Source organism: Hymenobacter psychrotolerans DSM 18569, from assembly GCF_900142395.1.
Lineage (GTDB): Bacteria > Bacteroidota > Bacteroidia > Cytophagales > Hymenobacteraceae > Hymenobacter > Hymenobacter psychrotolerans.
Genome location: NZ_FRAS01000003.1, coordinates 1 through 56,122, shown reverse-complemented (window position 1 = coordinate 56,122; position 56,122 = coordinate 1). Strand labels below are relative to the sequence as shown.

At 59.7% G+C, this 56,122-nt stretch carries 53 protein-coding genes and 1 pseudogene (1 of these 54 cut by a window edge); 22 read left to right on the top strand and 32 right to left on the bottom strand.

Going from position 1 to position 56,122, the window contains the following annotated elements; genetic code table 11:
* The 6 genes from BUE15_RS04645 to BUE15_RS22460 form a co-directional block, all read right to left on the bottom strand.
* Positions 1-218: the 5' portion of a DUF4221 family protein gene (locus BUE15_RS04645; RefSeq protein WP_073281614.1), read on the bottom strand. 979 nt of this gene lie to the left of the window's left edge; 218 of the gene's 1,197 nt are visible here — the first part of the coding sequence; the start codon lies at positions 216-218; its stop codon lies off the left edge, out of view.
* Positions 219-367: 149 nt separating this feature from the next.
* Positions 368-1,930, bottom strand: a complete 1,563-nt coding sequence (locus tag BUE15_RS04640) for a S8 family peptidase (RefSeq protein ID WP_073281612.1) — start codon at positions 1,928-1,930, stop codon at positions 368-370.
* A 191-nt stretch (positions 1,931-2,121) separates the two neighbouring features.
* Entirely contained in the window at positions 2,122-4,056 is a 1,935-nt protein-coding gene (locus BUE15_RS04635; protein WP_073281610.1) for a KUP/HAK/KT family potassium transporter, read from the bottom strand.
* A 104-nt stretch (positions 4,057-4,160) separates the two neighbouring features.
* A complete protein-coding gene (locus BUE15_RS04630) occupies positions 4,161-4,697 on the bottom strand; it encodes a hypothetical protein (RefSeq protein ID WP_073281608.1) in 537 nt (178 codons plus the stop codon).
* Between the two features lie 96 nt (positions 4,698-4,793).
* Positions 4,794-5,423 carry a BamJ family beta-barrel-assembly machinery protein gene (locus BUE15_RS04625; protein ID WP_084548821.1) on the bottom strand — a complete coding sequence of 210 codons (630 nt, stop codon included), beginning with the start codon at positions 5,421-5,423 and terminating at the stop codon, positions 4,794-4,796.
* Between the two features lie 257 nt (positions 5,424-5,680).
* Entirely contained in the window at positions 5,681-5,815 is a 135-nt protein-coding gene (locus tag BUE15_RS22460) for a hypothetical protein (RefSeq protein ID WP_262987456.1), read from the bottom strand.
* Positions 5,816-6,167: 352 nt separating this feature from the next.
* Between BUE15_RS22460 and BUE15_RS04615 the strand changes: the two genes are divergently transcribed.
* Complete coding sequence (locus tag BUE15_RS04615; RefSeq protein WP_073281602.1) at positions 6,168-6,380, top strand: hypothetical protein; 213 nt, start codon at positions 6,168-6,170, stop codon at positions 6,378-6,380.
* A 21-nt stretch (positions 6,381-6,401) separates the two neighbouring features.
* Here BUE15_RS04615 and BUE15_RS04610 read toward each other — a convergent pair whose 3' ends face one another.
* Positions 6,402-7,421: an alpha/beta hydrolase gene (locus tag BUE15_RS04610; RefSeq protein ID WP_073281600.1), complete on the bottom strand. Its 1,020-nt coding sequence runs from the start codon at positions 7,419-7,421 to the stop codon at positions 6,402-6,404.
* Positions 7,422-7,532: 111 nt separating this feature from the next.
* On the opposite strand from BUE15_RS04610, the pseudogene BUE15_RS21265 reads away from it, so the two are divergent.
* Together BUE15_RS21265 and BUE15_RS04595 are read left to right on the top strand one after the other, a co-directional pair.
* Positions 7,533-8,132: pseudogene (locus BUE15_RS21265) on the top strand (DUF6807 family protein); the annotation flags it as partial.
* Between the two features lie 118 nt (positions 8,133-8,250).
* Positions 8,251-8,754: a DUF6807 family protein gene (locus BUE15_RS04595; protein ID WP_073281596.1), complete on the top strand. Its 504-nt coding sequence runs from the start codon at positions 8,251-8,253 to the stop codon at positions 8,752-8,754.
* 31 nt (positions 8,755-8,785) lie between these two features.
* Here the strand turns inward: BUE15_RS04595 and BUE15_RS04590 are convergent, their stop codons facing one another.
* The 3 genes from BUE15_RS04590 to BUE15_RS04580 form a co-directional block, all read right to left on the bottom strand.
* Positions 8,786-9,790 carry an OmpA family protein gene (locus BUE15_RS04590; RefSeq protein ID WP_170865189.1) on the bottom strand — a complete coding sequence of 335 codons (1,005 nt, stop codon included), beginning with the start codon at positions 9,788-9,790 and terminating at the stop codon, positions 8,786-8,788.
* Positions 9,791-9,995: 205 nt separating this feature from the next.
* The gene (locus tag BUE15_RS04585; protein WP_073281592.1) at positions 9,996-10,937 is read right to left on the bottom strand and encodes a hypothetical protein; all 942 of its coding nucleotides are present in this window, start codon (positions 10,935-10,937) and stop codon (positions 9,996-9,998) included.
* 359 nt (positions 10,938-11,296) lie between these two features.
* Positions 11,297-13,123 carry a peptidoglycan D,D-transpeptidase FtsI family protein gene (locus BUE15_RS04580; protein WP_073281590.1) on the bottom strand — a complete coding sequence of 609 codons (1,827 nt, stop codon included), beginning with the start codon at positions 13,121-13,123 and terminating at the stop codon, positions 11,297-11,299.
* A 452-nt stretch (positions 13,124-13,575) separates the two neighbouring features.
* Here BUE15_RS04580 and BUE15_RS04575 point away from each other — a divergent pair, with 452 nt between their 5' ends.
* Positions 13,576-14,247, top strand: coding sequence for a hypothetical protein (locus BUE15_RS04575; RefSeq protein WP_073281588.1), 672 nt, complete (start codon positions 13,576-13,578; stop codon positions 14,245-14,247).
* A 211-nt stretch (positions 14,248-14,458) separates the two neighbouring features.
* On the opposite strand, the gene BUE15_RS04570 is transcribed toward BUE15_RS04575, so the two are convergent.
* The 7 genes from BUE15_RS04570 to BUE15_RS04540 form a co-directional block, all read right to left on the bottom strand.
* Positions 14,459-15,034: a DUF4276 family protein gene (locus BUE15_RS04570; RefSeq protein WP_073281586.1), complete on the bottom strand. Its 576-nt coding sequence runs from the start codon at positions 15,032-15,034 to the stop codon at positions 14,459-14,461.
* The gene (locus BUE15_RS04565) at positions 15,027-16,247 is read right to left on the bottom strand and encodes an AAA family ATPase (RefSeq protein WP_073281584.1); all 1,221 of its coding nucleotides are present in this window, start codon (positions 16,245-16,247) and stop codon (positions 15,027-15,029) included. The genes BUE15_RS04570 and BUE15_RS04565 overlap by 8 nt, the downstream gene beginning before the upstream one ends.
* Before the next feature lie 73 nt (positions 16,248-16,320).
* Entirely contained in the window at positions 16,321-19,794 is a 3,474-nt protein-coding gene (locus tag BUE15_RS04560; protein ID WP_073281582.1) for a methylmalonyl-CoA mutase family protein, read from the bottom strand.
* A gap of 130 nt (positions 19,795-19,924) precedes the next feature.
* A complete protein-coding gene (locus tag BUE15_RS04555) occupies positions 19,925-20,404 on the bottom strand; it encodes a hypothetical protein (protein WP_073281579.1) in 480 nt (159 codons plus the stop codon).
* Positions 20,405-20,540: 136 nt separating this feature from the next.
* Positions 20,541-21,392 carry a hypothetical protein gene (locus BUE15_RS04550; protein ID WP_139252130.1) on the bottom strand — a complete coding sequence of 284 codons (852 nt, stop codon included), beginning with the start codon at positions 21,390-21,392 and terminating at the stop codon, positions 20,541-20,543.
* Positions 21,393-21,524: 132 nt separating this feature from the next.
* A complete protein-coding gene (fdhA, locus tag BUE15_RS04545) occupies positions 21,525-22,718 on the bottom strand; it encodes a formaldehyde dehydrogenase, glutathione-independent (RefSeq protein WP_073281574.1) in 1,194 nt (397 codons plus the stop codon).
* A gap of 54 nt (positions 22,719-22,772) precedes the next feature.
* Positions 22,773-23,180: a GlcG/HbpS family heme-binding protein gene (locus tag BUE15_RS04540; RefSeq protein WP_073281572.1), complete on the bottom strand. Its 408-nt coding sequence runs from the start codon at positions 23,178-23,180 to the stop codon at positions 22,773-22,775.
* A 322-nt stretch (positions 23,181-23,502) separates the two neighbouring features.
* Between BUE15_RS04540 and lepA the strand changes: the two genes are divergently transcribed.
* The 7 genes from lepA (at position 23,503) to BUE15_RS04505 (ending at position 30,500) form a co-directional block, all read left to right on the top strand.
* The gene (gene lepA, locus BUE15_RS04535; protein WP_073281569.1) at positions 23,503-25,290 is read left to right on the top strand and encodes a translation elongation factor 4; all 1,788 of its coding nucleotides are present in this window, start codon (positions 23,503-23,505) and stop codon (positions 25,288-25,290) included.
* A gap of 107 nt (positions 25,291-25,397) precedes the next feature.
* Positions 25,398-25,577 carry a hypothetical protein gene (locus tag BUE15_RS04530; RefSeq protein ID WP_073281567.1) on the top strand — a complete coding sequence of 60 codons (180 nt, stop codon included), beginning with the start codon at positions 25,398-25,400 and terminating at the stop codon, positions 25,575-25,577.
* Positions 25,578-25,590: 13 nt separating this feature from the next.
* Positions 25,591-26,502 carry a bifunctional 5,10-methylenetetrahydrofolate dehydrogenase/5,10-methenyltetrahydrofolate cyclohydrolase gene (locus tag BUE15_RS04525; RefSeq protein WP_073281565.1) on the top strand — a complete coding sequence of 304 codons (912 nt, stop codon included), beginning with the start codon at positions 25,591-25,593 and terminating at the stop codon, positions 26,500-26,502.
* A gap of 212 nt (positions 26,503-26,714) precedes the next feature.
* Positions 26,715-27,296 carry a 7-carboxy-7-deazaguanine synthase QueE gene (locus tag BUE15_RS04520; RefSeq protein ID WP_084548844.1) on the top strand — a complete coding sequence of 194 codons (582 nt, stop codon included), beginning with the start codon at positions 26,715-26,717 and terminating at the stop codon, positions 27,294-27,296.
* An 11-nt stretch (positions 27,297-27,307) separates the two neighbouring features.
* Positions 27,308-29,251: an OmpA family protein gene (locus BUE15_RS04515; RefSeq protein ID WP_073281563.1), complete on the top strand. Its 1,944-nt coding sequence runs from the start codon at positions 27,308-27,310 to the stop codon at positions 29,249-29,251.
* 280 nt (positions 29,252-29,531) lie between these two features.
* The gene (locus tag BUE15_RS04510) at positions 29,532-29,894 is read left to right on the top strand and encodes a hypothetical protein (protein ID WP_139252129.1); all 363 of its coding nucleotides are present in this window, start codon (positions 29,532-29,534) and stop codon (positions 29,892-29,894) included.
* A gap of 246 nt (positions 29,895-30,140) precedes the next feature.
* Entirely contained in the window at positions 30,141-30,500 is a 360-nt protein-coding gene (locus BUE15_RS04505; RefSeq protein ID WP_073281560.1) for a hypothetical protein, read from the top strand.
* 73 nt (positions 30,501-30,573) lie between these two features.
* On the opposite strand, the gene BUE15_RS04500 is transcribed toward BUE15_RS04505, so the two are convergent.
* From BUE15_RS04500 to BUE15_RS04480, 5 genes are all read right to left on the bottom strand, one after another.
* Positions 30,574-31,863, bottom strand: coding sequence for a citrate synthase (locus BUE15_RS04500; RefSeq protein WP_073281558.1), 1,290 nt, complete (start codon positions 31,861-31,863; stop codon positions 30,574-30,576).
* A gap of 232 nt (positions 31,864-32,095) precedes the next feature.
* Positions 32,096-33,487 carry a tRNA uridine-5-carboxymethylaminomethyl(34) synthesis GTPase MnmE gene (mnmE, locus tag BUE15_RS04495; protein ID WP_073281556.1) on the bottom strand — a complete coding sequence of 464 codons (1,392 nt, stop codon included), beginning with the start codon at positions 33,485-33,487 and terminating at the stop codon, positions 32,096-32,098.
* A gap of 102 nt (positions 33,488-33,589) precedes the next feature.
* Entirely contained in the window at positions 33,590-34,249 is a 660-nt protein-coding gene (locus tag BUE15_RS04490; RefSeq protein ID WP_073281554.1) for a metal-dependent transcriptional regulator, read from the bottom strand.
* A 142-nt stretch (positions 34,250-34,391) separates the two neighbouring features.
* Positions 34,392-35,402 (bottom strand): 3-oxoacyl-ACP synthase III family protein, encoded by a 1,011-nt coding sequence (locus tag BUE15_RS04485; RefSeq protein ID WP_073281553.1) that lies wholly within the window; start codon positions 35,400-35,402, stop codon positions 34,392-34,394.
* Positions 35,403-35,498: 96 nt separating this feature from the next.
* On the bottom strand, positions 35,499-36,656 hold the full coding sequence (locus tag BUE15_RS04480; protein WP_073281551.1) for a glycosyltransferase: 1,158 nt from the start codon (positions 36,654-36,656) through the stop codon (positions 35,499-35,501).
* A gap of 95 nt (positions 36,657-36,751) precedes the next feature.
* On the opposite strand from BUE15_RS04480, the gene BUE15_RS04475 reads away from it, so the two are divergent.
* Positions 36,752-37,576, top strand: a complete 825-nt coding sequence (locus BUE15_RS04475) for a 2,3,4,5-tetrahydropyridine-2,6-dicarboxylate N-succinyltransferase (protein ID WP_073281549.1) — start codon at positions 36,752-36,754, stop codon at positions 37,574-37,576.
* Between the two features lie 134 nt (positions 37,577-37,710).
* Complete coding sequence (locus BUE15_RS04470) at positions 37,711-38,508, top strand: hypothetical protein (RefSeq protein WP_073281547.1); 798 nt, start codon at positions 37,711-37,713, stop codon at positions 38,506-38,508.
* A gap of 75 nt (positions 38,509-38,583) precedes the next feature.
* Here BUE15_RS04470 and msrA read toward each other — a convergent pair whose 3' ends face one another.
* Both msrA and BUE15_RS04460 read right to left on the bottom strand, forming a co-directional pair.
* Positions 38,584-39,126, bottom strand: a complete 543-nt coding sequence (msrA, locus tag BUE15_RS04465) for a peptide-methionine (S)-S-oxide reductase MsrA (protein ID WP_073281545.1) — start codon at positions 39,124-39,126, stop codon at positions 38,584-38,586.
* Between the two features lie 245 nt (positions 39,127-39,371).
* Positions 39,372-40,262: a 3-hydroxybutyryl-CoA dehydrogenase gene (locus BUE15_RS04460; RefSeq protein WP_073281543.1), complete on the bottom strand. Its 891-nt coding sequence runs from the start codon at positions 40,260-40,262 to the stop codon at positions 39,372-39,374.
* Positions 40,263-40,616: 354 nt separating this feature from the next.
* Here BUE15_RS04460 and BUE15_RS21460 point away from each other — a divergent pair, with 354 nt between their 5' ends.
* The gene (locus BUE15_RS21460) at positions 40,617-40,787 is read left to right on the top strand and encodes a lmo0937 family membrane protein (RefSeq protein ID WP_139252127.1); all 171 of its coding nucleotides are present in this window, start codon (positions 40,617-40,619) and stop codon (positions 40,785-40,787) included.
* A 119-nt stretch (positions 40,788-40,906) separates the two neighbouring features.
* Here the strand turns inward: BUE15_RS21460 and BUE15_RS04455 are convergent, their stop codons facing one another.
* Together BUE15_RS04455 and BUE15_RS04450 are read right to left on the bottom strand one after the other, a co-directional pair.
* Positions 40,907-41,740 carry a hypothetical protein gene (locus tag BUE15_RS04455; protein ID WP_073281541.1) on the bottom strand — a complete coding sequence of 278 codons (834 nt, stop codon included), beginning with the start codon at positions 41,738-41,740 and terminating at the stop codon, positions 40,907-40,909.
* A gap of 17 nt (positions 41,741-41,757) precedes the next feature.
* On the bottom strand, positions 41,758-43,380 hold the full coding sequence (locus BUE15_RS04450) for an ABC-F family ATP-binding cassette domain-containing protein (protein ID WP_073281539.1): 1,623 nt from the start codon (positions 43,378-43,380) through the stop codon (positions 41,758-41,760).
* A 240-nt stretch (positions 43,381-43,620) separates the two neighbouring features.
* Here BUE15_RS04450 and BUE15_RS04445 point away from each other — a divergent pair, with 240 nt between their 5' ends.
* Together BUE15_RS04445 and BUE15_RS04440 are read left to right on the top strand one after the other, a co-directional pair.
* Complete coding sequence (locus BUE15_RS04445) at positions 43,621-44,091, top strand: DUF4199 domain-containing protein (RefSeq protein ID WP_073281537.1); 471 nt, start codon at positions 43,621-43,623, stop codon at positions 44,089-44,091.
* A gap of 278 nt (positions 44,092-44,369) precedes the next feature.
* The gene (locus tag BUE15_RS04440) at positions 44,370-44,771 is read left to right on the top strand and encodes a hypothetical protein (protein WP_139252126.1); all 402 of its coding nucleotides are present in this window, start codon (positions 44,370-44,372) and stop codon (positions 44,769-44,771) included.
* Between the two features lie 132 nt (positions 44,772-44,903).
* On the opposite strand, the gene BUE15_RS04435 is transcribed toward BUE15_RS04440, so the two are convergent.
* Entirely contained in the window at positions 44,904-45,296 is a 393-nt protein-coding gene (locus tag BUE15_RS04435; RefSeq protein ID WP_073281533.1) for a hypothetical protein, read from the bottom strand.
* Between the two features lie 144 nt (positions 45,297-45,440).
* Here BUE15_RS04435 and BUE15_RS04430 point away from each other — a divergent pair, with 144 nt between their 5' ends.
* Complete coding sequence (locus tag BUE15_RS04430) at positions 45,441-46,232, top strand: murein L,D-transpeptidase catalytic domain family protein (RefSeq protein WP_073281531.1); 792 nt, start codon at positions 45,441-45,443, stop codon at positions 46,230-46,232.
* Between the two features lie 71 nt (positions 46,233-46,303).
* On the opposite strand, the gene BUE15_RS04425 is transcribed toward BUE15_RS04430, so the two are convergent.
* Positions 46,304-46,498, bottom strand: a complete 195-nt coding sequence (locus BUE15_RS04425) for a hypothetical protein (RefSeq protein WP_073281529.1) — start codon at positions 46,496-46,498, stop codon at positions 46,304-46,306.
* 190 nt (positions 46,499-46,688) lie between these two features.
* Here BUE15_RS04425 and BUE15_RS04420 point away from each other — a divergent pair, with 190 nt between their 5' ends.
* Together BUE15_RS04420 and BUE15_RS04415 are read left to right on the top strand one after the other, a co-directional pair.
* Positions 46,689-47,498: a M48 family metallopeptidase gene (locus BUE15_RS04420; RefSeq protein ID WP_073281527.1), complete on the top strand. Its 810-nt coding sequence runs from the start codon at positions 46,689-46,691 to the stop codon at positions 47,496-47,498.
* 101 nt (positions 47,499-47,599) lie between these two features.
* Positions 47,600-48,514, top strand: a complete 915-nt coding sequence (locus BUE15_RS04415) for a diacylglycerol/lipid kinase family protein (protein ID WP_244535875.1) — start codon at positions 47,600-47,602, stop codon at positions 48,512-48,514.
* Between the two features lie 3 nt (positions 48,515-48,517).
* On the opposite strand, the gene BUE15_RS04410 is transcribed toward BUE15_RS04415, so the two are convergent.
* Both BUE15_RS04410 and BUE15_RS04405 read right to left on the bottom strand, forming a co-directional pair.
* Complete coding sequence (locus BUE15_RS04410; RefSeq protein WP_244535874.1) at positions 48,518-49,759, bottom strand: metallophosphoesterase; 1,242 nt, start codon at positions 49,757-49,759, stop codon at positions 48,518-48,520.
* A 115-nt stretch (positions 49,760-49,874) separates the two neighbouring features.
* Positions 49,875-50,507 (bottom strand): LON peptidase substrate-binding domain-containing protein, encoded by a 633-nt coding sequence (locus BUE15_RS04405; RefSeq protein WP_073281523.1) that lies wholly within the window; start codon positions 50,505-50,507, stop codon positions 49,875-49,877.
* 216 nt (positions 50,508-50,723) lie between these two features.
* Here BUE15_RS04405 and mtgA point away from each other — a divergent pair, with 216 nt between their 5' ends.
* On the top strand, positions 50,724-51,467 hold the full coding sequence (mtgA, locus tag BUE15_RS04400; RefSeq protein WP_244535873.1) for a monofunctional biosynthetic peptidoglycan transglycosylase: 744 nt from the start codon (positions 50,724-50,726) through the stop codon (positions 51,465-51,467).
* Between the two features lie 458 nt (positions 51,468-51,925).
* Complete coding sequence (locus tag BUE15_RS04395; protein WP_073281521.1) at positions 51,926-52,378, top strand: YybH family protein; 453 nt, start codon at positions 51,926-51,928, stop codon at positions 52,376-52,378.
* Positions 52,379-52,476: 98 nt separating this feature from the next.
* Here the strand turns inward: BUE15_RS04395 and BUE15_RS04390 are convergent, their stop codons facing one another.
* Positions 52,477-53,658 (bottom strand): App1 family protein, encoded by a 1,182-nt coding sequence (locus BUE15_RS04390; protein WP_073281519.1) that lies wholly within the window; start codon positions 53,656-53,658, stop codon positions 52,477-52,479.
* Positions 53,659-53,792: 134 nt separating this feature from the next.
* Positions 53,793-54,605, bottom strand: coding sequence for a M48 family metalloprotease (locus BUE15_RS04385; protein ID WP_073281517.1), 813 nt, complete (start codon positions 54,603-54,605; stop codon positions 53,793-53,795).
* 243 nt (positions 54,606-54,848) lie between these two features.
* Here BUE15_RS04385 and BUE15_RS04380 point away from each other — a divergent pair, with 243 nt between their 5' ends.
* Entirely contained in the window at positions 54,849-55,976 is a 1,128-nt protein-coding gene (locus BUE15_RS04380) for a DNA topoisomerase IB (RefSeq protein WP_073281515.1), read from the top strand.
* Positions 55,977-56,122: the final 146 nt, after the last annotated feature.

Here is a 56,122-nt window from a genome sequence, read left to right as displayed (position 1 = left end):
GTGTTGCTGGCGCGGTCGAGAAAGTAGAAGTACTCCTGCCCACGCAGGCTGTCATCGTAGTAGGCCAAGATGCAACGGGCCTGTGGGTAGTAGCTGGCTGGTTTGCGGAAGCGTATTTCCGTGGTGGCTGTTAAACCGATTCGCTCAGGGGTACGGTTGCAGGCAGATAACAGGATGCCGGCCAGCACAAGCCAGCCGGCCGGCTGTAGCAGGAGCAAACGGAAAGATGACAGGTGTCGATTCAAGAGGATAGGTGCGTCGTGGCCATAAGATAGTAGTTCTGCTGCTACCTGAATCACCACGCACAAGGCCCCGCCCGGATTCCGGACGGGGCCTTGTGCTCACCGGCAGAATTACGGCGGCAAACCTACAGCGGCAGCGCGCCAACGGCGGCGGCCACATTCACGCGGCCCCAGCCAAAGCTGCTGCTGCGGGCATTGCGGTTGGAGCTGGCCGCCACGAGGCGGCTCATAATCTGGGCGCGGGTTTCGGAGGGGTACTTGGCCCACACCACGGCCGTCATGCCGGCCATGCTGGCCGTGGCCACGCTGGAGCCGCCCACGGTACTCGGCGCGTCGCCGGACATAGCCAGCGTGAGGGGCCGCCGGTCTACGCTGGTGCGCTGCATCACCACAATAAACTCCACGTCCGAGCCGGTGTGGCACTCGTCGCAGCGGGTTGTGAGGTTGTCTTTCACGCCCGTCACGGCCACGGCTTCGGGCAGCGAAGCGGGGTAGATGACGCCCACAATACCGGCCGACCAGTCGAAGGAAGTGCCGGCGGCGCAGAAGATAAGCTTGCCGCGGCCATAAGCGTAGCGGATGGCGTCGAGCATTTGCGACGAACTGGTGAGGCGGCCCATGCTCATGCTGATAATGCGCACATCGGCGCGGTTGCCGGCCAGAATGTAGGCATCCGACACGCCCTTCACTTCGCGGCTGGCATCCAGAAACACGTCTTCGGCAGCCCGCACCGTAATCAGGTTGGCGTTGTAGGCAATGCCCACCGAAGCGCCATCGGTGCCACGCGGGGCTGCGGCGGCGCCGGCCATGCTGGTGCCGTGGCCGCAGCCGTCGTTGGGCGTTTCGGCGTCGCCGTACGAAATGCCGAAAACGCTGCTGCGGGGCAGGGTCACGAGGCGCTCAATGGTACGCCCGGTGCTCTGGCCCTGGTTGAAAGCGGCGCCCAGGTTCTCCTGGGTGTCGGAGCTGCCCGAGTCGATGATGAGGATTTTCACGCCGCGGCCGGTGCTCTGGTTCCAGGCCGAGCGGATGCCGTGATACTGGTCGGCCTGGTTCCACGACGACTTGCTGCCGCCGCTGAGCACTGTGTAGTCGGCGCCGGCTACGAGGCCGGCGGTGGCCGTGTTGCTGCCGCAGCCGCTGCTGCTCAGAGCGGCTGCGCCTTTGTAGGCATCGGGGCGGTTGGGCTCGTAGCCCATCGGCTCGGCGTAGCGCACCAGCCCGGACGCCCGCAGCGCCTTGATGGTGCTCAGCTCCCGCACCGTCACATCCAGCACGGGCAGCACGTTTTCTTCGTAGGCCACCAGCTTTTCGGCCGTCAGCTCGGGGTGGGCTTTCTGCTCTTCGGCCAGAATGAGGGCCAGCACCTGGGCGCGGGCCTGCTGCCAGGCCGGGTTGGTGGCCGCATCATCAGGCAGGGCGCCGCGGTGGCCGGCGGGTTGGTAGCCCACCGACAGCACATAATCGGAGCGGGTGAGGGCACTCCAGACGACGTGGGCTGTGGCCTGGTTCCAGTCATACTTACCGGTTTCGCGCAGGCGGCTCATAATCTGCTCGTCGAGCTGCTGGCTGGTGAGGGCTGTAGCGGGGTCGGCTTCGGGCTGGGGCGTGAGCTGCTCATCGGCCTGGTGCTGGCAGCCGGCCAGCAATACCGCCAGCAAAGCGGCAGGAAGGGTAGAAGTACGCATACTGTTGGGGAGTTTGGGTTGTGGAAAAAGTGCAGTGCTTCAAGGGAAGAAAATTCCTGCCCAAATCCAAGTATTCGGCTTGCCTAATTCCTTGGGTGCCAGCAGCTGATAAGCGCCAAAAAGCAAAAAAGCCCTGCTGACCGACAGCAGGGCTTTTATCAGATGGGCAACTGCCCGCGAAGCACATAATTTTACATCACCCGCTTCAGGGCCACGTCGCGCACCGGCGTGATGACGAGTGGTACTTTTTCCACTTTCACGGAGCTGGTGTCGAGGCCGAAATACTTGTCTTCGGAGGCAATGAACTGCTTGATGTAGAAGTAGGCCTGCATCACCAGCTTCTCGGCCCACGGAAACTCGTTTTCGACGGAAAGGAATTTTTCCAGCACCACGAAGCGGAAGTCGCCGGTTACGTGCTGCTTGCTCAGGGACTCGTAGCGCGACGTAATGTCCACCTCTTTATTGCGCACTAGGTCTTCCACCACCTTGCGGAAGTACAGGTTGATGCGCTGCTCCACCCGGAAGCCCAGCCGGAACGTGATGCGGAAGGCATCATCGTGGGCCAGTTCGTGCACTTTGTACTCCATCGTATACGGCTCGTCGGTGGTGTCTACGTGCACAAACCAGTAGATGTCAGCGCGTTTGGGGCGTTTCTGGAAGATGGAGTAGATTATTTTCGACTCGATTTCCGAGGCCCGCTCCGCCGAGGTCATAAACACGAGGTGGGTGGCGTATTTCGGTACCGTTTCGTCGTCGGAAAGCTCCTTGAGGGCTTCCATGTAGGGGTCAATCTTGACGAACTCCGTAAGGCGGCGCTTGATGTAGAAGGCCCGCAGCCACACGTACATCACGCTTACCAGCGTAGCCCCGATGGCCAGCGACACCCAGCCGCCGTGCGGAAACTTGATGAGGTTGGCAATCAGAAACGACACTTCGATGGCGCCGTACACCAGCACAAACAGCGCAATAGCGGCCAGCGGTACCTTCTTGGAGTGCAGCCACATCGTGAGCAGCACCGTGGTCATGAGCATGGTGAGCGTGATGGCCAGGCCGTAGGCGGCTTCCATGTTTTCGGAGCGCTGGAAGTACAGCACCACCACAATGCAGCCCAGCAGCAGCAGCCGGTTCATGCTGGGCACGTAGAGCTGGCCCTTCACGTCGGTGGGGTAGTTAAGCTTCACTTTGGGCCACATATTCAGGCGGATAGCCTCGGCTACCAGCGTAAACGAGCCCGTGATAAGGGCCTGCGAGGCAATAATGGCCGCAATGGTGGCAATACCGATGCCGATGAGCAGAAACCACTCGGGCATCAGCTCATAGAACGGGTTGCGCTTGTTGAGCATTTCGCCCTGGTGGGCAATCAGCCAGCCGCCCTGGCCCATGTAGTTGAGGACCAGGCAGGACTTCACGAAAATCCAGCTGATGCGGATGTTGCCCTTGCCGCAGTGGCCCAGGTCAGAATACAGCGCCTCGGCCCCGGTGGTGCACAGAAACACCGCACCCAGCAGCCAGAAGCCACCGGGGTAGTTCACCAGCAGGTCGTAGGCGTAGTAGGGGTTCAGGGCCTTGAGAATCTCGGGGTGCAGCAGCACGCCATGGACGCCCAGCACGCCCAGCATCGTAAACCAGATGAGCATGATGGGCCCGAACGCCTTGCCCACAATCTGGGTGCCGAAGCTCTGCAGCAGAAACAGCCCCGTGATAATGCCAATGACGATGGGCACCGTCGGGATGCCCGGGTACACGGCCTCCAGCCCCTCAATGGCCGACGAGACGGAAATAGGCGGTGTAATTACGCCATCGGCCAGCAGGGCCGAGCCGCCGAGGATGGCCACGGCCGACAGCCAGCCGCCGCGCCGCCGTACCAGCGTGTAGAGCGAGAAAATGCCGCCTTCCCCGTTGTTGTCGGCGTTGAGCGTCAGCAGCACGTATTTGATGGTCGTCTGGAGCGTGAGGGTCCAGAAAACGCAGGAAATACCGCCGTACACCAGCAACGGCGTGATACGCTCCGGCACCACCGCCTTCATCACGTAGAGCGGCGACGTCCCGATGTCCCCGTAAATAATGCCCAGGGCAATGAGCAGGCCTGCCGTTGATATAGCCGTGTGGGGGTGTTTGGCGTCCATGAAGAAGATGGAAAGGGGAGTAGGTGCCGTAAAAATCGCCCAAAGGTAGGAGCCGCAGCCGAATCATTGTGCCCTGTCGTTGTGATTCGGAAAGAGGAAGAAGTTTATTCGGTCGTCGGGGGCTCGGGCGGCAGTGCCGCGGCTTCGGCGGCCAGCAGCGCTGCCGCGGCGGCTTCGGCCGCTTCATCGTGGCGGCGGCGGATGCGGCGGTTGGTTTCGGCCGCCAGTTTTTGCCACTGCGTGGTTTCGCCGGGCAAAGCAACATACAGGGCTTCGCGGCCCAGGCGGTGCAGACGCAGGCGGTTGGTGCCGCGCTGCCCCCAGGCCAGCAGCAGTGCGCCCGCCACAATGCCCAGCGCCGCCGGCATGGTGCGCACCCAGTTCTGCAGCAGCCCCAGCAGGAAGCCGGCCAGCGTGAAGCCGCCCAGCAGAAACCACAGCAGCCAGCGCACATGATGCACTTCCACGGCCTCCAGCTCCAGCAGGGCAAACCGCTGCCCGTTCACCTGCAGCGCATCCTCACTCAGCACCAGGCGGCCATCGTCGCTGCTGAGCGTGGGCAGTGGCGCGCGGGGCGACGGGGGCGGGGCCGGCAGTTCGGCGGACGGCAACTGCTCTTCGGAAGAAGGATGGTCGGACACGGCAGGGGCAGAAGAAGCCCGCCCGGCTGCCGTGCTGCTGCGCACCCATTGTGGGGCAGCAGCAACCAAAGCAGCCGGGCGGACGACCGGGTTTCCTCAGTTATTTACTTTCAGCAGCTCCACATCGAAGATGAGTGCCGAGTCGGGGCCGATGTCGCGGCCGGCGCCCCGCTTGCCATAGGCTAGGTCCGAGGGGATGTAGAGGCGCCACTTCGAGCCTTCGGGCATCAGCTGCAGGGCTTCTGTCCAGCCGGCAATTACCTGGTTTACGCCAAACGTAGCGGGCTGGCCGCGCTGGTAGGAGCTGTCGAATACGTTGCCGTTGAGCAGCGTGCCGTGGTAGTGGGTGGTTACCTGCGAGGTCGGGCCGGGCTTCTTGCCCGAGCCTTCGGTCAGGATTTCGTACTGCAGGCCGCTGGGCAGCGTCTGGATGCCGGGCTTGTTCTTGTTCTCGGCCAGGAAAGCTTCGCCTTCCGCTTTGTTGTTGTTCATGGCATTGGGGTCTTGGGTGTCGTCGTCTTCGGGGCCGCCCATCTGCTGCTGCAGCTGCATCATGGCGTCCTGTACTTGCTCCTGGCTCAGGCGGCTGGGCTCGCCGCTGATGCCTTCCTTCATGCTGGCCGCCAGGATGTCTACATCCAGGTCGAGGCCCTGCTGGGCGAAGTTGCGGGCCAGGTCGCGGCCGATAATGTAGCTGATCTGCTCTTTCAGGCCAGTTAAGTTCATAGTGCTCTGGGTTGTGCTGCGTGGCCCGGCTTCCTGCGCAAAGGCAGGCGCCGGACAAGGCAGCGGGTGAGAGAAGAGTAAAGCAGCCCGTTGCGAGCTGCCGAACTGTGAAGTACCGAAAACAGCCGGGAATGGATGTGGTTTTTTTCGGGCCGGGTTTCTAATTGCCTGATTGTGAATCCGGGTTTGTTTGGGCCCAAAACAAAAGAACCCTGCCGCAGGGCAGGGTTCCGGGAAAACAAGCCCGCAGGCCGGTCTTAGAAATGCAGCTCTTCGCCGTCGCGGAGGTCAAAATGCAGGCTAAAATCCCGAACCTGGGCAGCGAGGTAGCTCAAGGACCCCAGCCCACCCAGAACCAGCAATGAAGAGAAAGCGGCAGTGGTCTTTTTCATGATAAAGTATGTATGTGTGCGAAAGTCAGCTTGTTGGATACAAAGATAATACGTAGGAGAAGATAAATTGTTATGCAAGCAGCATTAATTCCTCGGTGAAGCAGTTGCGCAGGCGGGCCGCTGCAAGCATGCCGGCCGTAGAAAAGGGAGCCTACAGAGCTATGGTACAGAGTTTGCGCGAGTGGGAGCGGCCTACAGTTACTTTATTGAACGTATGAAAGCATTCTTACTTGCCGCGTTGCTCTCAGGCAGCGCCCTGGCTGGCCAGGCCCAGCAGCCGGTTGCCGTTGCCGCTCCGGCCCGCACCGAAGAATATTGCCAGCTGAACGCGTAGCAGAAGCTCAATGGCAAAGTGAATATCTCCATCGACTACGGCCAGCAGCAGAAGTTCTTTTCGCGCAACCTGTTCCGCGACTCGGAGGGCAGGCCGGTAGAGTTCAACTCGGTGATAGATGCGCTGAACTGGCTCAACAGCCAGGGCTGGGAGTTCATCAATGCCTATGTGCAGGTGGAAGACGGCAGCAGCGTGTCGCACTACGTGCTGCGCCGCCGGCTGGCTTCCTGAATGCCTTGCTGTGTTACGCGCTTATCGTTGGGGCAGCACTTTGTGCAGGAAATCCACCGTGTAGTTCAGCGTAGGCTCAAACCAGGGGTTGAACAGCGGAAACGGGTGCGGCGCTTCCGGGAAGCTGTGCACTTCGGTATAGATGCCCAGCGCGGTCAGCTGGCGCATCATATCGTCGCGGCCGGCGTGCATACGGTCTACGCCGCTGTTGAGGAATAGAATGGGCGGCGTAGCGGCACCCGCGTAGGTCAGGGCCGAGGCTTGCTGCCAGAGGTCGGGGCGCGTGAGCTTGTTGCTGCCGAACCAATAGGTAGCGGCCGAAGTGCTCTTGCTGTCGTTGCCTTCGCCCGATTCCGGATGGATGAAGGCCAGAATCCCATCGACATCTACAATGGCCTGCGCGCTGCTGGAAAAGCTGCGGTTGCAGGGGCCGGCCTCGAACAGCGGGTTGCCGTTGGTGCTGCCAACCAGGGCGGCCAGCTGCCCGCCGGCCGAAAAGCCCCACACGGCAATGCGGCTGGTATCAATGGCGTAATGGCTGGCGTTGGCGCGCATCCAGCGAATGGCGGCTTTCAGATCCTGCACGGCGGCCGGGTAGGCCGCTTCCGTGGAAAGCCGGTATTCGGCCGTAACGGCCACAAAGCCGCGCCCGGCCAGCTGCTGCGCCATCGGTACGTGCTGGCTTCGGTCGCCGGAGCGCCAGCCGCCGCCATGAATGAGCAGCACGGCCGGCAGCTGCTGCCGGCGTTTGGTCTTTGGCTGAAACACGTCCAGCTGCAGGCTGCGGCTGCCTGGGGTGCAGTACGTAAGGTTGGTGTGGGCCCGAACTCCGCGGGGCACCGGCGGCCGTGCAATACTAATAGTGGGGTGCTGCTTTTTGGCCTTCTGGTAGGCGCTGTGCGCGGTGAAGGAGGTGTCGCGGGGGGCGGCAGTGTGCTGGGCCCGTGCCGGCAGCGCCAGCAAAGGCAGCAGCCCGAAAAAGAGCAGTTTGCGAAACCCGAACGGTCGGGCCTGAGAGCTGGAAGCGGGGCAGGCGGGCATCGGCAACGGAATAGAAGGCGCCTCTAAACTACAAGCCGGAACGCAATGGTGCGTGGGCAGTAGGGGCCGAGGCGTTACTTTGCAGCGGCTTTTGCAGCAGTAACGCCCCGTATGACGAAATTCTGGTTGCTTCTGATTGGAATAGGGCTGAGCGCCAGCGCCGCTGCCCAGCGCCTGCACTGGCTCATGGAAAGCACCTCAGGCAAGCCGCGCCGGCGCACGTACGAGCTGGTGCAGGGTGCTCCGGCTGCTGCGGCGGCCACAAGCCAGGCCCGGCATGCAAACGGGGCGCTGCTGCTGCTGGCCGGCAACCGGAAACTGCTGCAGTACAACTACAAAACGGCCTATCCGCCGGCCGGAGTGGACACGGCTTTCAGGCGCAGCGGCTTTATTCACCCCCTTTGGTCGCCAAAGGGTCAGGAGCTGACCCGCATCCAGCCGCCCGACCATTACCACCACTACGGCCTCTGGAACCCGTGGACGCACGTGCTGTTCGAAGGCGACACAGTGGACTTCTGGAACCTCCGTAAGCGTACCGGCACTGTGCGGTTTGCCAGCCTGGCGGCGGCCACCAGTGGGCCGGTGTTCAGTGGCTACCAGGTAGTGCAGGAGCACGTGGCCTTCCGCAAAAACGGGCAGGAGCAGGTAGCCCTGAACGAGCTGCAGTCGGTGAGAGTGTACCAGCCTTCTGACCCGGACTATTATCTGGTAGATATAAGAGCGTGTTTGGGAATTATAAAAGAACGTCATGCTGAGCTTGTCGAAGCATCTCTACCGCTTCGTATGAGGCTTTTCAACCAAGCGGTAGAGATGCTTCGACAAGCTCAGCATGACAGAAACGGCGTTTTCGCAAATTTCCAAACACGCTCTTACCATCAGCCTGAGCTGCGCCAGTGCCAGCCCGGTGCGGCTGCTCAGGTACCGATATGGCGGCCTGAGCTGGCGGGCAACCGAAAAGTGGAACCGCGACAACAGCGAAATCCTGACCTCAGAGGGCCGCAGCCGCAAGGAAGCCGACGGCTCGGTGGCCCGCTGGTGTCTGGCGCAGGGCCAGCTGGATCAGGATTCCGCGGGCATCCTCCTCATGTCGAGCCCCACCAACTACAACCACCCCGAGCCGCTGCGCGTGTGGCCCGAAACGCAGAACAAACGGGGCGACGTATTCATCAACTTCTCGCCCACCAAAGACCGGGACTGGCTGCTGCTGCCGGGCCAGACCTACACGCTGCGCTACCGGCTGCTCGTGTATGCCGGCCGCCGCACCAGGGAGCAGGCCGAAAGCCACTGGCAGCATTTCGGCAACCCGCCGCGTGTTTCCGTGCGGCTGAAATAAACCGGCGGCTCTTCTGCACTGTAGGGCCGGCTTACTTGTCCTGCGAAACTTCAACGCGGCGGTTGCGGGCATCGGGCGAGGGGTACAGCGGGCGGGAGTCGCCGTAGCCGGTGGTGCTGATGCGGGCAGCCGGAATGCCGGCCTTCACCAGATACGCCTTCACCGCCCCGGCCCGCTGCTCCGACAGAACCTGGTTTTTCTGCGGCTCCCCGATTTTGTCGGTGTGGCCCGCTACGCGCAGCCGAAGGTCGGGCCGGGCCTTCAATTCGGTAGCCAACTGCTCCAGCGCGGGCAGGCCTTCCGGAAGCAGCTCGGCCGTACCCAGCCGGAACAGCACGGTAGGCAGCACCACGGGCGTGGCGGCTAGCAGCGGAGCCGGGCGTACGGTATCCGGTGCTGCCGGAGCAGCGGGCTTAGGAGCGGCGCCGGTCACCTGAATCGTGATGGGCACCGCCGTGCTCTGGCGGGTGGGGTAGTAGGCCTGCGTGAGGTAGAACGTAGTGGTTTTGCTGAGCGTGGTGCGGTAGGTGTTGCCGGTTGCCACCGGCTGCTTGAGGGCCGCATCGGCGTACCAGACCACGTTGCGCCCCGACACGCGCAGGGTGCTTTCGGTGCCCGCCGCCACAGTGCCCGCCGATTTCAGCCTGATGCGGTACAGCGTGAAGGTGCCCACCCCGCAGGTGCCCACCGGGCGGTAGGTAGCGCGGCCGGTCAGCTTTTCCAGCTTGGGGTCGTAGGTGAAGGTGATAGAGCCTTCACACCAGTAAGTTGAAAGCGTGCTGCCCGTTTCGCTGAGCTTGCGCACATGGTCGAGGCGCAGGCCGGTGGCGGTGCGCGGGCCCTGCACCTGGAACGTAACCGAGCGGCTGGCTTCGTCGCCTACTTCCTGGTACAGCACCCCAAACAGGTTGGTGCCGCTGCTTTTCTGCAGGCGCAGCACAGCCGGCCACACCGCGCCCGGCTCGCCGGTATCGGTTTCCACGCCCTGCCACACGCCCGACAAGGACTGGGCCGAGGCGGTGAAGGACGCAAGCAAGACCACCAGAGTCAACCAAAGCCGCTGCTGTTTCATGCCGTGTTCAATAGCTGGAGAGAGACGGAAAGAAAGCTTGAAAATACGGGCTGCCGCAATACGTAGCCAGCCTCCCCGGCGTTTACTCCCGGTTAGCCGAAAACGAAGACACCGCCCGAATACGTCCGGGCGGTGCTGCATGGGAGGCCGGCGGCCCGGCGCGGAACGGTTAGTCGTCGGAGCCGGCTGGCTGAGGGCCACCGCCCATCATCAGGGCCAGCGTCTTCATAGCCACCTGCATTTCGTCCTTGGCATAGTCGAGCACCGGGGCCGTGGTCTTGATTTTCAGGTCCTGGTCGGTAATGGCTTTGGGCTGCACGCTGGCAAACTCGTACACCAGCTGCTGCTTGCGCTCCTTATCGAAGTATACTACCAGCCGGGTGATGCCGTGGGCTTCGGCCACGTACACGGGGTGCGCAAAGTTGAGGCTTTGCGGAATCTGGGCCGAAGTCCAGACGTCGAGGGCAACGGGCTTGTCGGATATCTGGCCGGGCTCGGTAGTGGTGGCAGCGGCGCCCGGCTTGAGGGTGTATACCGTTTTTTTGCTGAGGTAGCCGGCTACCAGGGCCGTTTCGGGGCCGGTTTTCGAGGTGTAGTCCTGGGCCGTTACCACAATGGTCTGCCAGGTTTTCTTCACCGAGGCCGCGTCGTAGGTGTAGTTCACGGTCTGGGGCGTCGACTGGGAAGACAGCAGCAGCAGGCCCTTGTTGGTGGCGTTGTTGAAGTAGTTTTCCAGGTGATAGGTCAGCGCGTCGGTGGTGGCGCGGGCTTCCTGGCCCCGGCAGTAAATGGTGCCCTTGCGCGGCAGCATCAGCGCCCCGATGGTCATGGCCGGGCTGAGCTTGGCGGCTTCCGCCTGAAACTTCTGCTGCTCGGCCGGCGTGAGGCCGGCGGCCAGCTGCTGCATTTGGGCCTGGAGGTTGCCCTTGGCCGGGTCGAGCTTGCTGAGGTATTTGTCGTAGGGGTTGCCGGGCAGCGAAACCTTGGTGGTGATGATGCCCTGCGTGAAAGCGGCCACAGCGGGCGCAGGAGCAGTAGGCGAATAGCCGGCCGCTACCAGCAGCGCCGCAAAAGGAAGAAAAGACCAGGCAAACGAACGGGCGAAGCGCATACGTAGGAAAGAGTGTGGGGAGAGCGGCAAGTTATGGCTTAGCACGAAATATCAGCCCCCATACTCAGCTAAGGCCGCCTGCTGCCCACATGCTACGGCGCATAAGTGTAGAACTGCCGGCCAAACGAAAATGGCAGAAGCGGTGCTGCGCGGCGGAAACTTCGTGGTGGGCAAGGAAGGGCCGCCACGTCGCTGAAGCTGCTGCCGGATTCCGGGTGTCATAGGTGCGGGGTATGGCGCACAGCGCTTACGAGAAAGGCGGCCCGGGATAGGAAGGAGAGTGGGCCGTAAGCCTGGGCGTTTTACGCAGCGCTTCAGGCAGGCCGTATACCTATTGCTACCCCACCTGTGCCAGCTTCCTAATACCCACTCTTCGCCCGGTTTTGGATACGCTTCTCCCAGCGCTTGCGCTTGGGCGCGATGTAGCCGCGCAAGTGCTTTTCCATCACCATCACGGCGCAGGGTGCGGCGGCCGTGGCCCCGAAACCGCCGTTTTCGAGGTACACGGCCACGGCTATCTTGGGGTTGTCGGCCGGGGCAAAGCCGACGAAGGCGGCGTGGTCGTCGCCCTCATCGTTTTGCACCGTGCCGGTTTTGCCCGCCACCGTAATGCCCACATCGGCGAGGCTGGAGGCGTCGGCGGTGCCGCCGCGCTGCATCACGGCCACCATGCCGGGTATCAGGGCCGCGAAGTGGGCGCTGTCGATGAGGGTGCGGCGCTTCTCGGTGAAGCGGTGTAACGGCCCGCCCTGGCCGATGCCGCGCACCAGGTGGGGCGCGTAGTACCAGCCACGGTTGGCAATGATGGCGGCCATGTTGGCCATCTGCAGGCCCGTCAGGTTGATTTCGCCCTGCCCCACGCTAAGCGAGTAGATGGAGCGGTAGGTCCAGTTGCGGGTGCGGCGGGCCTTGTCGTAGTAGGCGGGGGTGGGCAGGAAACCGGGAGCTTCGCGCGGCAGATCCACGCCCAGCACCGAATCGAGCCCGAAGGAGCGTACGTAGCGCCGCCACTCGGCCAGGTTGGCGTGGCGGGCGCCCACCGTATCCTGCACCAGGCTGTCGGGCACGCGGCTGATGAGGTTCTGCATCACCTGGTAGAAATAGGGGTTGCAGCTGTACTTGAGGCCGGTGGTCAGGGATTTGGCGGTGGGGTGGTGATGCACGCAGCTGATCAGCGACTGGTCGCAGCGGAAGGCGGTGGTGGGCGTGATGGCGCCCAGCTGCAGGGCCACGGCGGCATTCACCAGCTTAAACACCGAGCCGGGCGGGTTGGCCAGCATGGCGGGCCGGTTCAGCAGCGGCATGTTCTCGTGCTCCAGCAGCTCGGCGCGCACCCCGGCCCGGTCGGGAGCCGTGATGGTGGCCGCGTCGTACACCGGCCCCGACACGTAGGCCAGGATTTCGCCGGTGCGCGGGTCGAGGGCCACGAGGTAGCCTTTGCGGTTGCCCATCAGCTTCTCGGCGTAGGCCTGCAGCTTCACATCGAGGGTGAGGTGCAGGTCCTGGCCCTGTTGGAAGGTGGTGTCCTGGGCCCAGGTGCCATGCTGCCGGCCTTTGGCATCAAGCAGCGGGTGCAGGTAGCCGTGGCGGCCGGTGAGCAGGCCGTTGTAGTAGGTTTCTACGCCGCCGTTGCGCAGGCGGTAAAACCGGCCGCGCCGGTAGCGCTTGGCCTGGTTGAAGAAGGCCTGGGCCTCGGTGCTTCGGTAGCCCAGCACGGCGGCGCCCGCTGTGCTGGTGTATGCGCGCTGCTGCCGCCGCCCCAGCGTGAGCGTGGGCCAGGCGGCACTGTCGCGGCGCACGCGCTGCAGCTCTTTGGCCGTAAGGCGGAGCTGCACCCCGGAGGCCGGCCGCGCGCCGGGGTAGGGCAGCGCCTCCGCAATGCGCCGCCGGACGGTGGTGGAGTCCCAGCCCAGCAGCTGGCCCAGGGCAAGCGTATCGAGCGGAGGGCGGCGCGGGAGCTTCAGCACGAAGTAGGCGCGGGTATCTACCAGCACCGAGTCGTTGCGGTCGAGGATGCGGCCGCGGATCAGGGAGTCGGCCACGACCACGCGGCGGCGGGTGTACTCCTCACCGGTTTCGGGGTCCTGGGTGGGTACGCTGGTTTGCTGGTCGGGCGAGGAGCAGGCGGTTAGCACCGCCAGAACTGCCAGCAGAATATTTCCCAACTTTGTGAAAGCCGTGCGCATGGGGCAAAGCTAGGCAATTGCCGGGCTTCGGCTGCCTTACCCCTCCGGCCCCCTCACCTAAGGGAGAGGGGGAGCCAGACGTGGTTGCGAGGGGGGATTGGCACACTCCCCGGCGGGTGTTTTGCTTTGGACGGGAGGTGTTTTTGGGTAGTCGGAAGGTGTTTTTGATTTCCTGGGAGGTGTTTCAGGCTGGTCGGGAGGTGTTTTGCTTTGCTCGGAAGGTGTTTTCAATCAGACGGAGAGTGTTTCATCTCGGTCGGATGGTGTTTTGTGTTAGTCGGGACGTGTTTCGTGTTGGTGGGGAGGTGTTTTGCTTTAGTCGGAGGGTGTTTTGTGTTGGTCGGAGGGTATGCGGGATGGGTTGGTATTGTTGGGTAATTCGGATATTTTGGATGCGGTAAGCAGGGGCTTATCACGCCGGGCGGAGCGGTTCTGCTATGTATACTAGTTGTATGGATAAGGACAGAGAAGACCAGTTAGTGATGTGTGGGCAGGTGGTGGAGTATCTGACGGAAAACAAAGACGCGCTGGCGGTCAGTGAAGCCGCCGCCGAGCAGGCCGACGAGGTGACGGCGCACTATGCCCAGGTAGACGGCGCCCGGGCGGGCACGGCGCGGCGCACCAAAAACCTGACGGAGGACGCCAAGACGGCCAAAAAGACGCTGCTGGAGCTGCTGCCGGCCCTGCTGGGCCCGCTGAGCCGCATTGCCACCCGCCTCCAGGACAACGACCTGCTGGCTTCGGCCACGCTCAGCGGCAAGCAGCTGCGGAAGCTGCGGCCCCTGGCCTTCGCGGCGGTAGTAGAGGCGGTGCTGGCCAGTGCCGCCCGCCCCGAGGTGGTGCCGGAGCTGGCCAAGCAGGGCCTCACGGCCAAAGCCCTGCAGCCGCTGCGCGACGCGCTGGCTGCCTTCAAAACGGCCCAGCCCGCCACGCGCAAAACCATCAACGAGCGGGTGGTGGCCGGGGCCGCGCTGGAAGAGCTGGTGGATGCCCTGATGGACGAGGTGCGCCAGCTGGACGCCGATATGAAAGCCTTCAAGCTGCTGGACCGGAGCCTGTACAACGGCTACACCCAGGCCCGCAAGCTGGTAACGACGGGCGGGAGAGGTGGTGCAGCAGTGTAGGGGTTGGGTGAAATGAGAACCGGCCCGCTCGTGTGAGTGGGCCGGTTTGCGTTTTGGGGGTGCTGGTACGATACAAATAAGCCGCGCCACTTGGATTGCTCTAGGCGACGCGGTTCTGGATTTGCCGCTGGTGAGGTAGCAGTACAACCTCCAACTCAAGGCAGATCACGAGTTATGGCTACGCCTGAACTCGCGCCAGTTCGGGGATAAACTAATATTTCTGGCCTGCCACAAATTTATGAAGCTGCTCAAAGGATTGACATTTGCTCTTCATAAGGTCTATAGATAGTTTTTCTGCAAGTACCTTATTATGCTTAGTGTTTAAGTATATCGTATTGTTTTCAGACTGCAATCGGACCATTTTTTCTAATGTTTCTTTCGGTGAAGTAACGCTTTCAGGACTTCCCTTGATTTTGGGTTTTGTTTTTAGATTAAAAATTTCTGCAATTCCGTCAGGGTCGCTAAGGAACCATCCTTCAATTTCTTCAATTGGAATGCAAATTAGTTGAGTGCAAATGGGGCTTTTTTCTAGCTTTTTTTCTAATTCGATGCGCAGATCGGTTAAATTATTTCTATCTAGGTCGTGTATAAGGATTAACATATCGCAGCCTCTTTTTTTTAGGTCAACAGCATATGCTGCTGCTTTTCGTTTCATTTTTCCACAACCATTTCCTATAGCTTTCTTAAAAGGGATGTTTTTATTGATTATTCTTTTGATTATTATTTTAGAACATTCAAAATCACTGTCGTCTTCAGCGATGATTCCTATGCACTTAATCTTACTCATTTTCAAAACCTCCTTCTTTCCAATATTCACCCAAATTTCCTGATTCTTCCAGATATTCTTTAAGTGCCTTGAAATCGTTTTTTGACAATGATTTTGTTAATGTCTCTGCAGTTGTTCCAGTTTCTCTTGTTTTTTTTACAAGTACGATATTTTCAGGAAGTAACTTATCTAATATATAATCAGAATGAGTGCTGACAAATATTTGCTTATTTTTCGACTGTATTTTTATTAATTCAATCACGCTGCTCAATAAGCCGTGATGCACGCAAACTTCGGGCTCTTCTATCAGAAGTAAGTCGCTGTCATCATTCATGATATAAAATATAAGGGCTAATGTTTTGAAAGTTCCCTCAGATAATTGGTTTGGAGATAAGCTTAAATTGTCTACTGTTATTGAGGGAACTACAATATTTTTAGTTTTTTCTATTTTTTGCATCTGTCCACCAGTTCTTACTTTATAAGAACTGCTAGGAACAGAATAGTCTAGGAAGGTTATGTCGTCTATTAATCCGATGCCATTTTTGTTGATAGTATTCAAATATCTTAGAAAAGCTTTCTTGTTGGTTTTAAATGATTTATAAAGATCATAAATAAAAAGATCATGTACTCCATTTTTGCGATATGGTCTTATTAATTTTGAATCTTCCAACTCAAGTGATATAGGGCACTTAGTAGGATCAGAAAACTGAGTTGCGCTATAATAACTTATTTTAGTGAGGTATTGAATTAGTTTAATGGCAAAAATATTATTTATATTATTGTCGGATCTTCGAGGTAAAAAATGTTCAATCTCCAGTTTTGAGAGATTTTTGTTTGTTTTATTTGCATAATCAACGAGTTCGTATAGTTCGTCGTCAATGCCGAGCCATTTATTGCCTGCAGTAGAAATATTTTTAATCTTTATTTCTGAAGAATAAATATCTTCAGTATTATTCTCGTTTGTTTCATAATATATGTCTGATTGTAAATTATACATTTCACCATCTATTTCAAGCTGCAGGGTTAATTTTGTATGAGATTGAGAGTCGGCCAGTTCTTTTCTGTGAAAATATCTATTTCTATTATTTTTCTTCAATAATTGCAGGCTATTCAAGATATTTGTTTTGCCTACACTATTGGCTCCAATGAGTGTTGTTAGATTAGTGTTAATATCAAATTTTGTTTTTATGCAAGACTTGTAATTGTTGATTTCAACTTTTTTTATTTTGATCATAAAAGAAAAATTAAGGAAGTGATGTTTAGCTGCAATATGTCATTATGCGGCTCAGTGAGGTAAACGGCTTAAGTTACATATTCCGGCGGTACTGCCCGCCCACCTCAAACAGGGCATTCGTAATCTGCCCGAGGGAGCAGAACTTCACGGTTTCCATGAGTTCCTCGAAGAGGTTGCCGTTGGCAATGGCTACTTGTTGCAGCTGCTTCAGGCGTTGCTCGGCGGTGCCTTCGTTGCGGGCGTGCAGGTTCTGAAGCATCGTGATTTGATACTGCTTTTCCTCTTCCGTGGCGCGGATAACCTCGGCGGGAACGATAGTAGGCGAGCCTTTCGAGGAAAGGAAGGTGTTCACGCCGATGATGGGATACTCGCCCGTGTGCTTGAGCATCTCGTAGTGCATGCTTTCCTCCTGAATTTTGCCGCGCTGGTACATGGTTTCCATGGCGCCCAGCACGCCGCCCCGCTCGGTGATGCGGTCGAATTCGGTGAGTACGGCTTCCTCTACCAGGTCGGTCAGCTCCTCAATGATGAAGGAGCCCTGCAGCGGGTTTTCGTTTTTGGCCAGGCCTAGCTCCCGGTTGATGATGAGCTGGATGGCCATGGCCCGGCGCACCGATTCCTCGGTGGGCGTGGTAATGGCCTCATCGTAGGCGTTGGTGTGCAGGGAGTTGCAGTTGTCGTAGATGGCGTAGAGGGCCTGCAACGTGGTGCGGATATCGTTGAAGTCGATTTCCTGGGCGTGTAGGCTCCGGCCGCTGGTCTGGATGTGGTACTTCAACATCTGCGAGCGGGCATTGGCGCCGTACTTCAGCTTCATGGCCTTGGCCCAGATGCGGCGCGCCACGCGGCCTATCACGGCGTACTCCGGGTCGATGCCGTTGGAGAAGAAGAACGAGAGGTTGGGGGCGAAGTCGTTCACGTCCATGCCCCGGCTCACGTAGTACTCCACGAAGGTGAAGCCGTTGCTGAGGGTGAGGGCCAGCTGGGTAATGGGGTTGGCCCCGGCCTCGGCAATGTGGTAGCCGGAAATCGACACCGAGTAGAAGTTGCGAACCTTCTCCTTGATGAAGTACTCCTGCACGTCGCCCATGAGGCGCAGGGCAAACTCCGTGGAGAAGATGCAGGTGTTCTGGGCCTGGTCTTCCTTGAGGATGTCGGCCTGCACGGTGCCGCGCACCTGGCTGAGCGTGCGCGCCTTGATGGTGGCGTACACGTCGGCGGGCAGCACCTGGTCGCCGGTTACGCCGAGCAGCATGAGGCCCAGGCCATCGTTGCCGGCGGGCAGCTCGCCCTGGTAGCAGGGGCGCGCCAGCCCTTTCTCCTGGTAGATTTGGTTGATCTTGGCGTCAACCTCCGCTTCGAGGCCCTGCTCTTTAATGTACAGCTCGCACTGTTGGTCGATGGCCGCGTTCATGAAGAAGGCCGCCAGCGTAGCCGCCGGACCGTTAATGGTCATCGATACCGACGTGGTGGGGTTGGCCAGGTTGAAGCCCGAGTAGAGCTTCTTGGCGTCGTCGAGGCAGGCAATGCTTACGCCGGCGTTGCCGATTTTGCCGTAGATGTCGGGCCGCAGGTCGGGGTCTTCGCCGTAGAGCGTTACGGAGTCGAAAGCTGTGCTCAGGCGCTTGGCCGGCAGGCCCGCCGATACGTAGTGGAAGCGGCGGTTGGTACGCTCGGGGCCACCTTCACCGGCAAACATACGGGTAGGGTCTTCGCCTTCGCGCTTGAAGGGGAATACGCCGGCGGTATAAGGGAATTCGCCGGGTACGTTTTCCTGCAGCTGCCAGCGCAGCAGGTCGCCCCACGCGGTGTAGCGGGGGAGGCTCACCTTCGGAATCTGCTGATTGCTGAGGCTGGTGGTGTGCGTCTGGATGCGGATTTCCTTGTCGCGCACCTTAAAGATGAACTCGGGGGCTTTGTAGGCGGCTACCTTCTGCGGCCAGGTCTCCAGGAGCTTCCAATTTTGCCCGTCCAGACGGAGCTTGATTTCCTGGAAGGTGCTCTCCAGGCCGGCCACGAGGCTTCCTGCTCCGGGTGCGTGGCTGCCGTGCCCGCTGCCAGGTTCGCCAGCGGCGTTTCCGAGGCTTTCGACGGCTCCGATGGCTTGCTTGATTCCATAGAGCTGCTGAGCAGTGTCAGCTTGTTTTTGAACCCACTGGTCATACTGGCGGTTGGTTTCGGCTATTTCAGAAAGGTAACGCGTGCGGTGCGGCGGAATGATATACACTTTCTCCGACTGCTCGGCGGAGGTTTCGAGGTGGGAGGCAAAGGCCGCGCCCGTCTTGGCTTCTACGGTGGCCAGTACGGTCCGGTACAGGCGGTTCATGCCGGGGTCGTTGAACTGCGAGGCGATGGTACCGAACACGGGCATCTCGTCCAGGGGCTTGTCCCAGAGCTGGTGGTTGCGCTGGTACTGCTTGCGCACGTCGCGCAGGGCGTCCAGGGCGCCGCGCTTGTCGAACTTGTTGAGGGCAATGACGTCGGCGAAATCGAGCATGTCGATTTTCTCCAGCTGGGTGGCCGCGCCGTACTCGGGCGTCATTACATAGAGGCTGGCGTCGGAGTGCTCAATGATTTCGGTGTCTGACTGGCCGATACCCGAGGTTTCGAGGATGATCAGGTCGAAGTCGGCGGCGCGCACCACGTCCACGGCGTCCTGCACGTACTTGCTCAGGGCCAGGTTGCTCTGGCGCGTGGCCAGGCTGCGCATGTACACCCGCGGCGAGTTGATGGCGTTCATCCGGATTCGGTCGCCGAGCAGGGCACCGCCGGTTTTGCGCTTGCTGGGGTCTACGGAAATGATGGCAATGGTCTTCTCCGGAAAATCGAGCAGAAAACGGCGCACCAGCTCATCTACCAATGACGACTTACCCGCACCGCCCGTGCCCGTGATACCCAGAATAGGCGCTTTCTTGGGTTCCGAGGAAGCAGCATTTATACGCTGGTCAGAGCCAAACTCAGCTTGCTGGAAGCTAGCAATTAGTTGGCCTTTTACGCGCTCAAACTCCTCGGGGAAGTTCTCAGCGGCGGAAATCAGGCGGCCGATGCTGCGGGCGTCTTTCTCCTTTACGTGACCAGCCTCCCCATTCAGGTTCTGGCCGGTGGGGAAGTCTGACTTCTGGAGCAGGTCGTTGATCATGCCCTGCAGGCCCATGGCGCGGCCGTGGTCGGGGGAGTAGATGCGGGTGATGCCGTAGGCTTCCAGGTCTTCGATTTCGGTGGGCAGAATGACGCCGCCGCCGCCGCCGAAAATTTTCACGTGGCCGGCGCCGCGCTCCTTCAGCAGGTCAAACATGTACTTGAAGTACTCGTTGTGGCCGCCCTGGTAGGAGGTAATGGCAATGGCCTGGGCATCTTCCTGAATAGCGCAGTCCACGATTTCCTGCACCGAGCGGTTGTGGCCCAGGTGAATAACTTCGGCGCCGCTGCTCTGGATGATGCGGCGCATGATATTGATGGCGGCGTCGTGCCCGTCAAACAGGGCGGCCGCCGTCACGATGCGGATATGGTTCTGGGGCTTATAGGGAGCTGCAGGAGCTACTGACATAGCGCGGAAATTTGGTGGGATTTGGGGTAGCGAAGGTACGAAAAAAGCCCCGGCGGGCGAGCCGAGGGATATTTAGGTCGGCGCAAGGCAGAACAGCCGGTAATGCTTTCCGGCCCGATAGGCGCTGACTCTACAGATAGCTATTGAGCGGCACATCGAGTTGGGAAGCCATATTTTGGGCAAATGCTGCTGCTTTTTGCGCCTCCTGTGCCGGGAAGGTTTTCAGCACCACACCTGTCCGGGAGCCGGCCACCGACAGCAGCGTGACAATTTCCCTTGTTGGCGGGCGACTGTCGTTCCACATTCCCCAGCTGGTGTCGGAGGGTGAGGGGTTGTTGGCGTAAGAAAAGGGTTTGATTGTGAGGCCTACAATGGCAGGAAGAGGTTTCCAGCGCCCGACAGCGTAGCCCAGCAGACTATAATATGTGCGGTAGGCTCTGCGGGTCGGGTGTAGTTCGATACCTGAGTACACCATTCTGGCCACCACAAGGCCGGGAACAGCCAGGCAGGCGGCTGTGACAGGGGAGGAGCCCGCCAGTACTGCCACCACAAACACGGTGGAGGGAAGCACGAATTTGAGCGGGGCCAGTGGCGTTTTGGTGAGCTGCATGGGCGTGGAGTAGCAGGTATGGCGCCGGAAAGCCACCAGTGCTTTAAGCTGCTTAGCGGCCGAAGTGCTAACCTACGTGCCGGCCGCAAATCCGAAGGTAAGGCTCAGGCGGCGGCCAGTGAAAAGCCAGGCGAGGCTACCCGAAGGAAACACCGCCGGCCAGCCCCAGCCGCCAGACCAGCAAGGCCCCGCCCACTAGCAGCAGCAGGCCAGTAGCCAGGCGTGTGCGGCTGGGACTTTCGATGGTATGCTCAAACGACTCGTTGATGCAGGCCATGTAGAGCGGCCCCAGCAAGAGCAGCATGGCCACATAGCGCAACTGCTCGGTAAGGGTTTGGGTAGGCCAGTGCAGCAGCAGCAGTAGCGCGCTGCCCGCCAGCCACGGCACCAGCACCGCCGACACCAGCAGCTGCCGCCGGTTGTGGTACTGCATCATCGTGATGGAGTCGTGGCTCTGTAGAAATAGCATGGCGGCCAGGTAGCCCAGCACCATCTGCAGCATAGCGGCCAGCAGCGCCACCACCACGTTCAGGGCATTGCCGGCCCTGAACAGCCAGCTGGGCACGTACCAGGTGCCGGTTTGCGTGAGCGTGTCGGCGGCCAGCGCGCCCAGGGAGAGGTTGCAGGCATGCAGCATCACCCAAAACAGAAACAGCTTCAGCAGGCCCCGGCGTAGGCGGGCCCATTTCCAGAACAGCCACAGTGCCCCGATACCCAGCCCCAGGCAGACCACCGGCCCGGCGCCGTATACGGCCAGCACCGCCGCCTGCCACCATTCCGAGTCGGCCATGCGGAACTGCAGACGGCCCAGCTGCCACGTGCCCCGAATCCCGAGCTGCGCGGCCACGCTCAGCGTAGATACCTGAAAAACGGCCTGCACAAGCAGATACGCCAGCAGGTAAAGAGCCGTAGCATTCACGGCCACAACGGAGGCTTTGCCAGATTCTGAGGAGAAGAGGAGGGAGGCGCGGGTAGAGTTTGATTCCATAGATGCAAGCTGGGATGGCCGAAAGTAGTGATTGGCAAGCACAACCCCCAGCCCGGCACCACCCCCCGAACACGCCACCGCCGGACTACCCGTGGGCGGTCCGGCGGTGGGTTCCCGAAATTCGCGGCGTTGCTAGGCCGGAATCAGGTTGTGCGGATTGATGACGAACTTCTTGGCCACCCCACTGTCAAACTCAGCGTAGCCTTCCGGGGCCTGGTCGAGGGTGATAATCTCGACGTTGACAGCTTTGGCAATCTGCACCTTATCGTACAGAATGGCCTGCATCAGCTGGCGGTTGTAGCTCATCACGGGCGTCTGGCCGGTATGGAAGGAGTGGCTTTTGGCCCAGCCCAACCCAAAGCGAATAGACAGATTGCCGGTTTTGGCCGCTTTTTCTTTGGCGCCGGGGTCATCGGTCACGTACAGGCCCGGAATGCCAATGGAGCCCCCCGCCCGCGTGATTTCCATCAGCGAGTTGAGCACCGCGGCGGGTACTTCGGTTTTGGCCTGCGTGCCGTGTCCGCTGGCCTCAAAGCCCACGCAGTCGATGGCGCAGTCGATTTCGGGTACCCCCAGGATGTTGGCAATCTGGTCAGACAGGGTAGCGTCTTCGTTCAAATCCACGGTTTCGCAGCCGAACGAGCGGGCGTGCGCCAGCCGGGCTTTGTTCATGTCCCCCACAATCACCACGGCCGCGCCCAGCAGCAGCGCCGAGGCTGCCGCTGCCAGGCCTACGGGGCCGGCTCCGGCCACGTACACCGTAGTGCCGGGGCCCACGCCAGCCTTCACGGCCCCATGAAAGCCCGTCGGGAAAATGTCGCTCAGCATCGTCAGGTCCCGGATTTTCTCCATCGCCTGGTCTTTGTTCGGGAACTTGAGCAGGTTGAAATCGGCGTAGGGCACCATCACATACTCCGCCTGGCCGCCGACCCAGCCTCCCATGTCCACGTAGCCATAGGCCCCGCCAGCGCGGCCTTCGTTCACGGTCAGGCAAATGCCGGTTTTCATCTCCTTGCAGGTGCGGCACCGCCCGCAGGCAACGTTAAACGGCACCGATACCAGGTCACCTTTTTTGAGAAACTCCACGTCGGCCCCGGTGTCAATGACTTCCCCGGTTATCTCGTGGCCCAGCACCAGGCCGGCCGGCGCCGTGGTCCGGCCGCGCACCATGTGCTGGTCGGAGCCGCAGATGTTGGTGGAAACCACCTTCAGAATTACACCGTGGGTTATTTTCTTGCCCTTGGGGTTTTTCAGCTCCGGAAAGTCGATGCTTTGCACCTCCACCTTGCCGGGGCCCAGGTACACTACGCCTCTGTTGCTAGCCATACTATTTTGAGGGTTATGGGTGAATACAATGAGTAGAAGCCGGGCTCCGGCTGGCTACCGGCCGGCCAGGGCCTGCACGCCGGCTTCGGCCACGGTATGGTCGTCTTCCACAGTGCTGCCCGACACGCCGATGGCCCCGATGATCCGGCCCTGCGCATCTTTAATCGGGATGCCGCCCGGAAACGTGATGAGCCCGCCATTGGAATGCTCGATGTTGTAGAGCGAGCCGCCCGGCTGCGAGAGGCCCCCGATAGCGCCGGTCGGCATGTCGAAGAAGCGCGCCGTTTTAGCCTTCTTGATGGAAATGTCCAAAGAGCCCAGCCAGGCGTCATCCATGCGTATAAACGCCGTAAGGTTTGCCCCGGCGTCTACCACGGCAATGTTCATTTTCACGCCCATTTCAATGGACTTCTGCTGCGCGGCCTGCACGGCAGCCTGGGCTTGTTCGAGGGTGATGCTCATGGTAGGGTTGGGGGTTAGAAAGCACAAAAGGATACTCTCAACAACGCAAAACACCGCTTCGCAGCCAACCCTAGCTGCACAGTTGCGACAATACATGCCGTATTTGCGACGATAGTGTGGGTGCTTCTCACTCAGTGCCAACGCGCTTAGCCAACAGGGCCTGCTCTGTGTCGCGCAGCAGGTACGCGCGGCCCGGCAGCAGCGGGGGAGAGGGCGCTGGAGATGCGGCGGGAACGGGCATTCCATTGGCAGGTGCTGCCGGGCTTCGTTAGCTTTTCCGGCCCTCGTTTCGTACCTTCGCCCTCGGAAAAAACCGCCTCTAGTGAAGAACATCCGCAATTTCTGCATCATTGCTCACATCGACCACGGCAAGAGCACCTTGGCCGACCGCCTGCTGGAATTTACCAGCACCGTGGCCAAGCGCGACATGCAAGCCCAGCTGCTCGACAACATGGACCTGGAGCGGGAGCGGGGCATCACCATCAAGAGCCACGCCATCCAGATGCAGTATCAGTACAAGGGCGAGCAGTACACGCTCAACCTGATTGATACGCCCGGCCACGTCGATTTCAGCTACGAGGTATCCCGCTCCATTGCCGCCTGCGAAGGCGCGCTGCTGATTGTGGACTCGTCGCAGGGAATTGAAGCCCAGACGATTTCCAACCTCTACCTGGCCATCGGCTCCGACCTGACCATCATTCCGGTACTCAACAAAATTGACCTGCCCCACTCCATGCCGGAGGAGGTTTCGGACGAAATTGTGGACCTTATTGGCTGCGAACGGGACGAAATCATTCCGGCTTCCGGCAAATCAGGTATCGGTATTGAAGCCATTCTGAATGCCATCTGTGAGCGGATTCCCGCGCCCCAGGGCGACCCGGAAGCCCCGCTGCAGGCCCTCATCTTCGACTCCGTATTCAACTCTTACCGCGGTATCGAAGTGCTGTTCCGCATCAAGAACGGCACCATGCGCAAAGGCGACAAGCTGCGCTTTATGGCCACGGGCAAGGAGTACGGCGCCGACGAAATCGGTATTCTGGGCCTCAACCAGGAGCCGCGCCCCGAAATCGGGGCCGGCAACGTAGGCTACCTTATTTCCGGTATCAAGGAAGCGCGCGAAGTGAAAGTAGGCGACACTATCACGCACGTGGCGCGGCCTACTACCGAAGCCATTCAGGGTTTCGAGGACGTGAAGCCGATGGTATTCGCCGGTATCTACCCCGTTGATACCACTGAGTACGAGGAATTGCGCTCCTGCATGGAGAAGCTGCAGTTGAACGATGCCTCTTTGGTGTGGGAGCCCGAAACGTCGGTGGCGCTGGGCTTCGGCTTCCGCTGCGGTTTCCTGGGCATGCTGCACATGGAAATTGTGCAGGAACGCCTGGAGCGGGAGTTCAACATGACGGTGATTACCACCGTACCCTCGGTGCAGTTCCACGCTACCGGCACCAAAGACCAACTGCTGACCATCAACGCCCCGAGCGAAATGCCGGAGCCGAACCTGATCAAGCACATCGAAGAACCCTACATCAAGGCCCAGATTATCACGGCGGCCGACTACGTAGGGCCCATCATCACGCTGTGCATGGACAAGCGCGGCATCATCAAGGGCCAGAGCTACCTGACCAGTGAGCGGGTGGAGCTGACGTTTGAGCTGCCGCTGTCGGAAATCGTGTTCGACTTCTTCGATAAGCTCAAAACCATCAGCCGCGGCTACGCTTCGCTGGACTACGAGCTGATCGGCTTCCGCGAGTCGGACATGGTGAAGCTGGACGTGATGCTGAACGGGGAGAAGGTGGACGCTTTGTCGGCCATCGTGCACCGCTCCAAGAGCTACGACTGGGGCCGCCGCCTCTGCGAAAAGCTCCGGGAGCTGCTGCCCCGCCAGCAGTTCGAAATTGCCATTCAGGCCTCCATCGGTCAGAAAATCATTGCCCGCGAGACCGTAAAGGCCCTGCGCAAAAACGTAATTGCCAAGTGCTACGGCGGCGACATCAGCCGCAAGCGCAAGCTGCTCGAAAAGCAGAAGGAAGGCAAAAAACGGATGCGTCAGGTGGGCTCCGTAGAGATACCACAAGAGGCCTTCCTGGCCGTATTGAAAATCGACTGATGCGTGAAACGCGGCTCCGAAAGAGCCGCGTTTTTTTTTGCCCTATTCCTGCTTTTTTCACCTCATACACTTCTTGACACGGCGTGATATGATCATTCATCAACCCAATGCCAGATAACCTCACCAAGAACTGCACGAGCCACGAACAGCTGGAAAAAATCATCAAAGGACAGGAGCGTAAGTTCCGGTGGCGCGACGACTGGCCCACGATGGAAGCCGCCCTGCAGGCCGCGGGTGCCGCCGCTATTGCTGCTCATGCCGCAAAGAAAACCTCAGACCAAGCCTAAACCCATTCTCCTTATGACCACTGCCCCCGACGCCACTACCTACCGCCTCATCGACGGCAAGCAAACCGCCGAGGCCATTAAAGAGGAAATTGCTGCTGAAGTAGCCGAGCGCAAAGCTGCCGGCCAGAAGGTGCCTCATTTGGCGGCCATACTGGTGGGGCACGACGGGGGCTCGGAAACATACGTGCGCAACAAAGTGCTGGCTTGTGAGCGGGTAGGATTTGAAAGCACCATGCTGCGCTATGAAGACACCATTACGGAGGCCGAACTGCTGGCCAAAGTGGCGGAGCTGAACCAGGACGACAACATCGACGGTTTCATTGTGCAGCTCCCGCTGCCGCGCCACATCGATACCAATAAGGTGATAGAAGCGCTGCGCCCGGAGAAAGACGTAGACGGTTTCCACCCCATGAATATCGGCCGGATGGTGGCCGGGCTGCCTGCCTTGCTGCCTGCCACGCCCTCGGGTATAGTGGAGCTACTGCGCCGCTATGAGCTGACTACTGACGGGAAGCATTGCGTGGTTATCGGGCGCAGCAACATTGTGGGTACGCCGGTTAGCATTCTGCTTGCTAAGAACTTAGAGCCCGGCAACTGTACGGTTACTTTATGTCATTCCCGTACCCAGGACCTGGCCGACATTACCCGTACGGCCGACATTCTGGTAGCGGCGCTGGGCCGGCCGGGCTTCGTAACGGCCGACATGGTGAAGCCTGGGGCTGTGGTGATTGACGTAGGCACTACCCGGGTAGACGACCCGGCCAAGAAATCGGGCTGGGCGCTGAAAGGCGACGTAAGCTTCGAGGAAGTAGCGCCGAAAGCATCGTACATCACACCGGTGCCGGGTGGGGTAGGCCCCATGACCATTGCCATGCTGCTGCTGAACACATTGCGGACCGCAAAAGGCGAAGTGTATCCGCGCTAGAATCCAATAAAAACCCCCTCAGGCTTTTGAATTTCGGGGCGTTGTACTAATTTTAAAGTCGGGCCGATGGATAAGAAGCTGCAAATCTGAGAATTTGCAGTGCCTGCCATCAGCCCGGCTTTACCTGTTTTAATACCGTTTTGCTGCACTCACTTCCTCTTGTGTCGGCCGCCTCTGCTGCTGCTGAGGTACCGGCCCCCGCGCTGCCCCTGATGGAGCACTTTTACACCATTCAGGGCGAGGGATACAACACAGGCCGCGCTGCCTATTTCATTCGCCTGGGCGGCTGCGACGTAGGCTGCGTATGGTGCGACGTGAAGGAATCCTGGGACGCCGAAAAGCACCCCCGCGTCGCTGTTTCCGACCTCGTGGCACTGGCCACGGCTCATATCGGCCGCAATGTGGTAATTACCGGCGGCGAGCCGCTCATGTACAACCTCGGGCCCCTCACGCAGGCGCTGCACGCGGCCGGCTGCCAGAACTGGATAGAAACGTCCGGGGCCTATCCGCTTACTGGCGGGTGGGACTGGATCTGCGTATCGCCCAAGAAGTTTAAGGCACCGCTGCCCGAAACCCTGCGCCATGCCCACGAGCTGAAGATTGTGGTATTCAACAAGTCGGATTTTGCCTGGGCCGAGGAGCATGCAGCGCAGGTAGGGCCGGAGTGCCGCTTGTATCTGCAGCCCGAGTGGAGCAAGGCCCCGCAGATGATGCCGCTGATTGTTGAGTATGTGAAAAACAATCCGAAGTGGCAGGTGTCGTTACAGACTCACAAATTCCTTGATATTCCGTAGGATTCCGCTCTATGCGCCGATTACTGTCTGTTGTACCGCTGCTGGCCTGTGTGCTGCTGCCCCTGAGCGGAACCGCTCAGACCACGCTGGCTACGGCCAACACCAAAGCCCGCAGCTTATGGGAAAAAGCCCAGACGCAGGCAAAAGAGCGCAACTTCGACAAGGCCATTGAAACCCTGACGGTTCTTAACCAGAAGTTTCCTTCGCTGGGGGAGCCGCACGTGCTGCGCGGCTCTCTGCTGAAGGCAATGGGCGAAAACCGGGCGGCGTTTGAAGCATACCGCGCCGGCCTGGCCAAACTCCCTGCCGACCCCAACCGCGCCACCGACTACTACACGCTCGGCGAGCTGGCCATGAGCTTTGGCGAATACCAGACGGCCACCGACAGCTACAAGCGCCTCTTGAAATCCGGCGGACCCAAAGCACAGCGCTTTGCTCCTCGGGCGCAGCGCCAGCTGCTCAACTGTGAGTTTGCCCTAAAGGCAATGGCCGCACCCATCGGCGTGCAGCCCGAGCGAATGAGCGCGCCGCTGAACACCTTCCGGTTCCAGTACTTCCCGGCTCTCACCGCTGACAACCGCTTCCTGTTGTTCACCGGGCGTCCCAGCTCAGAAAGCGGGGAGGACCTGTTCGTGTCGAAAATGAACAAGGACGGCACCGTCGGCGACCCGGCTTCCATCTCGCCGTTTATCAACACGCCGTACAACGAAGGGGCCGGCACGATTTCCGGTGATGGCAAAACGCTGGTGTTTGCTTCCTGCGACCGGCCCAATTCGGTGGGCAACTGCGACCTGTACATTTCGCGCCGGACCGGCAACAACTGGAGCAAGCCCCAGAACCTGGGCCGGGCCGTTAACTCGGTAGAGTGGGATTCGCAGCCGACTCTTTCCGCCGATGGACGCACACTGTACTTCACGTCTACGCGGCGGGGCGGGCAGGGGCAGGAAGACATCTACGTGACAACGCTCGATGCCAACGGCAACTGGACGCCCGCCCGCAACCTGGGCCGCCCCGTCAACACCCCCGGCAAAGACATGGCGCCCTTCATTCATGCCAGCGGCACCACGCTCTACTACGTCACGGATGGCTTGGTAGGCATGGGCGGGCTCGATGTGTACCGCTGCGAGATGCAGAGCGCTACTGCCTGGACGGAACCGCAAAATCTGGGATATCCGCTTAATACACACGAGAATGAGGCCTCGCTCTTCATCTCCTCCGATAACCGCCGCGGCTTCTGTTCCCGCTCCCGGGCCGCCGAGCCGGGCGTACGCAAAGAGCAGGACCGGCCCGTGGAGCTATTCACATTCGAGGTGCCCCAGCAGGTTCGTTCGCGCGAAACCAGCACCTACACGCAGGGGCGGGTATTCGATGCCGTAACCAAAAAGCCCATCAAGGCCGAGGTGCAGATCTACGACCTCAACACCGATGAACTGACGCAGTCCGTGACATCTGACTCGGAGAACGGCGACTATACGATAGTGCTGAACGAAGGCCGCCAGTACGCCATGTACGCTGCCGCCGACAAGTACCTGATGAAGAGTCTGAGCTTCGACTACAGCGACAAACGGACCTTCGACCCGCTCACGCTCGATATCTATCTGGAGCCTGTGCGCTCCGGCCGGAGCATCGTGCTCAACAACCTGTTTTTCGATACCAAGGAGTACGAGCTAAAGCCAAAGTCGCGCACTGAGCTAAACCGGTTGGTTGGCTTCATGAAGCAGTATCCGGATGTGCAGGTCGAAATCAGCGGCCACACCGATGATGTCGGCTCCGATGACGACAATCTGGCCTTGTCGCAGAACCGGGCCAAATCGGTCTACACCTATCTGGTGAGCCAGAGGGTGCCGGCTACCCGCTTGCGCTTCAGAGGCTACGGCGAAAACAAGCCCCTCGTGCCGAATGATACCGACGCCCACCGGCAGCAAAACCGGCGCATTGAGTTGCGCATTTTGTAGCGGTATAGCAGGGGAGGAGCACCTCATACCAGACCCGGCAGCGCAAGCTGCCGGGTTTTTATTTGCCCAATTTCTGGTTTTTTAGAAGAGTGCAACAGGTTGAAAAAGAGTGTGATAAAGAGAATAAGAAAAATATATTATTAAAATAATTATAAAATTTATTTGTTTTATTAAATTATATAATTTACATTTGATTATCCGGAAGGAAGATGCTCACCCCCCTCCCACTGGCTTCGCTGAATTCCAACTTTCATTTTTCACTCTCCAACCTTTCCCTGTTATGAAGAAAGTTCTTCTCCTCGCTGGTTTGGCCCTGGCCGTAGTTTCTGCTGCTCACGCCAAGTCAGGCGGTGCTGGTACCGCTCAGGCCCGGGCTACCGCTCTTACCCGCATCCAGGCTACCAAAGCCCGCCTCGACGAGGGTCAGTATCTGAAAGTGAAGCAGCTCAACATCCGCATGTTCTCGGAAATGGAGGACCTCAAGGTTCGGTTTGCTGCTGACCCGGCTATCCTCGACGAGCGTCTGGCCGTAGCCCAGGTACGCTACGAAATCGAGTTGACGGCCATCATGCGCCCCGCACAGCTGGCTATGTTCCAGGAGTCGCGCAACTCCATGACGGCCCTGAGCGCTCCGGCTCATTAAAGGACCCACGCACAAGCGCACAAAAAAAGCCTGCACTCTGCAGGCTTTTTTTGTGCGCTTGTGCGTGGGTCCACAGATTATGGAAACAAGGATATAATGCGCGTTTAGTACAGGTATTTGCAATATATATTGATAGATTATGAATATATGCTATATTGATGATGGTAATAGTGCCAACCTGATAATCCAGGATGGGATGTGCGGGTTGGTGAATGGCTTTTCCAAAGCCTTTAAAATTCCCGCTTTATGAAAAACGTCTCCGCTTTCTTCTTTTTCCTGGTAATGCTGGCCGGCTATGTGGCTACGGCCGATTCCGGCGACCAGAACGAGCTATCCGCTCGGTCCACGCAGCTCACGCGCCGGATGGCCCTCAGAACGCCCCTAAACGAAGGCCAGTACATGAAGGTGCGCCAGCTCAATATGCGGCTGCTCGCCGAAGTGCCGGCAGCGCAAGCGCAGTTTTCCGGTGATGCGGCGGCTCTGGACAAGCAGCTGGCCGAAGTGCAGGCCCGCTACGAATGGGACCTGGCTACTATACTCTGGCCGCGTCAAATGCAGGCTTACACCCAGGCCAAGGCAGATCTGATGGCCTTCGGCAACCGCTAGGAGGTAGCTCGTTGGTAAAACAAAAAGCCCGCTCTAGGCAGAGCGGGCTTTTTGTTTGCCTGATGCAGGAAGACTACTTGCGGTTTTCGATGCTTACGTAGTCGCGCTCCAGTTCGCCGGTGTAGATCTGGCGCGGACGGCCAATCGGCTCTTTGTTTTCGCGCATCTCTTTCCACTGGGCAATCCAGCCGGGCAGACGGCCCAGCGCAAACATCACCGTGAACATTTCGGTTGGGATGCCGATAGCGCGGTAGATGATGCCGGAGTAGAAGTCAACGTTCGGATACAGCTTGCGCTCAACGAAATACTGGTCGGTGAGAGCGGCCTGCTCCAGCTCCTGCGCGATTTTCAGCAGCGGGTCATCAATGCCGAGTGCGGCCAGCACTTCGTCGGCTGCCTTCTTGATGATTTTCGCGCGCGGGTCGAAGTTCTTGTACACGCGGTGGCCGAAGCCCATGAGACGGAACGAGTCGTTCTTGTCTTTGGCTTTGGCAATGAACTTGCTGGTGTCGCCACCATCGGCCTGGATGGCCTGCAGCATCTCCAGGACCTCCTGGTTGGCACCACCGTGCAGCGGGCCCCACAGTGCATTGATACCAGCCGAAACCGAGCCATAGAGCGACGCATTGGCCGAGCCTACCAGACGCACAGTAGAGGTAGAGCAGTTCTGCTCGTGGTCGGCGTGCAGAATCAGCAGCTTGTTGAGGGCGCTGACAATCCGGGGGTCAATGTCATACTTCTCCGTGGGGAAGCTGAACATCATGTACAGGAAGTTCGAGCAGAAGTCGAGGTCGTTGCGCGGATAGTTCAGCGGGTGACCCATGTTGTTCTTGTACGTCCAGGCCGCGATGGTTGGCATCTTGGCCATCAGACGAATCACATTCAGGTCGATTTCTTCCTTGCTCAGGTCCGGCGACACGCTCTCGGGGTAGAAAGCCGTGAGCGAGCAGATCAGGCTGCTCAGAATGGCCATGGGGTGAGCTGCCGACGGGAAACCGTCGAAAATCTTGCGCACATCCTCGTGTACCAGCGTGTGCTTGGTAATCTGGTGGCTGAAGTTTTCGAGTTGCTCCTGCGTGGGCAGAGCGCCATAAATCAGCAGGTAAGCTACTTCCAGGAAGCTGGACTTCTCGGCGAGTTGCTCAATTGGATAGCCGCGGTAGCGCAGAATACCTTCTTCGCCGTCGAGGAACGTGATGGCGCTTTTGGTGGCACCCGTGTTCTTGTAGCCCGAGTCGAGGGTTACGTAGCCCGTCTGGTCGCGCAACTTTCCGATATCGAAGGCTTTTTCGTGCTCGGTGCCTTCAACGACGGGCAGGGTGTAGGATTTCCCGTCGAGGATCAATTCAGCAGACTCTGCCATATGAGAGAATTAGAGGGTGGTTCGGAGGCGAAGCTAAAGAATTACCGGCAAGCCGGAAAGCCTCTGGCTGGTTTGTGTACTGCTACTACAAACCGCCCCCAAGGGTTGTTTGAGAAAGAATGTAGCTACAAAGAAAAGCAGTCCGGCAAAAAACGCGGCACGCATCGGCGGATTTAATCTGTAATTAATTCCGGTGCCAGCGAAAATTCGCGCTCAAGCGCTGCTGCAGCGCTTATTTACCGATGCAGAACTGAGTGAAGATGCTGGTCAGCAAATCATCGGAAGAAATTTCACCGGTGATTTCGCCCAATGCCGCCAGAGCGTGCCGTAAGTCGGCGGCCAGCAGCTCGGTACCGGCTCCGGTAGCCAGCCCGGTCAGCACCGCATTGAGGGCGAGTGTGGCTGCTTCCAGGCTGCGTGCGTGCCGCAGGTTGGTCACGACGGTGCTGCTGCCGAGGCGGTCGAGGCCTTCGCCGCGGACGCGAAGCAGCAGGGCTTCCTGTAGTTCGTCGAGGCCGTCGCCGCGGCTGGCGGCTATCAGCACGGTGTCGGGCCGGGTGCGGAACGCGTCGAGTTCCTGGTCGGAAGCGGTGTCGAGCTTGTTGCCGACAGCCAGCACCGGCACCTGCGCGGGTAGCTGTAGGGCTTGAATTTCTTCTTCAAGTAGAGTAGGGGTAGTGCTCGTAATATCAAACAGATATACGACCAAAGCCGCCTGCTGTACGCGCTTCATGGTACGCTCTACGCCAATGGATTCTACCACGTCGGTGGTTTCGCGCAGGCCGGCCGTGTCCACAAACCGGAAGCGGATACCGTCAAGGCTGACTTCATCCTCAATCAGGTCGCGGGTGGTGCCGGCCACCGCCGATACGATGGCGCGCTCCTCATTGAGCAGCGCGTTGAGCAGCGTACTCTTGCCCGCGTTGGGCCGACCGGCAATAACCGTCGTGACGCCGTTCTTGATGACATTGCCCAGCTCGAAGGAGCGGAGCAGACGGCGTACCAGCGCCTGTACTTCCTGCAGCAGGGCCACCAGCCCGGTCCGGTCGGCAAATTCCACGTCTTCCTCGCCGAAGTCCAGCTCCAGCTCCAGGAGCGCCGCAAACTGTACCAGCCGTCCCCGCAGGTCCTTCAGCTCCCGTGAAAAGCCGCCGCGCATCTGCTGCATGGCTACCTGGTGCGAAAGCTGCGAGTCGGCGGCAATCAGGTCGGCTACAGCTTCGGCCTGGGCCAGGTCGAAGGCGCCGTGCAGGAAGGCGCGCTTGGTAAACTCGCCGGCTTCCGCCAGCCGGGCGCCGCGCCGCGTGAACAGCAGCAGCAGCTCCTGCACAATGTAGTCGGAGCCGTGGCAGCTGATTTCCACCACATCCTCGCGGGTGTAGGAGTGCGGCCCACGAAACAGGGAAACGACTACCTCGTCCAGAATCCGGTTGTCGTCGCGGATGGTGCCGTAGTGCAGCGTGTGGCCCGGCTGGTCGCGTAGCTGCTTGCCGGCAAATACGGCATCGGCCAGGGCAATGGCTTCGGGACCCGAGAGGCGCAGTACCGCAATGGCACCCGCGCCGGGCGGGGTCGACAGCGCCACAATGGTGTCGGAAAGAGCGGGAGGAAAGGCGAGGGCCACAGGCGAGGAAACAGATTGAGAATAGAAAAGTACGGGTTGCAGACTTGCTGCCGCTCCCTCCGGCTACGGGTCGGGAAACGCCCGTCAGCCATTGGCCGGCAGCTACCCCGCTACAAACAGGTTGCGGCTGGCTTCCGCAGAAAGCATGGTAGTTGTCTGCTGATTTATCCTGATTTCAAGGGAATTATCGAACTCAATCTTATCCAGAACTTCAATGTGGGAGCCTAGCTTGAGGCCAGCCTTGTCGAGGTACTGCAGAAACGTGACGGACGTGTTCTTGACGGCAACAACCGGCCCTTTGTCGCCGGGCTGCAGGTCGGCGACCAGCCGGTTCTGGGGGCGCAGCATAGCCCCATCCTCGGTCGGAATAGGGTCGCCGTGCGGGTCGAGGCGTGGGAAACCCAGGAACTCGTCGAGGCGCCGCACGAGCAGCGGCGAGTCGATGTGTTCCATCTGCTCGGCCACATCATGCACCTCGTCCCACTTAAAGCCGAGCTTCTGCACCAGAAACACTTCCCACAGGCGGTGCTTGCGGATGGTGAGCAGGGCCAGCTGCCGGCCTTCCAGCGTGAGCGACACCCCCCGGTAGCGCTGGTAATGCAGCAACCCTTTTTCGCCGAGGCGGCGCAGCATATCCGTGACGGAGGCCGGCCGCGTCTGCAGGGCTTCCGCAATGCTGTTGGTGCTTACCTCTGAGCCCGGCGCGGCTTCCGCCAGCTTGTACACGGCTTTCAGATAATTCTCCTCGGTGAAACTCGGCATTTGGTAGGGTTAGGGCCCAAAATTAGGAATTCTGAATTGCCAGAACGCAGACCCGGCGTCTGTAGCCAGGGGCGTAAAAAAAGAGACCAGCCTTGCCGGCCGGCCTCTTTTTCAGTTGTCTGACAGACGAAGGGCAGAATAACTACCACTTAATCAGGGCGGAGGCCCAGGTGAAGCCGGAGCCGAAAGCGGCCAGGCATACCAGGTCGCCGCGCTTGATGCGGCCTTCCTGCAGCGCCTCGCTCAGCGCAATGGGCACGCTGGCGGCTGTGGTATTGCCGTAGCGCTGAATATTGCTGTACACTTTGTCGTCGCTGAGGCCCATTTTCTGCTGCACAAACTGCGTGATGCGCAGGTTGGCCTGGTGCGGAATCAGCATGTTGAGGTCCTGGGGCTGGTAGCCGTTCTGGTCCAGCGCTTCTTTGATGACCTGCGGGAAACGCACTACGGCGTGCTTGAACACGTTCTGGCCGTTCATGATGGGGTACATGTCCAGCTCGTTGGCCACCACGTATTCCACGCGTTTGTTGCGGTTCGAGCCGGGCTCCTTCACGATAAGCTCCTCGGCGTGCTCGCCCTGCGCGTGCAGGTGCGTGCTCAGAATGCCGTGGCCTTCGCGGGTGCTGGGCCGGAGCACTACCGCGCCCGCGCCATCCCCGAAGATAACCGACACGTTCCGGCCGCGAGTACTGATGTCGAGGCCGGACGAGTGGATTTCGGAGCCAACTACCAGCACCGTATCGTACATGCCCGTCTTCACGAACTGGTCAGCCATCGACAGCGCATACACGAAGCCGGAGCACTGGTTTCGCACGTCGAAGGCCGGAATAGGGGCTGTAATACCCAGCTCGCGCTGCAGCAGCACGCCGGAACCCGGGAAAAAGTAGTCCGGCGACAACGTGGCAAACACAATCATCTGCACGTCGTCGGGCGTGAGGCCGGCCATTTCCAGGGCCTTGCGGGCCGCATTGGCGCCCATGTTGGCGGTAGTGTCTTTGCCTTCCTCAAACCAACGCCGCTCCCGGATGCCGGTGCGCTCCTGAATCCACTCGTCGGTGGTTTCCATTAGTTTGGTGAGGTCTTCGTTGGTTACGACCCGCTCGGGGACGTAGTGGCCGACGCCGGCAATTTCAGAATGTCGGAGAGTAGACATGAGGAGAAGGGAATTAGGCAGAGAAACGGCGCAAAAGGTGCTGAAAGTACTAAAAAGTAGGCTGCTGACTCTCTAACGGCCGGCAAAGGTCGGCAGTTACCGGATAGAATCCACTACGGCCTCCAATTTTATGGCTTCCGACTGCCAGAGGGCCTCCGCTGGAATACCGCGTGGGTAGTATAGCCGCTGGCTGAGCGTAGCAAGCGCCGCGGCAGGCGGATACTCAGGCTGCGCAAAATCGAAGGCGAAACCGGCCTCATGAAGCAGGACCCGCTGCTGCCACCGAGGATTGGGGGAAAACAGCAGGGGCAGGCCGTGCGCCAGGTATTCAAATAGCTTGGTAGGAATGCAATGCGCTGAGCTGGGGTGCGGGCGGTAGGGCAGCAGCCCTAAGTCGCTACGCTGAATTTCAGCCACAATTTCGGCGTGCGGAACCAGTTGGGCGCCGCCGCGCAGCGTCACGGCGCCGGCCGCCTGGGCCACAGCGGCCTGCAGGCGCTCCAGCAGGCCGGGTTGCTGGCAGGTGCCGATAATGGTGAGGTGGGCCAGAGGCCAAGCTGTGCGCAGGTGCTGCACGAAGCGGATAGCCTCCCACACGCCGTTCAGCTCCGAAATGGTGCCGGAGTATAGCAGCCGTAGCGGCTCATTGGGGGCAGGCAGTTGCCGGGGCTTTGCCGGCAGCACCTCACCGGGCTGGGGCTGATACTTGTTTTCCAGCACCACCGTGTGCGCCGGCTGCGCGAAGGGCAACTCGTCGGCGTAGCTGCGCTCGGCCAGCAGCACCTTGCTGGCGCGCCGCGCGGCCAGCGTTTCGAGGGCCCGCACTGCGCCAGCCAGCAAACCGCGCAGCCAGGCGGGGTACACCTGCTGCGTCCGGATATTGAGGGCGTAGTTTTCGCGCACATCATACAGAAAGCGCCGGCCGGGCCGCAGGGCCTGCCACAGCAGCGTGAGCGGCAGCAGCTCCGGCGCGTGTACGACCACCAATTGTGGCTGCAGCCGGCCCAGCAATGCCCAGTAGCGGGCCTGGGCCTGCAGCCGCGCCCAGCTTAGGCGGCTGCCGTGCAGCAGCGCATGCGTGTGCAGGTTAGCGGGAGCCCCATGTGGGGGCGGGGCCAGCCGGCCCGCTACGTGCACCGTCGTGTCCGGCCGCCCGGACAGGGTGCGCCCGAACTTCCCGAACATGCGGGTATCGTCGAGGGGCTTGAGCACCGAGGCGAGTAAAATGACGGTTGGGGACGGCAGATGCGGCATTGTGGCAGCGAAGATGGTAAGTTTGTGCTTGCTCTGCGGCTTCCCGCGCTTCGGCCGGAGGCAATGAAGAGCCTGCACACCTTTACTCATAGAACATGACCGACCTGCAACAAACCATCGAAGCGGCCTGGAACGACCGGAGCCTGCTGCAGCAAGCTGCTACCACTGAGGCTATTCAGTACGTAATTGAGGAACTGGACAAAGGCCGCCTGCGTGTGGCTCAGCCCGCCACCGACCGGGAAGGCGGCTGGCTGGTGAATGACTGGGTGAAAAAAGCTGTCATCCTGTATTTCCCCATCCGCCAGATGGAAACCATTGAGGTCGGCCCCTTCGAGTTCCGCGACAAAATGCGCCTCAAAACCGACTACGAGCAGCAGGGCGTGCGGGTAGTGCCGCCGGCCGTGGCCCGCTACGGCGCCTATCTGGCTCCCGGCGTCATCATGATGCCGAGCTACGTGAACATCGGAGCCTGGGTGGGCGAAGGCACGATGGTTGATACCTGGGCCACGGTAGGCTCCTGCGCCCAGATTGGGGCGGGCGTGCACCTGAGCGGCGGCGTAGGTATTGGAGGCGTGCTCGAGCCGGTGCAGGCCGCGCCGGTTATCATCGAAGATGGGGCCTTTGTGGGTTCGCGCAGCATTCTGGTGGAGGGCTGCTTTGTAGGCAAAGAAGCCGTTATCGGGGCGGGCGTGACCATCACGGGCAGCACCAAAATCATTGATGTGACGGGCAGCCAGCCGGTGGAGTACAAAGGCACGGTGCCGGCCCGCTCGGTGGTAATTCCGGGCTCCTATACCAAGCAGTTTGCGGCCGGCGAGTACCAGGTGCCCTGCGCCCTCATCATTGGGCAGCGCAAACCCAGCACCGACCTCAAAACCAGCCTCAACGACGCCCTGCGCGAGCATAGCGTGGCAGTATAATTTCTTGGGTAACACGTGACAGGTGAGTAGTGACAGGTCGATGATGCCTCCTACGTGTCCCTGTCCTCATTGCTTTCCTTACCCAGTATCCAGTCTTTGTTACCTGTCACCCTTTACCTGTCATCCAAACAAGCATGAACACGAAATCTGGTCCGGTATCGGCAGCGGAAGCCCGCGACGAAATCCGGAATTATATGGCCGCCGAGCTGGAGTGCTCCGTCAACGATGTGCAGGCCAAAGTAATCTTCAACATGGACCTGCCCTGGGTGGATGGGCGGGTGCAGCCCTGCTTTCTGGTAGAGTGGTTTGCCGGCCTCCACAACGGCGTGGCCGTGACGGGGCCCTACACCTACAACATGCCCGAGCTGAACGTAGGAGAGGCCCGGCAACTGGGCAACATCAACGAGTGGCGCCAGCAACTGCTGAACCTGTACGCGGGCTGCGAAATAGCCACCACGGCCCGGCTTATGCTGCCCTTCTCGGATGTGCCGGACCCGGCCCGTACCAAAACCATTCTGGAGAATCTGCAGAACCGGCGGTACCCGCGCGTAGCCATCAACTGCTCGATGCGGGAGTTTCTGCGCGTCAATACCGACGAATACTACATCTTCAACGGCGACTGGGTGCACAATCCGCACTACTCGTACTCGTCTACTTTCGGTTTCAAGCCCCGGCAGGAAGACACCACGCTGGCGCTGCCCGAAGACGAAAGCACCATCCGGATTGCCCCGCACAAGTACCTGACGCCTGTGCCGGCCGTGGAAGCCGACGGCGCTTTCCCGGGCGAGCAAACCGGGTTTATCATGATGAAAAACGGCAACATCGTGGACTATAACGCCATTTCCGCCACCCGATCCGTCATCGATAAAGTAGCCATGTTCTACCTGCTGGGCCAGGAAAACGGACCATTTGCCATCAGCCGCAACGCGTAGCTCTAACTAGGATTGACATAAAAAAAGGCCCTTCCCGCAACCGGGAAGGGCCTTTTTTTGCTTCTGACTTAGAAACTAGCCAAGAGCGGCTTTTCTCAGCTTGTCGCCGAATACGGCCCGCACCTTGTCTACTTTGGGGCGTACCACAAACTGGCAGTATGGCTCGCGCCCGTTCTGCTTGTAGTAGTTCTGGTGGTAGGCTTCGGCCGGATAAAAGCTCTTCAGGGGCTCAATTTCCGTCACGATGGGGCTTTCGAAGGCGTGGGCCTCGTTGAGCTTCTGCTTGTACTCTTCAGCCAGGCGGCGCTGCTCGTCGTTGTGGTAGTACACACCCGAGCGGTACTGCGTGCCGGTGTCGGCGCCCTGGCGGTTGAGGGTGGTGGGGTCGTGGGTTTTCCAGAACACCTCCAGCAGCTCCTCGAAGCTGATAACGGCCGGATCGTAGGTGAGCTGAATTACTTCGGCGTGCCCGGTCAGGCCGCTGCACACTTCGCGGTAAGTAGGGTTGGCGATACGGCCGTTGGAATAGCCGGAAACCACCTGCGCCACGCCTTCGAGGTCCTGAAATACGGCCTCAACACACCAGAAGCAGCCGGCGCCAAAAGTTGCCTTTTCCATTTTAGATATAATCGTGGTTGGGAGAGAAAATGTAGGCGCAGCTACTACAAACCTACCCATGCAGGGCAGGCAGCAGATCAGCGCATAAGATTGTCGATACGACCGGACTATAAGGATTTGAGGAGCAAAAAAGTTTGAATCTTCCGCGCTGCCGTCCGCAAAACGGCGTCCTGCACGGTGCCGGTCCGCAGGCGCGGGGCCAACAACGTGCAGGACGCCGTTCGGTATTCAGGCAGAGCAGAAGCCTACTTCCGGAACCGCTCCGCTACTACCAGCTCCTTCGAGCCGGCCGTGTACTGGTAGAACCCTTCGCCTGATTTTACGCCCAGGCGGCCGGCCATTACCATGTTCACCAGCAGCGGGCAGGGAGCATATTTGGGGTTTCCCAGGCCGTCGTGCAGCACGCGCAGGATAGCCAGGCACACGTCCAGCCCGATGAAGTCGGCGAGCTGCAGCGGGCCCATGGGGTGCGCCATGCCCAGCTTCATCACCGTATCAATTTCCTCGACGCCCGCTACGCCCTCGTGCAGGCTGATGATGGCTTCGTTGATCATCGGCATCAGGATGCGGTTGGCCACGAAACCGGGGTAGTCGTTCACCTCGGTCGGGGTCTTGTTCAGCTGCCGCGACAGGTCCATGATGTGCGTCGTTACCTCGTCGGAGGTAGCGTAGCCGCGGATTACTTCCACGAGCTTCATCACCGGCACCGGGTTCATGAAGTGCATGCCAATCACCTTGTCGGGACGTTTGGTAACGGCCGCAATCTTGGTGATGGAGATGGAAGAGGTATTGGAGGCGAGAATAGCGTCCTGAGGAGCGTGCAGGTCCAGCTCGCGAAAGATATTGAGTTTCAGATCCACGTTTTCGGTGGCGGCTTCCACTACCAGCTGCACGTTGTGCACGCCTTCGGCAATGCTGGTATAGGTCTGGATGCGGCCGAGGGTGGCGGTTTTGTCTTCTTCGGACAAGCTGCCCTTGGCTACCTGGCGGTCCAGGTTTTTGCCAATGGTGCCCAGTGCTTTGTCCAGTGCCGGCTGGCTGATGTCGATGAGAGCAACCGGGAAGCCATGCTGAGCAAACACGTGAGCAATGCCATTGCCCATGGTGCCCGAGCCAATAACGGCGACGTTAATCATGCAGTAGAGAGGAGAGGAAGGTGGGAATAAAGAACAAGAAGGCCAGCGGAGCCAGCCACGGCAAAGCTACCCCGAAAACCAAAACAGAGCCACATGCGCCTCATTTCGCCGGCCGCCGATCTGACGGAAACAAGTGAAAGCCGCAAAAGTTGGCTTCTTTGAAAAGTGCTTCTGTAGCTCAGAAAGCTGGTTTTTGGGATGAATTCTTTTTAAAAGCCAAAATTTTTTCATCGGAATATATCCTTTTGATACCCCCCGCGTACAAAACCGCAAATCAGCTCTTAAACGCAGCCACGCTGCCGCAAAGGCTGAATCCTTTCCATCTCTCTCCACCACCACCTCAACTTAAACACCATGGGAAATCTACTGTACATCATCGCCGTCATCCTGATTCTGATCTGGGCACTGGGCTTCTTCGGCATTCTGGGTGCAGGCATGCAGGGCAACAATCTGATCCACATTCTGCTGGTAATTGCCATCATTGCCATCCTGCTGCGCGTGATTCGTGGCGGCCGCGTAGTCTAGCTGCGCTGTAGTCTGCCTGAGTACGGTAGGTCTGCAAAAATGAGTCTGAAAAAACCTAAAAAGGCCCCTCCGGATTTCCGGAGGGGCCTTTTTAGGTTTTGCTGTATGGCTGAACTCGGTTATTTCAGATCGTACAGGAAGCTGAAACGGATGACGGGCTGGCCGTAGGGGGAAAGCGGATAGCCCTGCGCATCGTAGCCGTTGTTGAAGTTGTAGAGCAGCACAATATCCGCGGCAAAACGGTCGCCGAGCTGGCTGCGGTAGCCCGCGCCGGCCAGCGGCGTGTTCATGGTGCGGTTCGTTTTCACGGCCTGCAGCCGTTGTGGCCCTACCTGGTAGATATCGTAGCTCTGGGCCTTGGTCACCTCGTACTCGGCATGCACAAAGAACTGGTCGAAGACGATGTACTGCAGGAATGCCTTCACCCCGATGCTATGCAGACTCAGGCTGCTGGGCAGCCCTACCGCCTGGTAGTCGCGGGGAAACGAGATGTTGTTGTAGGCGTAGCTGATGCCGGGCCCAACAGCCAGCCGCTCCGAAACACGGTAGCCAATAGACGGACTCAGGCTGGCGCTAAACTGCCCGCCGCTGTAGGGGTTGCTGCTGTAGCCGAGGCCAAAGTTGGAGTACAGGAAGTACTTGCGCAACGGCTTCGGCTGCTCGCTGGCGCGGCTGCCCACCGGAAAATCCAGGCCCGAAGGCTTGTCGCTGGACGGCGCGGTAGGCATCGGCTCATATACTGGCGTGGGGGCCGGTACGGGCGTCTGCTGCTGGTTCTGCTGCGGCCGTGGTGCCGGAGTAGCCGGCCGCGGTGCGGTACCGGGAGGCGCCGTATTCAGCTGCGGCTTTACCGTGGAGGTGCTATCGGTGCGCTGGGCATGCGCCGCCGGAGTCAGGGCCAGCCCGCCCAGCGAGAAGGCGGCCGCGAGCAGGAAACGAGAAGGAACGTTCATACCGGAAGGTAACGCAGTTAAGATACGAGTTGGTATTTGCGCTGCCGCAGGGTCTTGATCTGCTCATCGGCCAGATACTCCTCGTAGGTCATGCGGCGGTCGATGATACCGTCGGGCGTGAGCTCGATGATGCGGTTGGCAATGGTTTCGATGAACTGCAAGTCGTGCGACACGAACAGCAGCGTGCCCTGGAATTCCTGCAGGCTGTTGTTGAGAGCAGTGATGCTTTCCAGGTCCAGATGGTTGGTCGGGTCGTCCATCACCAGCACATTGCCCGATTCCATCATCATTTTTGAGAGCATGCAGCGCACTTTCTCGCCCCCGCTCAGCACGTTGCTTTTCTTTTGCGACTCCTCGCCCGAAAACAGCATCCGGCCCAGGAAACCGCGGATAAACGACTCGTCCTTCTCGGTGCTGTACTGGCGCAGCCAGTCCACAAGGTTCAGGTCGGTATCGAAGAACTCGGAGTTTTCCTTGGGGAAATAGCTCGGCGTGATGGTGGTGCCCCATTTGAAGGAGCCGGTATCGGGCCGGGTTTGCTCGAACAGGATGTCGAACAGGAGGGAAGGGGCCCGGTCGTCGCGGCTGATGATGGCCACTTTGTCCTTTTTATCGAGCGAGAAGCTCACGTTGCGGAATACCACCTGCCCGTCCACGGACTTGCTCAGGTCTTCCACAGTCAGCAGCTGGTTGCCGGCTTCGCGCTCGGGCTTGAAGGCAATGTAGGGATACTTGCGCGACGAAGGCTTGATTTCCTCGAGCGTGAGCTTCTGGAGCAGCTTCTGACGCGAAGTAGCCTGCTTGGATTTGGAGGCGTTGGCCGAGAACCGTCGCACAAATTCCTCCAGCTCCTTGCGCTTGTCTTCGGTCTTCTTGTTCACATCCTGGCGCTGGCGCAGAGCCAGCTGGCTGCTCTCGTACCAGAACGAGTAGTTGCCGGGATACATCGTAATCTTCGAGAAGTCGAGGTCGGCCATGTAGTTACATACGGCGTCCAGGAAGTGACGGTCGTGGCTCACCACAATCACCGTGTTCTGGAACGAGTCGAGGAAGTTCTCCAGCCACAGCACGGTTTCAGCGTCGAGGCCGTTGGTTGGTTCGTCGAGCAGCAGTACGTCGGGGTTGCCGAACAGCGCCTGGGCCAGCAGCACGCGCACTTTGTCGGAACCGCCCAGGTCGCCCATCATGGTGTGGTGCTTGTCTTCACCGATGCCCAGACCGGAGAGCAGCTCGGCGGCTTCGTACTCGGCATTCCAGCCTTCGAGGTCCGCAAACTCGCCTTCCAGTTGCGCAGCCCGTTCGCCATCGGCATCCGAGAAGTCCGGCTTGGCGTACAGCGCGTCCTTTTCTTCCATCACCTTCCAGAGGCGCGTATGGCCCATAATCACGGTCTGGAGCACCGGAAACTGGTCGTAGGCAAACTGGTCCTGGCGCAGCACCGAGAGGCGCGAGCCGGCAGGCATGGTCACGGAACCGGTGTTGGCTTCGATGTCGCCGGCCAGAATCTTCAGGAACGTGGACTTGCCGGCTCCGTTGGCCCCGATAAGGCCATACACGTTGCCAGGCATGAATTTGATGGTAACGTCTTCAAACAACACGCGCTTACCGTAGCGCAGGCTGACGTTGGAGGTGCTAATCATATAGGGAGAAAAGGCGAAAAAATCAGAAAAGGGTACCCTGGCCGGAGCGGGCTCACAAAAATACGCAAAATGCCCCGCGTACCGGATAGCAAAAAAAACGGCCAATTATAAAACTCATGCGCGGCATCAGGGTATAAGAGTAGGAGGCGGCACGAAGAGCCAAGGCTCTGAGCAACAGCGCAAGCCGGGTTGGAGTTCCGCCGTTTTGGTTTCCCTATCATCTTTAAGCAGCACCCGCATATGAATGAGTCGCGCACCACTCCGGAAGGAATCGGCATTCGGTATGGCCTACTGACGGCGGCCGGCATGATGGTCTACTTTGTAGTAGCCGCCCTGCTGGGTCTGGCCGACCGAATAGAGTTCAGTTTCCTCAATTTTGCCATCATGATAGTGGGTATCTGCCTGGCTATCCGCTATTTCAAGCACACCCGCCACGGGCATATGCCCTACCTGCAAGGCTTCGGCACGGGCATCATGACGGCCATTGTGTCGTCGGTGACGTTTGGGTTCTTCTTCATCCTCTTCGCTCTGCTGCGGCCCGATGTGATGGACCAGATTCACGCGCAGGACTTTTTTGGCTTCGACTTGTCGGTTACCATTGCTTTTCTGGCCATCATGCTGCAGGGAGTTATGGCTGGTGCCATCATCTCGCTGATTGCCATGCAGTACTTCAAAAGCCCCGACCATAAGCCTGTGGAGGGTGTTGAGTAGGTTTTGCCTGTACAGAATTGAGAACGAAAACGGCCTCTTCCTGTCGAAGATGGCCGTTTTTTATTGTGGTATGGGCACTTTCTATTTCTAGGAAGCGTTGTCCCGAAGTCAGAAATAAAAAAATTCTACGAATCGTTGTTGTTGTTGTAACTTTGGCAACATATATTTGTATTAAATATAGTGAATTAGAGGGGCAAGCTATTTAGGTTTTACCCGCTACGCTCACTGCTTTCTGAACACTCTTTTTTCCCAGTTGCTCATTCTTTTTTCCATCCTATATGAAATCCGCAGTCTTTACTCTGTTGTTGATGGTCGGCCTAGCGGGCTCTGCCGCTGCGCAGAAGCAGGACCGCCATGCCGAGCTTCCTGGTACCGGTGAGCCCACCCAGGCTCGCGTAGATGAGCTTACCCGCCAGATGTGCAATTCACTGCGCCTGAACGAGGCACAGTATATACGCCTTCGCTCGGCCAACCAAATCAAACTGGCTCGCCAGGAGGAGATTAGCTGGCAGTACAAAGACAATATTGCCGAGCAGCGTGCCAAGCTCAGCGAGTTGGAGTCGCAGTACGAGGCTGAGTGCGGCCGTATCCTGACTCCGTCGCAGCTGAGCCTGTTCCATGCTGAGCAGCAGCGGGACATGCCTCTTACTACTGATCCGCTGGAAGGCGGCCTGGGATAAGGCATAGCTTCTTCCGCTTCACAACGCCAACGGGGCATTTCCTTCATGAAGGAAATGCCCCGTTGGCGTTGTAGTAACTATACAAAAGAGCGGAGGAGCCGCTACCGACTGCTACATACAGTAAAGTTTATATTATCTGCTGAGGGGCTTGTCCGTCAGGATTTCGGTAACAGTGCCGAGTGAGCCGAACCGGATGCTGATTTTGTTGGCGCCGGAGCGCTGATGCGCGGGCTCACACTGCAGGCCGGGCTCCAGGTAGTAGTAGTAGATTTTCTCCGTCTGCTCAGCCAGCTCTTCCTCATCCGGGCGGCCCAGCATCTTGTCGATAGTGGCCGTCCGGAGGCCATACAGCTGCTCTTTGCCGGCCAGAAGCGCTTTCGCCTGGTTCGAGCGCACACTCTTGCAGCCGTACGGGTCACTTCGCCAGGCACTCGTATCGAAGCCAGGCAGCTGTGGCTGAGAGCCGCCGCAGGAGGCAAGCAGGGAGGCTGCACACAGCAGCAGAAGGAAACGGCGAAGCAACATAAGTGGTAAGGCTGGGAACTGACTATCAGTGAAAAGCAGTTAGGACAACCAGAATAGGTTGCGCTAAAATACTATTTTTGTTGTCGAGGCGCCCTCTTCTGCCCACCCACTTGCCATTTCAGACCTGCCCCGCCTAATCAGCCGATGAAGTTTGCACCGACTGCCCTAGCTACCCTGTTTGTAGCCGTTTCGCTCTTTTCTCCTTCTCCCGGGGCCAGCTCGCGGGCAGCCGTACCAGCCGCGGCATCCCCGGCCGCCATGGTGCGGGCCCAGCACCTGGCCGCCTTCGAGCAGCACGTACTGGCCAGCTATGCCAATGCCCGGCTCACGTCCTATGGCCTTTCGCCCTCAGTATACCGGGAGGCGCTGATGGGCTACTATACCCTTACCAAGAAAGGGGCTGCCGCCGCCGGCCGGCAGGTGCTCACCGTCATCGACTATGCGCGCCCCAGCACGCAGAAGCGCATGTGGGTAATAGACCTGCGCCAGCAGAAGGTGCTGTTCCATACGTTGGTAGCGCACGGCAAAAACACCGGCAATAACATTGCCCAGACGTTTTCGAACGTGGAAGGCTCCGAAATGAGCAGCCTTGGCTTCTACGTTACGGGCCAGCCGTACCAGGGCAAGCACGGCCTGTCGCTGAAGCTGCACGGCCAGGATGCCCGCTTCAATACCAATGCCGCCACCCGCGCCGTAGTGGTGCACGGCGCCGACTACGTGAGCGAAGCCTTTGTGCGCCAGCATGGCCGCCTGGGCCGCAGCCAGGGGTGCCCGGCGCTGCCCGTGCAGCAGGCTTCTCAGGTTATCCGCACGATTCAGAAAGGCACCGTTATGTATGCGCATGGTCCCAGCACCGTGAGCTTTTCCTCGTCGTGGCTGAAGCTTGATCCGGCGCTAAACGCTTTTGCGCAGCTCAGCGGCCTCTCCGACAGCTAGCCTGCCTGTCCCAGAAACGCAAAAGGCCTCCCGATACTGCATCGGGAGGCCTTTTTGTTGTCTAAGCTAGGTCAGGCCCGGTCACTGGTGGTCTTGACCAGATTGATGCCGGCGAAAAAGAAAATCAGGCCCACGGCAAACGGAACCAGCGAATTGAGCTTACTCAGCCCAATACCACCGATTTGCAGGAATCCCAGCGCACCCACGATAATGCCTATGATACCGAGGATAGTGAGGATGGAGCCAAAAGTGCGTTTCTGATTCATAGGAAGGGAAATGTGAAGTGAGAGCCAGGGAGAGAAAGCCTGGGCAGGCTGGTATGGCACTGATACGGAAAAGAGGAGAATTTGGGTACCGTAATCCGCCGACAACCCTACTGTCCAGCCCGGCGTTACAAGCCCGAAAGCCACCAGAGTGGTTTTTTTCCGTCCCGCTCCCTTTTCAACCAACCCAATCATGAGAGGAAATCTTCGATACCTGATTGCCTTGCTGATGGCAGGCATCACGCTGGTTACGTACTACTGCAAACGCTCCGTAAACGAAGTAACGGGCGAAGTACAGCACGTGGATATGACGGCCGAGCAGGAAATAGCCCTTGGCCTGCAGGCAGCCCCCGAAATGGCCCAGCAATACGGTGGGCTGCACCCAGACCGCCAGGCGGCGGCCCGGGTCGAGCAGATCGGGCAGGAAATAGTCGGCAAGACCAAGGCCAGCCAAAGCCCCTACAAGTTTCAGTTTCACCTGCTGGCCGACGAAAACACGATTAACGCCTTTGCGCTGCCCGGCGGGCAGGTGTTCATTACGGCGGGCCTGCTAAAGAACATGCGCACCGAAGGCCAGGTAGCCGGAGTGCTGGCCCACGAGGTAGGCCACGTGGTAGGGCGCCATTCGGCGGAGCAGATTGCCAAGTCCAAGCTGACGCAGGGCCTGAGCGGGGCCGCTGCTATTGGCATGTACGACCCCGACCGGCCCGGCACCGCTGCCGGCGCCGCCGCTGCTGCCATGGTAGGCAAGCTGCTGACGCTGCGGTTTGGGCGAGAAGATGAGCTCGAGTCTGACCGGCTGGCGGTGGAATACACGGCCCAAGCCGGCTACGACCCCCGCGCCATGATTCAGGTGATGCAGGTGCTGGAGCAGAGTGCCGGCGGCAGTCGCCAGCCGGAATTCCTGAGCACCCACCCCAACCCCGGCAACCGCATTGGCGAGCTGGAACGGGCCATTACGGCTGAGTTTCCGCAAGGGGTGCCGGCTGGGCTGAAGCCGTAGCCGCTACGCTATAGTAAACCTCAGAAAGGCCCGCCGTCAGGTGGGCCTTTTTAGAACCCGGATACCGTACCTTACCATTCTTTCCACCTGTTCGCTTTCCTATGACTGCTCCCGAACCAGCAATGCTTCGTCACTTGCTGTTTGTGCTGAACCCTGTTTCCGGCGACATCAGCAAGACGGACCTAGAGGACACCATTGCGGCATATTGCCAGCAGCGCGGCCGTACGGCACACTTTCACCACACTTCCGGGCAAGATGATCTGGCGCAGCTACAGGCGCGGCTGCTCCGCCACGCCTACGATGCCGTGTTTGCAGCCGGAGGCGACGGCACCGTCAATCTGGTGGCGCAGGCCCTGCTGGGCACACCGCTCCCGCTGGGAATACTGCCGCTGGGTTCCGGCAATGGCCTTTCCAAAGACCTGGGCATTCCGCAGGACATCGACGAGGCGCTGCCGCTCATCTGGCAACACCGGCTGCGCACCATCGACACGTTGCGGGTGGGTGGGCATTTCGCGGCTCATCTCGCCGATTTGGGCTTCAATGCCCTTGTAGTGGAGCGCTTCGACAAGGGAGATACGCGCGGGCCGGGCGCCTACGTGCGCATTGCCACGCAGGAGTATATCGGCTACGAGCCCGCTACCTACATCATCGAAACCGACCGGGAAACCTGGCAGGGCAAAGCCTTTATGCTGACCATCGCCAACGCCAACACGTTCGGTAGCAACGTCATCATCAACCCAAACGGCCAGCTCGACGACGGAGAATTTGAACTCTGTCTGATTGAGCCGTTTCCGGGAGCTGCCGCCCCGAGTATTCTCTATCATCTCTACACTTCCGCCTTCGACGCCTCGAACTACACGCGCCGCCTGCGCTGCCGGAAGGCCCGCATCCAGGTGCCCGGCGAAACGCAGGTGCTGGTGCAGGTGGACGGGGAGCCGCACCGCCTGCCCACGCCCATTGCCGTGGACATACAGCCCGGTAGTCTGCGGGTACTAGTCCCGGTACCGGCCAATTGAGGCCTACTCAGCGGCGGCTGGTACCTGCAACACCGGGGCCGCTACCAGGGGCGGCGCCACTACGGGGCCGGGGTGGAGGCGCTGCCGGAATACCTCCGGTTGGCGGCTGCCGTCCGGGGCGGGCTCAAAGGTGCGGAGCCAGGTTTCCCCATTGGCGTAGAAATCGAGGCTGAAGAAGCCTTTGTGCTCGTGCACAAACGTGGCGCGGCCTCCTTTCTGCACAAAAGCCGTTTTGCTGCCGGCGCCGCTCACCAGAAAGTGGCTGCCCTGCCGCTCAAAGAACTGCAGATTGTGGTCGTGGCCGGCGGCGTAAACGAGGTTAGGATACTGATGCAGCACCCGCAAGAGCCGGCGGCGCATTTTGCGGTAGCGCGGGTGAGCCATATCCTCGGCGGCGCCTACCAGCTTGCGGTAAAGCGGCAGCAGGGAGCCGATGAACGGCAGGGGAAGGTAGGCCTGCTTATGAACGGTGGTGAGCGGAAAGACGTGCTGCTTGGCCGTGAACTTGCCGCCGTGCACAGCATTGGAATAGAGCGGATGGTGGCCCGCTACCACAATACGCTGGTGCCGATTGGCCTCCAGCAACTGCTGCAGCTGCCGAAACGGCTCCTTAACGTCGGAGGCGGGCCGGTCGCCCTGCTGCACCCACCACTGCGTGTTCAGCACCAGCAGCAACAGGCCCTCGGCCAGCTGAACGGCTACCGGGCCAGGAGTGCCGTTGGCCGGCAGGTAGTGAGCCGCCGGCAGGTGCTCGGCCACATACGCTTCCTGGCGCCGCAGGTACTCGTAGCCATCGGGCCGGCCTTTGTTCCAGTCGTGGTTGCCGCTGAGCAGAATCAGGTTGCCTTTGAATGGGCGCAACGCCTCCAGAAGGGCGTTCAGGCGCAATTCGGCGGCGGCCCGGCCTGGCTGCCCGGGCGCCGGCAGGCCCGTCGGATATACATTGTCGCCGAGGAGGATGATGGTGCCCGCCGCCTGCGTTTCCTGCTGCCAGTCGGCCAGCAGGCGCAGCACCGCATCCGAGCCGTCGGTAGCTACCGCGCCCGGGTCGCCGAGCAGGGCAATTCGGTGGAGGGGAGCGGCTGCCAGTGCCGGCGCATGCCGGGCCCAGTCGTTGCGGGCCGGCGCCACATAGGGCCGGCGGCGGTAGTGCCGCTCCTGGTAGTAGCGCACCAGCAGCCAGCCCGTGAGCATAGTCGCCAGCGCAGCCAGCATATACGGAAACAGAGAGTAGAGAAAGGCCACGGCTGAGATACGGGAGTACACGTTGCTATACGTGCAAAGCAGTCCGGTTCGTTCTGGGAGCAGTCCGTCGCCGCCAAAAAGTGGCTGCCATTGCTCCCTGGCCCTGCTGCAACCCTCAGAAGTTGGGCGGAGTCAGGTTTTTGAAGTGGCCGTTGAGCCGCACCCGCTCCTTGAGCCGCTCGGTTTCCAGCAGCACCGGCAAGATGCGCTCCAGATGATCCAGCACGATTTCCTGCCGCCGGGCTTCGGTTTCGGCCTCCAGCAGCTGATATTCCTGCTCCGTGCTCAGGCCCAGGTGGTGGGCAATATCATAGACGCGGTACTCAGCGGGCAATTCCTGCAGCAGCTTGCGCAGGCCCAGCACATCGTAGAGCTGCTCCATATAGGTCATGATGCGCGTCCGCAGCAGGGCGTCCTGCGTGTTGTCGTCGTCCAGGTCTTCTACCAGGCCGCCGGCATAAAGCTTGTCCGGCAGCTGCCGATAAAATTCCTCGATGCGCACCACGCCCACAGCCCGGGTACGAATGTCCATTTCGCCGCTGTCGTAGGTTTTCTCAATTCCAATGAGCTGCATTTCAGTGCCCAGCGTACTCACCGCTTCGTGGCGGTAGGGAGGAATGCCGAACGTAATGCCTTCCTTGAGGCAGTCGTGCACAAGCTGGCGGTAGCGGGGCTCGAAGATGTGCAGGTTGAGCTTTTCGCCGGGAAATACGACGAGGTTCAGCGGAAACAGGGCAAGTGTACGCATAGTCACCAAAAATGCGGGTTTCTGTTAAGTATTTCAACGGTAGCCGGCGGGGCGGGCCTGGCTGCCGGCAAGCAGGAGAGGCCCCGGCCGATTAAGGTACGCTGCCAGCAGGCAGGAGCGCCGCATACATAGCGGCAGATGCTCTTAAAACAGCTACTTTTGGCGCTGCTTGGCCGGTACCGGCCCGGCAGAACCCTCAGACTGTTTCAATCGGCTTTGGCAACGGATTATAAAAAAATAGGGCGGCAGGCCCGGCAGGTAGCGCTGCAGGTGGTGGCCGCCTTGTTCCTGACCTCGGTGGCCTGGGTGCTGATTTACCGGTGGGTGTCGCCGCCCGCCACCTGGCTGATGCTCGACCGCCGCGCCCATGCTCCGGTAGGCCTCGGCTACCATGGCATTCAGGAAGACAACCGCCGCATCAACTATTATTTCCGCGGCCTCGACGAGGTTTCGGCGGAGGTGCCGCTGGCGCTGATTGCCGCCGAGGACCAACGGTTTCTGCTGCATCACGGCTTCGATGGCGACGCGCTGTGGAAGGCGGCCAAATACAACTTCAGCGGCGGCAAAAAGCTGCGTGGGGGCAGCACCATTTCGCAGCAGGTAGCCAAAAACGTGTTTCTCTGGCAGGGCCGCAGCTATGTGCGCAAGGCGGCCGAGGCCTATTTCACGGTGCTCATCGAGCTGCTCTGGGACAAGCGCCGCATCATGGAAATGTATTTGAGCGTGGCGGAAATGGGCGACTGTACCTTCGGGGTGGAGGCCGCCTCGCAGCGCTACTTCCGCAAGCCCGCCGATAAGCTAACCCGCAGCGAAGCGGCTCTGCTGGCCGGCGTGCTACCCAATCCGCTACGCTTTCGGGCCAGTAACCCCGGCCCGCAGGCCCGCGCCAAGCAGCAGCGCGTGATGCGCAACATGCGCCGCCTGGGCGGCACCACCTACGTGCAGGACCTGCTGAAGTAAGCCCGCCGCTTCGCCCCGAGCGGGCGAAAGCACCCCCTTTCTGCACTCCGCAGCCGGCCGGACCGCTAAAAGGGCCGCTTTTGCTTCTCCCGGCCCGGCCTGAGCCCTGAAAAATGCACATTCCGTCACTCCGGCGTAGGCCGGACCGCTGAAAGGAGAATCTTTCGGGCGCCCGGGCGTAGCCGGACCCTTTAAAAATGCGCATGAAAGAGCCCGGGTCCCGGCCGGGCTGAAAAAAGGAACAGATTCAGCCGGCAAAGTACAAAACAAGCAGCCGCGACACCGTAAGCGTTAGGTCCAGTCTATCGGTCCGACTGGTCGAAACGCGCGCCACATCGTGCCGTACCGGGCCACACGAAGCAACGGCGGGGCAACGGCGACGGGTCGGAATGCCGTAGGCGGCCGGGCCGGGCCGGTGGGCTGGGCGGCTTGCTCCGGAAACCACTATACTTACCGTTATGAAACTAGCTGCCTTTCTTCCTGCGCTCCTGCTGTTGCTGCCTGCCTGCTCCTCCGACTACACGCCGGTAGCAGAATCTCCCGCCGAAACGCGCCGTGCCATCAGTAGCTTACTGAGCACGCAGACTGCTGCCTGGAACCGCGGCGACGTGCAGGGCTTTATGCAGGGGTATTGGCAGCACGACTCGCTGGTGTTCATCGGCAAGAGCGGCCTCACCTACGGCTGGCAGCGCACCCTCGACAACTACCGCCGCAGCTACCCCGATGCCGCCGCCATGGGCCAGCTGCGTTTTGAAGGCCTGCGCATCACCCCCGATGGGCCCGATGCGGCGCACGTGGTAGGCCGCTGGCACCTCACGCGCCCGGCCGCCGGCGACCTGCAGGGGCATTATTTGCTGGTGCTGCGCCGCATAGAAGGCCGTTGGGTTATCGTAGCCGACCATTCCAGCTGAGGTGATGAGGTGATGAGGCTATAAGCAAGTGGTCTTGGTCTACCTGTTACCTGTTCCCATTCACCTCATTACCATTTACCCCATCACCATTCACCCTATCACCCCATAACTGGCTCGCCGGTGCCTTCGCCGTCCGTATCGTCTTCGTTGTCGGCGGCTTCTTCGTCTTTCTGCTTTTCTTTGGCCACGGCCGGTATGGCCTCCTGGAAGATGAAACCGGCCTGGGCAGCGTGCTCGGCGGCCTGTACCGTGTCTTTCACGAGCAGCATCTCCACTTTTTCGGCGCGTAGCTCTTCTGTCACGCGTTCCACCAGCGCGGCGCGTTCGGGCAGGTTCACGTCGCGGATGTAGATGGCCAGGATGCGGCCGGGGTGGCGCCGCACCACTTCGCGGTAGATGTTGGCGTCTTCCTGCCCCGAGTCGCCGATAAGTACGAATGGGAGCTTGGGGTAGGTGAGCAGCAGGTTGTCGATTTCCTTGAGCTTGTGGCCGTGGTGGGCCGTGGCATCACCGGACTTCTTACCGGCTAGCGCCATGTCGCGGAGCAGCAGCGGGCCGGGCGGAATGTCGTTGAGGTGCAGGAAATCTTCCAGCAGATCATAGAGGTTCCAGGGCGAGCTGCTGACGTAGAAAAACGGGTTGTTGCGCTTGCCGTTACGGCCCAGCTGCAGCTGCCGGTAAAACTCGGCCACGCCCTTGAACGGCAGGCGGGAGCGGGCATTGCGAATCAGCACCGTGCGGGCCATCCGCAGCAGGTTGGTGGCTGAGGTCTGGATAACGGTGTCGTCGAGGTCGGAGATGACGCCATACTCGGCGTCGGCGGGCGGAATAAGCACCGGCGCGGCGGCCCGCAGCCCGGAAGCCGTAAACGGGTGCGGCACGTGCTGCAGCAGCACTTCCACCGGATACCATAGAAAATCTACCGGCTCGGGCAGGCTCTGCGGCTCCAGATTCAGCGTGAAATAGCCTTCTTCATCCGTCATTACGGGGTGCTCCGAGCCATCGGCGGGCCGCACGAGCAGCTGCGCGCCACCGATTTCGTTGCTGTCGAAGCGGCGGTACATGTTCAGCAGGTTGTGCAGCCGCGAGTCGGACGCGTCGGGTTCCGTAATACCTTTGTCGGTGAGCAGCCGGCCTTTCACGTAGAGGCGCGTGGGCGTGCCGTAGCTGCGGTAGGGCAGCAGCTGCAGCGGGTGCAGCAGGCCCAGTCGGGCGCGGGTGCGCGTCAGCAGGTCGTCGGCGCGTTCGGCTAAGTCGCCAAGTTTGTTGAGGAGAGACATGGTTGCAAGTACGGTCAAATCCTCAATTTGATGCCTTTTGCCTGTTCTGAGGACCGGCCAAGCACAAAAAAGCCAGCCGCAGAGGCGGCTGGCTTTGTAGCATTGTTCAGGCTGCGAGATACCCGAAGGCAGCACTAGATAATGCGCTTCAGCTCTTCGAAACCGGTGTTGGAAACGGTGCGGTTCTGGCAGTTCAGCTCGGCGGCTTTGGTCTGGATCTGCTGGATGCGGGAGGCAGGAGCGGGGTGCGTGCTCAAAAAAGCAGGTGGGTTGCCGCCCTGGTTCTGGGCCTCTGCTTTAATGAAAAAGCCGGCCGCGCCGTCGCAGGAATACTGCGTTTTGTTCAGATACACCACCGAGTATTGGTCGGCCTCATTCTCGTCGTTGCGGCTGAACTGCAGCTGGCCCAGGCCGGCGGCAATCTGTACCAGCTGATTGGGGTTGTCGCCGACCAGAATGCTCAGCAGCAGGCTGATGCCATACTGCTGCTGCAGCTGCTTGGAAGTGTGGCGGCGGTCGGCGTGGGCAATTTCGTGGCCCAGAATGCCGGCCAGCTCACTCTCGTTGTCGAGGAACTTAATCAGGCCCGAAAACACGTAGATGTGGCCGCCGGGCGTAGCAAAAGCGTTCTGCACGGCATCGTCCTTGATGATTTTGACATCCCACGGAAACTCAGTGCGGTATTTCACTTCGCCCGAGTTGAGCACTTTGTTTACCACGCCGTCGAGCAGCTGGTAGGCGCGGGCGTTGGCCGAGTTGCGGTCCAGCAACTGGCCCTTGGCGCGGTACGTGGAGTCGGTTTGGGCGGCTACCTGCTCGCCCAGGGCCTTGTCGTCTTCCACGGAAAACAGCAACACCCCGTCGCCATCGGAAGAGCAGGAGGCAGTACCGCCAAGCGTAGCGGCAAGGGTGAGCAGGAGCCAGGGTTTGAGTAGGAAGCGGCGCATGAAACGTAGAAAGGGAAGAAGGTGGAGGTGGTGGAATGAAGCGGCGGCAAGAAAAAACGGTGCCAGATTCATTGGAGCCGGTACGGCCCACGGCGCGCCGTAGTTGCCGGTGGCGCCCGTTCTGTGGTAAGCGCCCGGAAACCAGCCGGAAAAAAATGATGCCGGCCGGAAGCGCCACCTTTTCCGGGGCGCGGCCCGTACACCGGATGCCGCCATTCTGGCACCGTTTTATTGCACTTCCTTATGTCAGCCTCCGCTACCACCGTCCGACCCAAAACCCGCAAGAAACATCTCCTGCCGCTGGAAGAAGCGCATGAGCTCTACAAAGACCCCGCCCGGCAGGCCGAGCTGGCCGGCCTCCGCTACCTGACCGACGCCAAGCCCGGCATTACGCGCAAGGCCACCCGCTCGGGCAAATTCGCCTACTACACCACGAAAGGCGAAAAAATTACGGACGAGAAAGTGCTCAGCCGGATACAGAGCTTCGTGATTCCGCCGGCCTGGACCGACGTCTGGATTTCGCCTTCGGCCAGCAGCCACCTGCAGGTAACGGGCCGCGATGCCAAAGGCCGCAAGCAGTACCTGTACCACGCTGCCTGGGACCAGGCCCGCGCCCTCACCAAGTTCAGCCGCCTGCGTGCTTTCGGGGAGAAGCTGGCCGAGCTGCGGGCGCAGATGCAGAAAGATCTGGCCCGCCCGCAGCTGGACAAGCAGAAGGTGCTGGCACTCGTGCTCACGCTCATGGATAAATCATTTATACGCGTCGGCAACCGCGAATACGCCGAGAAAAACAAAACCTATGGCCTCACCACCCTCCGCGACAAGCACGTGCAGGTGAGTGGCGCCGATGTGCGCTTTGCCTTCGTGGGCAAGAAAGGCGTGGCTCACGACCTCACCATCCATGACCGGAAACTGGCCCGGCTGGTGCAGAAGTGCAAGGAAATTCCGGGCCAGCATCTGTTCCAGTACTACACCGCCGACGGGCAGCGGCAGGAGCTGGAATCGGGCGACGTAAACGAGTACCTGCAGCAGACAACCGGCCTGAAGCTGTCGGCCAAGGACTTCCGCACCTGGGGCGGCACCGTGAAGATGGTGGAGTGCCTGGAGCGGGTGCTGGATGAAGAGCCAGACTTTCCGAAGCCCAAAACCCTGAAGCGCGCCCTCAAAGACGTGGCCCACGACCTGGGCAACACGCCCACCGTGTGCTCAAAATACTACATCCACCCGCAGGTAGTAGAGCTTTTTAACTCCGATAAGCTCATCGACTACCTGCGCCGCCACGACGCCGACCCCACCGAAAACGACTGGCTGACGCCCACCGAGCACATGGTGCTGGACATGCTGGCCGAACTGGAAACCAGTAGTAAGTAACCCAAGTTGCGGAGAAGGTTGGGGCTAAAAAAAGTCTGTTCCGCACGGGAAAGACTAGGTTTGAAGTATTCGACCCCTTCAAGCCCCCTTCCTATGACAGAACAGACCGTGGCAATGTACTGCTTCATCGACGATTTTCTGCGCGC

Bases quoted from the DNA above. Each gene is read 5' to 3' on its own strand.
- BUE15_RS04415 (WP_244535875.1), top strand. From the start codon at position 47,600: ATGACTGCTCCCGAACCAGCAATGCTTCGTCACTTGCTGTTTGTGCTG.
- BUE15_RS04520 (WP_084548844.1), top strand. From the start codon at position 26,715: ATGGAGCACTTTTACACCATTCAGGGCGAGGGATACAACACAGGCCGC.
- BUE15_RS04470 (WP_073281547.1), top strand. From the start codon at position 37,711: ATGAACACGAAATCTGGTCCGGTATCGGCAGCGGAAGCCCGCGACGAA.
- BUE15_RS04580 (WP_073281590.1), bottom strand. From the start codon at position 13,123: ATGCGCACGGCTTTCACAAAGTTGGGAAATATTCTGCTGGCAGTTCTG.
- msrA (WP_073281545.1), bottom strand. From the start codon at position 39,126: ATGGAAAAGGCAACTTTTGGCGCCGGCTGCTTCTGGTGTGTTGAGGCC.
- BUE15_RS04430 (WP_073281531.1), top strand. From the start codon at position 45,441: ATGAAGTTTGCACCGACTGCCCTAGCTACCCTGTTTGTAGCCGTTTCG.
- BUE15_RS04555 (WP_073281579.1), bottom strand. From the start codon at position 20,404: ATGCAGCTCACCAAAACGCCACTGGCCCCGCTCAAATTCGTGCTTCCC.
- BUE15_RS22460 (WP_262987456.1), bottom strand. From the start codon at position 5,815: ATGAAAAAGACCACTGCCGCTTTCTCTTCATTGCTGGTTCTGGGTGGG.
- BUE15_RS04505 (WP_073281560.1), top strand. From the start codon at position 30,141: ATGAAAAACGTCTCCGCTTTCTTCTTTTTCCTGGTAATGCTGGCCGGC.
- BUE15_RS04455 (WP_073281541.1), bottom strand. From the start codon at position 41,740: ATGAACGTTCCTTCTCGTTTCCTGCTCGCGGCCGCCTTCTCGCTGGGC.
- BUE15_RS04435 (WP_073281533.1), bottom strand. From the start codon at position 45,296: ATGTTGCTTCGCCGTTTCCTTCTGCTGCTGTGTGCAGCCTCCCTGCTT.
- BUE15_RS04395 (WP_073281521.1), top strand. From the start codon at position 51,926: ATGAAACTAGCTGCCTTTCTTCCTGCGCTCCTGCTGTTGCTGCCTGCC.
- BUE15_RS04420 (WP_073281527.1), top strand. From the start codon at position 46,689: ATGAGAGGAAATCTTCGATACCTGATTGCCTTGCTGATGGCAGGCATC.
- BUE15_RS04485 (WP_073281553.1), bottom strand. From the start codon at position 35,402: ATGTCTACTCTCCGACATTCTGAAATTGCCGGCGTCGGCCACTACGTC.
- BUE15_RS04510 (WP_139252129.1), top strand. From the start codon at position 29,532: ATGAAGAAAGTTCTTCTCCTCGCTGGTTTGGCCCTGGCCGTAGTTTCT.
- BUE15_RS04425 (WP_073281529.1), bottom strand. From the start codon at position 46,498: ATGAATCAGAAACGCACTTTTGGCTCCATCCTCACTATCCTCGGTATC.
- fdhA (WP_073281574.1), bottom strand. From the start codon at position 22,718: ATGGCTAGCAACAGAGGCGTAGTGTACCTGGGCCCCGGCAAGGTGGAG.
- BUE15_RS04595 (WP_073281596.1), top strand. From the start codon at position 8,251: ATGACAGAAACGGCGTTTTCGCAAATTTCCAAACACGCTCTTACCATC.
- BUE15_RS04560 (WP_073281582.1), bottom strand. From the start codon at position 19,794: ATGTCAGTAGCTCCTGCAGCTCCCTATAAGCCCCAGAACCATATCCGC.
- BUE15_RS04635 (WP_073281610.1), bottom strand. From the start codon at position 4,056: ATGGACGCCAAACACCCCCACACGGCTATATCAACGGCAGGCCTGCTC.
- BUE15_RS04625 (WP_084548821.1), bottom strand. From the start codon at position 5,423: ATGAACTTAACTGGCCTGAAAGAGCAGATCAGCTACATTATCGGCCGC.
- BUE15_RS04515 (WP_073281563.1), top strand. From the start codon at position 27,308: ATGCGCCGATTACTGTCTGTTGTACCGCTGCTGGCCTGTGTGCTGCTG.
- BUE15_RS04475 (WP_073281549.1), top strand. From the start codon at position 36,752: ATGACCGACCTGCAACAAACCATCGAAGCGGCCTGGAACGACCGGAGC.
- BUE15_RS21460 (WP_139252127.1), top strand. From the start codon at position 40,617: ATGGGAAATCTACTGTACATCATCGCCGTCATCCTGATTCTGATCTGG.
- BUE15_RS04380 (WP_073281515.1), top strand. From the start codon at position 54,849: ATGTCAGCCTCCGCTACCACCGTCCGACCCAAAACCCGCAAGAAACAT.
- BUE15_RS04525 (WP_073281565.1), top strand. From the start codon at position 25,591: ATGACCACTGCCCCCGACGCCACTACCTACCGCCTCATCGACGGCAAG.
- BUE15_RS04405 (WP_073281523.1), bottom strand. From the start codon at position 50,507: ATGCGTACACTTGCCCTGTTTCCGCTGAACCTCGTCGTATTTCCCGGC.
- BUE15_RS04640 (WP_073281612.1), bottom strand. From the start codon at position 1,930: ATGCGTACTTCTACCCTTCCTGCCGCTTTGCTGGCGGTATTGCTGGCC.
- BUE15_RS04440 (WP_139252126.1), top strand. From the start codon at position 44,370: ATGAAATCCGCAGTCTTTACTCTGTTGTTGATGGTCGGCCTAGCGGGC.
- BUE15_RS04540 (WP_073281572.1), bottom strand. From the start codon at position 23,180: ATGAGCATCACCCTCGAACAAGCCCAGGCTGCCGTGCAGGCCGCGCAG.
- BUE15_RS04610 (WP_073281600.1), bottom strand. From the start codon at position 7,421: ATGCCCGCCTGCCCCGCTTCCAGCTCTCAGGCCCGACCGTTCGGGTTT.
- BUE15_RS04500 (WP_073281558.1), bottom strand. From the start codon at position 31,863: ATGGCAGAGTCTGCTGAATTGATCCTCGACGGGAAATCCTACACCCTG.
- BUE15_RS04565 (WP_073281584.1), bottom strand. From the start codon at position 16,247: ATGATCAAAATAAAAAAAGTTGAAATCAACAATTACAAGTCTTGCATA.
- BUE15_RS04585 (WP_073281592.1), bottom strand. From the start codon at position 10,937: ATGCGCTTCGCCCGTTCGTTTGCCTGGTCTTTTCTTCCTTTTGCGGCG.
- BUE15_RS04460 (WP_073281543.1), bottom strand. From the start codon at position 40,262: ATGATTAACGTCGCCGTTATTGGCTCGGGCACCATGGGCAATGGCATT.
- BUE15_RS04445 (WP_073281537.1), top strand. From the start codon at position 43,621: ATGAATGAGTCGCGCACCACTCCGGAAGGAATCGGCATTCGGTATGGC.
- BUE15_RS04570 (WP_073281586.1), bottom strand. From the start codon at position 15,034: ATGAGTAAGATTAAGTGCATAGGAATCATCGCTGAAGACGACAGTGAT.
- BUE15_RS04390 (WP_073281519.1), bottom strand. From the start codon at position 53,658: ATGTCTCTCCTCAACAAACTTGGCGACTTAGCCGAACGCGCCGACGAC.
- BUE15_RS04530 (WP_073281567.1), top strand. From the start codon at position 25,398: ATGCCAGATAACCTCACCAAGAACTGCACGAGCCACGAACAGCTGGAA.
- BUE15_RS04490 (WP_073281554.1), bottom strand. From the start codon at position 34,249: ATGCCGAGTTTCACCGAGGAGAATTATCTGAAAGCCGTGTACAAGCTG.
- BUE15_RS04480 (WP_073281551.1), bottom strand. From the start codon at position 36,656: ATGCCGCATCTGCCGTCCCCAACCGTCATTTTACTCGCCTCGGTGCTC.
- BUE15_RS04450 (WP_073281539.1), bottom strand. From the start codon at position 43,380: ATGATTAGCACCTCCAACGTCAGCCTGCGCTACGGTAAGCGCGTGTTG.
- BUE15_RS04385 (WP_073281517.1), bottom strand. From the start codon at position 54,605: ATGCGCCGCTTCCTACTCAAACCCTGGCTCCTGCTCACCCTTGCCGCT.
- BUE15_RS04550 (WP_139252130.1), bottom strand. From the start codon at position 21,392: ATGGAATCAAACTCTACCCGCGCCTCCCTCCTCTTCTCCTCAGAATCT.
- BUE15_RS04575 (WP_073281588.1), top strand. From the start codon at position 13,576: ATGGATAAGGACAGAGAAGACCAGTTAGTGATGTGTGGGCAGGTGGTG.